We start from the raw sequence: 56,020 nt of genomic DNA on the forward strand, positions 1-56,020 counted from the left end.
AGCGCCGTGGATAGTTCGCGCTGGAAGAAGCGGGCGTGATCGGGATTGCTTTGCGAAACACGCCCGATCATGTCGGCCACGTCGGCCCGCCCGTCTTCGCCATTCGTCTCGACATGCTGCTTGAAGGTGGGAATGATGCCGCCGAAATCTTGCGTGCTGTTGATGAGGCGCGCCCAGTTTTCGTGCATGGCGCGTTTCTCGCCGTCGATGCGCGGCTTGCCCTCGTCGCCCCAATTTACCTTGGGCAGTTTTGGCAAATCGTCCTTCTGCGCGAACGGATTGGGTGGCTTGGCTTCCTGCCTGGGCGCTTCAGGCGAACTGATCAGGCCTGCGACAGAAAGAAGCTGAAATGGCGTAAGGATACGCTATCACCCAAGCAATTTCCCAATAACCGCAACCTTCATTTGATTGTTTGGTTATCCATAATTTGCTACTGTTTAATGATGAAGCCAGTTGCACGAATTTTGACACTTTTGCTCGCATCAACGCTTGCGTTTGGTGGTGCTGCTTGTTCTGATGACGCGGAGAGCGCCTCGGATAAGGATCTCCGTCTCTTGGTCGAAAAAACCAAAAATGCCTATGAGGCTAATGACAAGCAAGTAACGGCTCTTCTTGAGAAACTGTACCTCAAAGTGACCGGTCTCCCTGACACTTCAGAAAACGTGCCAGAAGGTATGAGCGTTATTGAGTTTGAAGAGCGACTTTGTAGATTCTGGAAAATCACAGCCCCCTTTTATGCCCCCGAAGAACTGGAGTATTTCCGCCATGATGAAAGGCTACTCGGCTATCTCATTGTGGATTCTGGTGATGAAAACAACACCCGAGTGCAACTCAGAATTAATTGTGGGAAAGAAGTAGGCAAACAGGCTCCGTTAAGCCGCGCTACGGAAGATGGTATCGCTTGGGCGAAGAAGCTCAGAAGCGCTTCTCCAGATGAAGCCCGCGCCATGGCCAGTGAATACGATGAGCTTATCCAAAATTACCCAGAGAAGGAACTCTACAAGAGGCTACGGTTTCTGGCGCTGAGAGAGGCAGAGAAACGAGAAAGGCACCAAGCGCGGCAAGCACAGTGAGCAGACGTAAGCTGCTTACAATCCTCAAGCGTTCAACAGACATTGCTTGATGGACACAACCGCCAAGCTGGTGCTTTTCCCGAGCGTGGTGTATGTCTATTTCTTGCTGCGCCCCCCCTTCAATTGGCGTTCGTAAGCTTCGGCAGCTTGCCTTGCAAGGTATCTTTTTTCCTCTATTTCACTGAGTTGCTTCTCCACATCCTTGATTTTCTGCTTGAGTTCATCAGCCGTTAGCCTTTGCCTAGCAAGCCCAAGATTTCCGATCATCTGTCGCTCTTCCGTACCTCTATATTGCTTGCCAATCCAATCCCATCCAAGTTTACCCGATGTGCTATCCGTGTCCGTGAACTGCCGGTAATCCTCTTTGCCTGAGTAAGCCCTTGGATCTGCAGATTGCACTTTCTCCAGTTCCTGCTGAAGCTGAGACAGTTTGCCTCTAGCGTCATTAATTTGATCAAGCATCTTGTCATGCTCTCTCCAAGCAGATCCCAGAGCTTCTTTAATTGCTTGCTCGCGCTCAACATCTGACAGTTGGGGGGAATTGGATCTGTGTCGGGCATCTCCATCGCTATTTGAGTTGGGTTCCTGAGTTTGTTGCGGGTGAAGGCTTGGTGCTTGGCTATCTCCAGTCGGTTTGTCCTGACCGTCTAGACGAGACATTTTTTCAATCCGTGTACCCAGCTGATATAGTGGCTCATCCGCCGATTTCATGGCCTCTCGCTGCCGCTTCTCAAAGTCGGCTTTGTAGGCTTCAGCGCTGTGCCAATAGCTTTTCTCGAATTCCGGATCGCTGAAGCGATTGGATTTCGCATCACCCAGCAGGCCAGCATTCTCCACCGGCTCGCCCGCCCTGCGGGCTTGAATGATCTCGCCGCCCAACGCCGTTGCAAGCTCGCGCTGGAAGAAGCGGGCATGATCGGGATTGCTTTGCGAAACACGTCCGATCATGTCGGCCACGTCGGCCCGACCGTCTTCGCCATTCGTCTCGACATGCCGCTTGAAGGTGGGAATGATGCCGCCGAAATCCTGCGTGCTGTTGATGAGGCGCGCCCAGTTGTCGTGCATGGCGCGTTTTTCGCTGTCGATGCGGCGAGCCGTCCATAACTTGCGCAGTTTTGGCAGGTCGCCCAACTCTGAGAAAGGGTCGGGCGGCTTTACGGGCCGTTGTAGTTGGCTCGGCTCGCCCAACAAGCCGCCCTGCAGACGCACAGGATTTTTGGGATGTTCCTTGGTCAGCGTCGAGACGATGGGATTGAGTTTGCGATCATCCTCGCCCATGTCGCCAAGCAAGCCGTTTCCGAGGGCTGATGTGGGTTTCTGGGCGGGAGTTTCCACTTCCTGCATCTGCTGCGTCAGGGCGTTCGAGGGCGACAAATCCTGGCCGCTCCAGTTGCCGCCTTTGCCCGTCTCGGGCAGGACGAAGCTGTCATCGTTGTTGGCCGCCTTGCCCAGCGGCACGCCGGACGCGGTTGTACGGTTCCCGGAGGGCAGCGCCTCCGTGACTGAATTGAATCCGCCCATGGCGGTCCTCCTTTGCGTTGGTGTGAGTGTGAAGCCCAAACGCGAAAAGCCGCCCGGGCTGATGCCAGGGCGGCTTTTGGTCGCAGTAAGGGCGGTAATGGGACTTAACTAGCCGATGCGACGAGGAATGTCAAGAATAGATTCATGGCGTGATGCGAAAGGACGACGCCCTGGCAGATGGGGCCATAAATATGGATTTGATCCTACGACTTCCTTTGATAATACACGTTCTGCACATGCTGGCCGCTGGCGAAGAACAGCCAGCGTTCGGCCAGCAGCCCGACATACTGGATCGGCAAGGCCACGATCAGGGCGGGCAGATAGCGGTCGGCCCAGCCAGCCAGCAGCAGGGCCGAAGGGGCCGCGAAGCCGAAGACCAGCATCAGGCCGATCAGCCAGGGTTTCACCTCGGGATGGATGCGGGTGAAGAATTCGATGGTGTTGAAGGAACGGCCGTTGAAGCCCTGGCTTAACTGGCGGATGCTGCCGTGATGCACGCCGATGGCGCTTTTCAGCGAGAAGGGCGCTGGCAGATGCTTGTTGCGCCATAAGGTGACGCCCTTGGCGGCGAAGGCCAGCAACGTGAACAGGGCGGCCCAGCCCGCCAGAAAATCGCGCAGCAACGCGTTCTCGACGGCGGCAACGATGGCGGCGGCGGCGAAGCCCGACGACAGGCCCATCAGCGTGTAGTTAACCACCGTCATGGGCGTCGCCCATTCCTTGATGAAGCGCACGCAGGCATAGATCATGCCGGTGGCGATGAACAGCATGGCGCAGCTGGCGGCCAGCAGGAAGCCGATGGCCATGGTCAGGTCCAAGCTTTTCTGATTGCCGAAGGTGATGAGCACCGGCGCGATGCCGAACCAGTGCGCGGCGCCGTACATAAAGGCCAAGCCCATGCAGGCGGGCAGCAGAAGCACTTCTCTGGACAGCCACGAGGTGCGCCAACGCACGATCGAGCGCATGCCGCGCTCGGGATGCGACAGATGGAAGAACGAGGCCACCAGCCCCAATCCCAGCAGGGCCAGACCGGCGGCGCTGCCTGTGGCGTAGAACAGGCCGCTGTCTTGCTCGTTGCCGGTGCCGATGACGAAGTAGAATTGTCCGGCCACCAGGGCGATCAACAGGCCTTGGCCCATGCCGATCAGGGTGGTGAGGAACAGAACCGAGAAGGCGGGTTTCATCTTGCGCTTTTCCCTTACCAGCTCGTGATGTCGTCGAGGAAAGGTTCGGAAAGCTGCGGACGCGGCAATTCGCCTTCCTTCAAAAGCGGGTTGTCGGCCCGCATCAATTCGTCGTCATGGATGACCATCTTGGTCTTGCGCCTGGGCAGATAGTGGTTGGCTGGACGCGTGCCCATTTCGGGCATGATCTGGAAGCCGGCATTGTCGCGGATGGCCTGCGATGCCTCGCTGGCCGGATCGGAAATGTCGCCGAACAGGCGCGCCCCCGCCGGACATGCCAGCACGCAGGCGGGTTTGCGCCGATCCTCGGGCAGGGTTTCGTCATAGACGCGATCCGCGCACAGCGTGCATTTCTTCATCACGCCTTGTTTGAAATCGAATTCGCGCACCCCGTAGGGGCAACTCCACGAGCAATATTTGCAGCCGATGCATTTGTCGTAGTCGACCAGCACGATGCCGTCTTCCTCGCGCTTGAAGCTGGCCCCGGTGGGGCAGACCGGCACGCAGGGCGGCTCTTCGCAATGCAGGCAGGACTTCGGGAAATGGATGGTTTCGGTGTGGGGGAATTCGCCCGCCTCGAAAGTTTGCACGCGATTGAAGAAAACGCCCAACGGGTCGGCGCCGTAGGGATCGGTGTCGCTCATCGGTCCGGCCCAGCCCGACGTGTTCCATTCCTTGCAACTGGTGACGCAGGCGTGGCAGCCCACGCAGATGTTGAGATCGATGACGAGGGCGAGTTGCTTGCGTGACATGGCTCAGCCCTCGCTCTTTCCGGCAAAGAAATTGCGTACCCGTTTGGTGAAGGCGATCATGCCGGGCAGCGCTTTCCTGGTTTCGAATTGGGGCCAGGTTTCTTCCGGGCCGTGCGGGTCGGCCTTGTAGACGCGCACGCGCACGTCGTACCAAGCGGCTTGGCCGGTGACGGGGTCGGAATTCGAAATCGGCGCGTCCTTGCCTTTGGCCGGACAGGGAATCTCCTCGCTGATCAGATGGTTCAGCAAGAAGCCCTTTTTCGATTCATTGGCGTCGGGCTTCAGCCCCCAATTTCCAGGCCCTTTGCCGATGGCGTTCCAAGTCCAGACGGTGCCAGGTTCCACCGATTCCGAGAAGCGGGCGCGACAGCGCACCTTGCCCCACTGGCTTTCCACCCAGATCCAATCGCCATCTTCGAAAGCGTTGGCGTGGCCCACCGACGGATGCAAGAACAGATAGTTGTCGGTGTGAATCTGGCGCAGCCAAGCGTTCTGCGAATCCCAGGAATGATACATCGCCATCGGGCGTTGGGTGATGGCGCTTAAGGGATATTGAATGGGATCGCTGTAGCGCCATTCCAGAGGCGCGTAATAGAAGGGCAGCGGGTCCATGAAGGTCTTGATGCGCTCGCGCATGGCGTCGGGCGGCTGGCGGCCCTTGGTCTTGCCCTCGGCGGCCAGACGGAACTTCTGCAGCACTTCGGAATAGACATGCAGCAAGATGGGTTCGTCGTAGCGGATCAGGCGATGGTGGCGCGCCCACTGCAGATAACCCTTGTTCCAATTGCGCATGTATTGATAGCTGCGCGGCAGTTCATAATGGAAGTGGTTGTCGTTGCGGGCGTACATGTCCCATTGCTGGGGATTGGGTTCGCCCGACATGAACCTCTCGCCGCCCTTGCCGCGCCATCCGGCTAGGAATCCGATGCCCGATCCCGGCTCGGTTTCGTAATTGACGATGAAGTCGGGATAATCGCGGAACTTGCGCTCGCCCTTGGCGTTTACGAAAGCGGGCAGCTTCAGGCGCGATCCTATTTCGATCAGCACTTCCTGGAAGGGTTTGGAATCACCCTTGGGCGGCAACACCGGGATGCGCACCGAATCGACCGGCCCGTCGAATTCCGAGATCGGACGGTCGAGCAAGCTCATCACATCGTGGCGTTCCAGATAGGTGGTGTCGGGCAGCACCAGATCGGCGAAATCCACGGTTTCGGAATGGAAGGCGTCGCACACCACCAGGAACGGAATCTTGTAGGTCCCGTCCTCGTTCTTGTCGACCAGCATCTTCCTGATCTCGACCGTGTTCATCGACGAGTTCCAGGCCATGTTGGCCATGAACAGCAAGAGGGTGTCGATGGGGTACGGATCGCCCCGCCAAGCGTTGGTGATGGCGTTGTGCATCAAGCCATGGACGGAAAGCGGATATTCCCACGAGAAGCCCTTGTCGAGCCGCACCGGGCCGCCCTTTTCATCGACGAACAAGTCGTCGGGATCGGCGGGCCAGCCCAGCAGCAGGCCAGCCAGCGGTTCATTGGGCTGCACGGCTTCGGGGCGCTTGGGCGGCTTGGCGCAGGGCGGAATCGGGCGCGGGAAGGGGGCCTTGTGGCGGAATCCGCCCGGCCTGTCGATGGTGCCCAGCACCGTCATCAGAATCGACAACGCCCGGATGGCGTGGAATCCGTTGGAATGGGCGGCCAGGCCGCGCATGGCGTGAAAGGCCACCGGATTGCCGGTGACGGTATCGTGTTCCTTGCCCCAGCAGTCGGTCCAGGCGATGGGCAGCTCGATCTTGTGGTCGCGCGCGGTGACGCCCATTTCATGGGCCAGGCGGCGGATGGTGGCGGCTGGGATGCCGGTGATGCCCTCGGCCCATTCCGGCGTGTAGGTCTTCACGCGTTCCTTCAGCAATTGGAAGGCGGGCTTGACCTTGCGCCCGTCGCCAAGCTGGTAATTGCCCATCAGACGGCCTTCGGTGCCGGGTTTGCGCGAGGCGGTCGGCTGGTCGGAATTAATGTCCCACCACAGTTTGTTCTGCGGATCGTAGCAGCCCGGATCCTCAGGCTCGCCGGTGCGCACGAACAGGCCGAACTCGTCGCTTTCTTCCTCCATGTTCACCAATTCGGCCGAGTTGGTGTACTGGATCAGGAAGTCGCGGTCGAACAGGCCCAGTTCGATGATTTCATGAATCAGCGCCAGGAACAAAGCGCCGTCGGTGCCGGGGCGGATGGGCACCCATTCATCGGCGATGGCGGCATAGCCGGTGCGCACCGGATTGACCGCGATGACGCGCCCGCCCTGCTTCTTGAACTTGCCCAGCGCGATCTTCATCGGGTTCGAATGATGATCCTCGGCGGTGCCGATCATGATGAACAGCTTGGCGCGGTCAAGATCGGGTCCGCCGAATTCCCAGAATGAACCGCCGATTGTGTAGATCATGCCCGCGGCCATATTGACCGAACAGAAGCCGCCATGGGCGGCGTAATTGGGCGTGCCGAACTGTTTGGCGAACAGGCCGGTCAGGGCCTGCATCTGGTCGCGCCCGGTATAAAGGGCGAATTTCTTGGGATCGGTGGCGCGGATATGGCCCAGGCGGTCTTCCAGCATCTGGAAGGCCTCGCCCCACTCGATGGGTTCGAACTGTCCAGCGCCGCGCTCCGTGCCTTCCTTGCGCTTTAAGGGCTTTCGCAGGCGTGCGGGCGAGTACTGCTTCATGATGCCCGAAGCGCCCTTGGCGCAAATCACGCCCTGGTTCAGGGGATGGTTCGGGTTGCCCTCGATATAGCGGACCTCGCCGTCGCGCAAATGAACGCGGATGCCGCAGCGGCAGGCGCACATGTAGCAGGTCGTCGTCTTGACTTCCGTGCGGCCCAATGACTGGTCGCAGGCGTCGCGAGGGTCTTTCATGTCGTCTCCAACCAATCGGGCTTCGCCGTTCTTGATCCGGCTGTTTAGTCCTTTTTTGAGCCGAGGCCAACTCGGTTGACCAAAATTAAATAAGATATTTCTAATAAAGGCAATACGGATATTAGGCTCATTCAAGGAGCTACTCAGCTTATTAGAAAGTAATTTTCGTTAGATCAATTCATATTATTGATACAAATCAATGCATAAGAGTCTATATTCATATTGATATAAATACTGTTCGAGAGACGAATTTTGATATGAAGCAGGGGAGGAAAACGCCCGGCAGTTTCAAAAATCTGCGGCTCGATCAACGAATGCCGGTTCCAATCCAGGTCGCTTCGCAACATCGCCCGCACCGCCCCTTACTTCCATACCGGCAAGGTGTGGGACCTGAAGCAGGCGGTGGCGATCATGGGCGACTCGCAGTTGGGCATCAAGTTGTCGAATACCGAGGTCGATCAGATCACAGCCTTCTTGCAGACTCTGACCGGCGATCAGCCCAAGGTGACCTATCCGGTCCTGCCCGCCAGCACGGCGGCCACGCCCAAGCCGATGGACATGGTCAAGAAGTAAGTCTGTTTCACAAGAAGCATCAACTTGCGGGAGGCCGAAAGGCCTCCCCACTTTTTTTGTTTTCAAGAGGAGGGCTTGACGAAGTGCAAGCCCCCCATCAACTCTGCATGGTAGAAATCACACAAGATGAATCATTGACCGAAGGAACGATGACGGCACTTTGGCAGATGGGCTTTCGCCCCTTTTTCGCTCTGGCCATGCTGTCGGGCATGGGCATGCCGGTTCTGTGGGCGCTGATCTATTCCGGCGTTCTTGCTTCGCCGCCGACATCTTTTACGCCCGCGCAATGGCACGCCCATGAAATGTTCTTCGGCTTCGGCATGGCGCTGCTGGCGGGATTTCTGCTGACCGCTACCAAGAACTGGGTTGGCGTGCGCGGCTATCATGGCCGCTGGCTGCAATTTCTGGCCGCCGCTTGGTTGATCGAGCGCCTCGGCATGTGGTTCCAGGCAAGTTTGCCGCCCTTCCTGTTCCTGCTTTCAAACAATCTGTTCTTGCTGGCCGCGGTGGGCATGCTGGGCTGGACCTTGATCCGCAATCGCAAGACCGATTCCTACAGCGACAATGGCTTCTTCCTGGCTCTGTTGCCCATGCTTTTGCTTGCCAAGCACCTGTTGCTGAGCGCCGACTGGGCGCTGATGGGGCAAAGCATGGCCATCGGCCTGTTTCGTCTGGCCTTCCTGATCATGCTGGAACGCACGCTTAGCCAGTTCATGAAAGGCCTGTTCGGCGTTTCGATCCTAAGAAAGCCTTGGCTGGACATGAGCATCAAGGTTCTGGCGCTGATCGCCGTTTTCGAGAGCTTGTTGCCGCCTGCCCTGGCGGCGGGACTGGCTTTGCTGCTGGCCCTTCTGCTGGCTGGCCGCTTCGCCTTCTGGAAGCCGCAACTGGCCTTCACGCGCCTGGATATCGGCATCATGCATCTGGGCTATCTGGGCATCGTCTTGCATCTGCTGGTGACCTTCGCAATCTACGCGGTTCCGTTCGAACCGGTGGGAAGTCTGGCCGTTCACGTCTTCACCTTCGGGGTGATCGGTTTGGTGACGCCCGCCATGATGATTCGCATCTCCAAGGGCCATACCGGGCGGCGGGTGGTTTTCGAAAGACCCGACAAGATCGTGCTGTGGATCATGATGGCGGCTTTCGTCTTCAGGGTGGTTGCGCCGCAAATCGTTCCCTCGGCCTTCGCGCTGTTTGTCAATCTTTCTGCGGTTTGCTGGTTTGCCGCCTTCGGAACGTTGGTTTGGCGCTATCTGCCCTTTTTGTGCCAGCCCAGGGTGGATGGGAATCCTGGTTAACCCTGAATTTGCGCCAGATCGGCCCTGGCGATTGAAATCGCCTTGATCAGGGCATAGACCCTCGATCCCGGCCTAAGGCCAAGCTGCGACACCGAGTAACGCGTCACCTGCGACCAAAGCGGCGTGCCGTGGTTGGCGGCGTCGGGTTCGGTGCCGCCGACATGAAGCAAGACATCGGCCAGATGGCCGTCGCTTTCCTGCACATCCACCACCACGCCGGGCAGGATATTCTGGATGCTGATGTCCCAGGGCGGCGTCAGGGCTAGGCCGACGTCGCGGGCATGAATGCGCAAGCGCACCTCGGCGCCGACGGGGGCCTGGGCCTGTCCCACCTTCAGGCGCGCCCCGCCCTTCAAGCGCAGGATGGTCAGCTTGAATTTGTCGTCATGCCCGTCGATGGCGGCGTGCATGACCGCGCCAGCATCGTAGCGTCCGGTCAGCGGCTTTAAACGAATGTCGGACAGAATCTCTTCCAAGGGGCCTTGGGCGGCGACGCGCCCCTTATCGAGCAGGGCGATGTCGTCGGCCAGTTGCAGCACTTCGTCCATGGCGTGGCTGACGAAGATCACCGGTATCGCGGCATCGTGGGCCAAGCGCGAGACGAAGGGCAGCAGTTCCTTCTTCAGAAGCGTATCCAAAGCCGAAAAGGGTTCGTCCAGCAGCAGGACTTCTGGTTCGCGGGCCAGCGCCCTTGCAATTGCCACGCGCTGCTGCTGGCCGCCCGACAGTTGGGCCGGTTTGCGAGCATGCAGGCTTTCGTCAAGACCCGCGCGCATCAGCAATCGTTGTGCGGCGCTTAGCTGGCCGTTCTTAGGAAGATGCCCCATGGCGATCATCACATTGCCCAGCGCCGTCATGTGAGGAAAAAGGGCGTAGTTCTGAAAGACGAAACCAACCCTTCTGGCTTGCGGCGGCAGGCAGATGCCCTTCTTCGTATCCAGCCAAGACTTGTCGTTGCAGGAAATCGTCCCTTCTTCAGGGCGGAACAGTCCGGCGACGGCGCGCAGCAGGGTTGTTTTGCCGCCGCCAGAGGGGCCAAAGAGCGCCAGTACTTTGCCGGGATGGCAAGTCAGGCTGGCTTCGAGCAAAATGGGCGCTTTCTGTCGAAGGTGGATGTGCAGCGGCATCCGTCTCTACCCTTGACGCTTGCGGTTGCTGAGCGCGTAACTGGTGCCGATGGTGACGAAGGAAAGGGCCAGCAGCAGAGCTGCCATCATGCCCGCCGACTCGGTGTCAAAGGCTTGGACACGATCATAGATGGCGATGGCGATGGTTTTCGTCTCGCCGGGAATGCTGCCGCCCACCATCAGCACGACGCCGAACTCGCCCAGCGTATGGGTAAAGCTGAGAACGATGGCGGTCAGAATGCCAGACCAGGCCAGCGGCAGCTCTATTCTGATCAGCATGCGCCAGGATGACAGGCCCGAGCAGGCTCCTGCCTCGCGCACCTCAACCGGAATGGCTTCGAAAGCGCGCTGCATCGGTTGGATGGCGAAGGGCAGATTGACGAGGATGGAGGCAAGCACCAGTCCCTCGAACGTAAAGACCAAGCCATGACCGAAGGCTGCCTCGAAGGCTTGGCCGAATGGGGAACGCGTCCCCATCGAGACCAGCAGATAATAGCCGAGAACAGTGGGCGGCAGAACCAGAGGCAAGGCCAGCAGCGCTTCGACAAGCCCCTTGCCCCTGAAATGCGACCAAGCCAGCCAGCGACCGACGAAAATGCCAATAGGCATTAAGATGCCGACCGTCCAGGCGCCCAGGGCAAGGGAAAGTCGAAGCGCTTCCCAGTCCATCGCCTACTTCTCGCCCGGCAGGACGAAACCGTATTTCTTGAAAACGGCCCTGGCGGCCGGTGACTGGACATAGGCGTAGAACATTTTGGCGGTTTCCCCTGCCTTCTTCGTCAGCGCCATGCGTTGGCGCAGAGGATCGTGCCATTCGGCGGGGATCAAATCAAACTTTCCCAGCGCCAACAGTTTGGGCGACAGGGCCAGGGAGTAGGCGATGATGCCGCCCTGGGTCGATCCCGAGGTGGCGAACTGCGCTGCCTGCGAGACATTTTCACCCAGCACGAGTTTGTCTTCCAGCATATCCCACAAGCCTGCGGTTTTCAGGGCGGCGCGGGCGGCGCGGCCATAAGGGGCGTGCTCTGGGTTGGCAATGGCGAATTTCTTGATGGTCCCCGCCTTTAGGGCGGATGCAAGATCCTTGAGCGACCCGTCGGCTTTCAGCGTCGAGCCAGGAGGAACGATCAGCACGATGCGGCCTACGGCATAAAGGGCGCCCTCGCCTTGCGTCAATCCTTCCTTCGTCAGATCGAAAACATAGGATTCGTCCGCCGACAAATACATTTCGAAAGGCGCCCCCTCCTTGATTTGATTGAAGAAATTTCCAGACGAGCCAAAGGACAGCTTGACCGTCTTGCCGGTTTCTTTGGTAAACTGTTCCGCCAGTTCCGACAGTGCGAATTGCAAATCCGAAGCTGCAGCGATGACCGGCGCGTTTTCCTGGGCGCGGGCCAGACCGGGCAAGGCCAGGACAAGAAAGAGGGCTGCAAGCGAAGAAAGAAAGCGCTTCATGGAAAACCCCATATTTTCACTGATGCACATCCAGATATAGCGACTTATATCCGATCGGATATTGCGCGGGCAAGACGATAATAACTCCCCGCATCTCGGTCTGTCTGGAGGGTGGGAAGACAGAATCTTGCCTTGCCAATCGTGCCCCCCGGCTGGTCAAGCCCGGAAAAGTATGGTAGGAAGCCCCGAATTCCGCCGGTCTGTTGGCGCGCAAGCGACTCTATGGCTGGATGGTTCACAAGGGAAATCAACAAACTAACTGAGGTTGAAGTCATGAGCGATATCGCCGAGCGCGTCAAAAAGATCGTTGTCGAACACCTGGGCGTCGAAGAAGCCAAGGTTACCGAGAGCGCCAGCTTCATCGACGATCTGGGCGCCGACAGCCTGGACACGGTTGAGTTGGTCATGGCTTTCGAAGAGGAATTCGGCTGTGAAATCCCCGATGACGCCGCCGAGAAGATCCTGACCGTCAAGGACGCCATCGACTTCATCCAGAAGAACGCCAAGTAAGGCGTTCTTCGGTCAAGTTCAGTTCGTGCAGGAACGGATCGCCATGCGACGTGTTGTCGTTACGGGAATGGGAATGGTGTCGCCGCTGGGTTGCAGCGTCGATGCCACTTGGGCCAATCTGATCGAAGGCCGGTCGGGAATAAAATATATCGACCGGTTTGACGTCTCTGACCTGGCGGCCAAGGTCGCCGGGCTCATTCCCATGGGCAAGGACGATCCCAAGCTGTTCGACGCCGACCGTTACGTGCCGCCCAAAGACCAGCGCAAGATGGATGACTTCATCCTTTACGCCATGGCCGCGGGTCTGCAGGCGGTCGAGGATGCGGGCATTGCCGACATTCCGGAAGAGGACAAGCTGCGCACCGGCGTCATGGTCGGTTCGGGCATCGGTGGCCTTGGCACGATTCAAGATGCCGCCGTCGTTCTGAAGGAGCAGGGACCCCGGCGCATCTCCCCCTTCTTCATTCCGTCCAGTCTGGTCAATTTGGCGACGGGTCACCTGTCGATCAAATACGGCTTCAAGGGTCCCAACCATTCGGCGGTCACGGCCTGCGCCACCGGCGCCCACGCCATTGGCGACGCGGCCCGGCTGATCCAGTTCGAGGACGCCGACATCATGGTGGCGGGCGGCACCGAGGCGGCGGTCTGCCGTCTGGGCATCGCCGGTTTCGCGGCGGCCCGGGCGCTGTGCACCAGCTTCAATGATCGTCCCACCGAGGCGTCGCGCCCCTGGAGCAAGGATCGCGACGGCTTCGTCATGGGCGAAGGGGCGGGCGTGGTCGTGCTGGAAGAGCTTGAGCACGCCAAGAAGCGCGGCGCCAAGATCTATGCCGAACTGGTGGGCTATGGCCTGTCGGGCGACGCCTATCACATTACCGCCCCGTCCGAGGACGGGGATGGCGCCTATCGCTGCATGAAGGCGGCGATGAAGCGGGCGGGCGTCAATCCCGAAGACGTTGACTATGTGAACGCCCACGGCACTTCGACCATGGCCGATACGATCGAATTGGGTGCCGTGAAGCGGGCTTTCGGCGACGCCGCCTACAAGATTTCCATGTCCTCCACCAAATCGGCGATTGGCCATTTGCTGGGGGCGGCGGGTGCCGTCGAGGCCATCTTCTCGATCCTGTCGATTCGCGACCAAGTCGTGCCGCCCACGCTTAACCTGCGCGAACCCGACGAAGGCTGCGATCTCGATCTGGTTCCCCTGGAGGCCAAGAAGCGCAAGGTGCGCGCCGCCCTTAGCAATTCCTTCGGCTTTGGCGGCACCAACGCCGCACTGATCTTCAAAGCCGCTCCCTGACCTTCAAGATGAAACCGCTTTTGCGCATCGCCGCCAGCCTGTTCGGGCTGGCGGCGTTGTCGCTTCTGGGCGGTTGGCTGTGGCTTTCCCACTTTATCGACGCTCCCGGCAAACTGGCGGCTCCGACCCGGCTTGTCATCGCCAAGGGGGCCGGTTTGCAGTCTATTTCCAGGCAGTTGGCCGATGCCCAGGTGGTGGAAGGCCCCACGGCCTTCCGGCTGGCCGCCAGTTGGCTGGGCAAGGCCAAGGCGCTGCAGGCCGGTGAATATGACTTTCAGCCTGGCGCCACGCCCAGGGCGGTCATGGACAAGTTGGCTTCAGGCGACGTGGTGATCCACCAAGTGACGCTGGCCCCCGGACGCACCGTGCGCCAGATGTTGGATGAGCTGAAGGCGGAACCGGCGCTGGAGGGCGAGGTCTCCCCTTTGCCCGCCGAGGGCAGCCTGTTGCCGGAAACCTATCATTTCATCTTGGGCGAATCGCGCAACCAACTGATCGGGCGTATGAAAAAGGCGATGGATGACGCCCTGGCCCAGGCCTGGGCGGCGCGCATCGACGGTTTGCCGCTGAACAGTCCGCAAGAAATGCTGATTCTGGCCAGCATCGTCGAGCGCGAGACCGGTTTGGCCGAGGAACGTCCGCATGTCGCCGCCGTTTTCGTCAACCGTCTGAAGAAGGGCATGCGTCTGCAATCCGACCCCACGGCGATTTACGATCTATCGGGCGGGCTGGGCGTGATGGAGCGTCCGCTGACCAAGGCCGATCTGGAACGCGCGACGGCGCACAACACCTATGTCATCGACCGCCTGCCGCCCGGCCCCATCGCCAATCCCGGCCGGGCCAGCTTGATGGCGGTGGCGCGTCCGCTGGACTCGGATGATCTCTATTTCGTGGCCGACGGCACCGGCGGCCATGCTTTTTCGCCGACCCTGGAAGGCCACAACAGGAACGTCGCCAACTGGCGGCGGGTCGAGAAGGAGCGGGGGAAGTAACCCCCAAGTTTCCCCACAAGAAAATATTTTTCATTATACTTGCGCCTGACCGCCGCCTGCGCTAGGGTCGATTCCAGTTTGGAAACTGGCTGGATCAGCGTGCAACTTGTGCGGCATTGCAGGAATTCTTTATAAAAATCAGTCTGGTGGTCCCTTGGGGCGCGATCTGATCGCCATGCTCGACGGTTGCCAGCATCGTGGCCCGGACTCGACCGGCTTTGCGCTCTATGCCGATGGAGCCGACGATCTATACCGCCTGCGTTTCTATGTGGGAGAGGGGGCCGAGGCCGCCGTCTCGATTGCGCGCATCAAGGAGATTCTGGCCGACAAGGGGGCAGACCTGTTGGCGGGCGAGCAGGTGGGCGGCAGTTTCGCCGCCAGCGTGCGCCATGCGGGCGATGTCCGCTCGTTCGCCTATGCGATGGAACATGCAGCCAAACTTTTCTCGCTGGGGCATCGCCTGGAAATCGTCAAGGACGAGGGCACGGCCCACGAGGTCGATGCGCGCTATCATCTGTCAGCGATTCAGGGCACGCACGGGCTTGGCCATGTGCGCTTGGCCACCGAATCGGCGGTTCGGCCCGAGGCCGCCCATCCCTTCTGGGCCACGGGATTCTCGGACATCGCCATCGTCCACAACGGCCAGATCACCAATTACTGGAAATGGCGGCGTCGTCTGGAAAAACTGGGCTTCGAATTTCGCACCGACAATGACAGCGAATTGATCGCCGTCTATCTGGCCAAGAAACTGTCGGATGGGGCCAGCCTGCAGCAGGCCCTGACCGACAGCATCGAGGACATGGATGGCACCTTCTCGTTCCTGGTTTCGACCGCCAGCGAAATCGGCTACGCCAAGGACCGTCTGGCCGCCAAGCCGATGGTGATGGTGGAGACCGATCATCTGGTCGCCATCGCTTCCGAGGAAGTGTCGCTGAATCGCCTGTTTCCAGGCCAAGCGCTGTCCACCCGCGAACCCCTGCCAGGAACCATCGGCACATGGTCACGCTAGATCTTGCAAGCATGAGCGTGCGCGACGCCAATCGGCGTCTGCGCGAATTGGGCGAGGCGGGCGAGGATGCCGAGATTCTCAATCCCGACGCGCGCCACCATATCGGCGTCGGTCTGGTGCATCCGATCACCGTGCGCGTGCGCGGCTCGGCCGGGTATTTCTGCGCGGGCCTGACCGATGGGGCGCGTTTTGAAATCGACAGCAATGTCGGCTGGGGGGTGGGGGACAACATCTACAGCGGCACCGTGGTGGTGGGCGGCAATGCAGGCGCGGTGGCGGGGGTCGCCATCCGCGGCGCCGAGATCGTCATCAAGGGCAATATGGGATCGCGCGCCGGGCAGGTGATGAAGGCGGGAACCTTGCTTTGCTGCGGCAACGCCAGCTTCATGGCGGGCACCATGATGTATGGCGGACGCATCGTAATTCTGGGCCGTTCCGGCGAAAAGCTGGGCGAAGACATGACCGGCGGCGAAATCTATGTCGCGGGCGGCATCGATTCCTTGGGCACCGACGCCATGGAGATCGACATTTCCAGCGACGAAGTGGCCTCGCTTCAAGACTTTCTCGATCGCCATAAAATTCCGTTCAACGGCCATTTTCGCAAGGTCGTGAATGCGGGGACGAAGCTGCGCTACACGACGCCAGAACCCACCTTGCGCAATCAATCTTGCACGCAGGCCAGCGTCAGCGGGTTCTGGAACGAAAAGACGAAAGAGGATATCGAAGTCAAGGCGGTGACCGGGCGCTATCGGGTGCGCGGTTACGGCACGGCCAGGGCGGTTCCGCATTTCAACGACATCGCCTTTCGCCAAGAGATCGTGCCCGCTGCGGATGCGCTGTCCAAGGTGAATTTGGCCATGACGCTGGGCGATCGGTCGGGCGCCAAGCCCTTGTCCCTGTCCATGCCGGTCCTGATCGCCCCCATGAGCTATGGCGCGTTGTCGCGTTCGACCAAACTGGCGCTTGGCATCGCGTCGCGTCTGTCGGGCATTGCCGAGAACACCGGCGAAGGCGGCATGATCCCCGAAGAGCGGGCCGAGGCCGGACAGTTGATCTTCCAATGCCTGTCGGGCCGGTTGGGCTGGAATATCCGCGACATGCAAAAGGCCGACGCCATCGAGATCTATATTTCGCAGGGCGCCAAGCCGGGCTTGGGCGGCCAGTTGATGGCCAGCAAGGTAACGCCCGAGCTAGCGGCGATTCGCGGCATTCCGCCCGGCATCGATCTGCGCTCGCCGTCGCGCCATCCCGATGTGCTGGGGGCCGACGATCTGGTCATCAAGATCGAGGAGTTCCGCGAAGCCACCGGTTACGCCAAGCCGATTTCGGTCAAGCTGGGAGCGGGGCGCGTGAAGGACGACATCAAGATCGCCTTCAAGGACGGTTTCGATTTCGTGGAGCTGGATGGGCTTCAAGGATCGACGGGCGCCGCTTCGGCGGAAGTGATCGAGCATGTCGGCATTCCCACGCTGGCCGCCATCGTCGAAGCCATCGAGGCGCTTGAGGAAGTGGGGGCTGCGAAAAATGAAATGCCCATCGTTCTGATGGGCGGCATCAAGGATGGCGTCGATGCCGCCAAGGCGATCGCGTTGGGGGCGGGGGCGGTGGCGGTGGGCACGGCGGCCTTGATCGCCGGCGGCTGCATTTCTTGCATGCGTTGCCAAGCGGGCTATTGCGTCACCGGCATCGCCACGCAGAACCCCCAGCACGAAAAGCGTTTCCGCACCGATGTCGAGGCGGGCAACATCCATCGTTTCTTGGAATCGATGCGCTGGCAAATGGCCGCCATCGTTCATGGGCTGGGCAAAACGGATGTGCGCCAGCTTTGCCGCGACGATCTGGTGGCCTTGACGCCCGAAGCGGCCGCCATCACCGGCTTGCCCTATGAGGACAGGTCATGAGGATGAAGACTTTCGATCCCTCGCATCCCGCTTCGCCCTGCCAGACCGCTTGCCCGGTCGGCACCGATGTGCCCGCCTATCTGGATGCCATCTGGCGCAGCGATTTCAAACGCGCCTTCGAGGTGATCACGCAATCCAATCCCTTTGCCTCGATCTGCGGTCGCGTTTGCGACGCGCCTTGCGAACCGGCGTGCCGCAGGGAGGAAAGCGACGGCGCCATCGCCATTCGCGCCCTGAAACGTTTCGTGATGGACAAGGGCGAAAGTCTGGTCCGCCCGCCCGTTCACCCAACGCGCCCGCAAACGGTGGGCATCGTGGGTGGCGGCCCGGCTGGCTTGACGGCGGCCCAGGATCTGGCCCTGGCCGGATTCAAAGTGACGGTCTACGAGGCAAGCCCGCGTTTGGGCGGCATGATGGTTTGGGGAATTCCCCGCTTTCGCTTGCCGGACGGCATTATCGAGGCGGATATCCACCGTCTGCTGAACCGCTGCCCGGGCATCGACGTGGTGACCGAGACCGCTTTGGGGCGCGACATTTCGCTGTCCGCGCTGAAGGAAAAACACGATGTCGTGCTGTTGGCCATCGGCGCCACCAAGGGCAAGCGGCTTGATCTTGCTTCTGACGGCGATAGCCGCCTGATCGACGGCGTGGCCTTCTTGAAGCGCGTCAATGCGGGCGAGCGGCCCGCCATGCCCGCCCATGTGCTGGTCGTCGGCGGCGGCGATGTGGCGATGGATGCGGCCAGGGCGGCTTGCCGCCTGCCGGGGGTCAAAAAGGTTCAAGTCGTCTATCGGCGCGGTCGCGCGGAAATGCCAGCCCGCAAGCATGAGATTGAGGGGGCCGAGGCCGAGGGCGTCGAAATTGTTTTCAACACCGTTCCCATTGCTTTGAAGGAAGATGTTCTGACTTGCCAGTTGACGCGCCTGGGAGCGGCCGGGGCGGATGGACGCCACCGCTTCGAGATCGTCAAGGACAGCGATCACGATATTCCCTGCGGGCTGGTCATCGCCGCCATCGGCCAGGAAGCGGCCTGCGATGAGTTGGCTGGATTGGGGCTGCTGAAGAACGGATGGATTGACGCCGATCCCGCCACACTCGCCACCTCTGACCCCCAGGTGTTCGCCTGCGGCGACGGCGCTTTCGGCGGGTCTTCCATCGTCAACGCCATGCGCCAAGGCCATATGGCGGCTTATTTCCTGACTGCCCATCTTGAAGGGCGGGCCAATCCGCCGCCTTTCCGCACGGCGCATCCGATGGCGCGTCCAATGCTGGCCAACGATCCGGAATGGGAACGGCTGGGCCGCGAGATGCCGCGCTTCGTGGGCTTGGCGGGCGGCATGGATGGCGAGGTGGAGGAAGGTTTTTCGGACGCGCTTGCCCGCGCCCAGGCGGCGCGCTGCCTGCGCTGCGATGCCGAAACGCCCAGCAAGACCTATGATTTTATGGCTCGCGAACATATCGCCGCTATGGGACGCATCGCCCTGGACGACGCGGCCCAGCAATCGGCCATTCTGTCGCAGCGTTTGAAGACAAGAAACAATCCCTTCCCGGCGCAAAGCGTGGCCTCGCTCGACGATTTGGTCTTTCTACCCGCCAATCTGTCGCGTCTGGTCATCGATCCCTATCGCGAAGCCTGCCGCACTCAAACGCGGATCGCCTCGCTTTGCCTGAATGCGCCCTTGATTGCCGCCGGATTCGACCATGCGCCCCAGAATGTCAGGCGCGATCTGGCCGAAGGATTGCGGGCCTCAGGCTCGGCCTATCTGGGTTTGTCGCCGCTGGGAGGGGACCTTCCCTGGCTGCAGTTGCTGCCGCCCGGCGCTCAGCCCAGTTCCGAGTCCGCCGGGGTGGTGCTGACGGCGCCGGGACCATTGCCCAAGGTTCAGGGGGTGACGGGGGTCGTTTTGACCGAATCGACGCTGGAAACGGGCCTCGTTCAGGCCTTGGAGCAGGGCTTCGATCTGGCCGTTCTGGATGGCAGCGATGGCTTGGGCGGCGATTTGGCCGAATTCGGCCAAGGTCCGCGCTTGGGGCTGCTTGGTAAGGCCATCCGCCTTCTCAGATCCCTCAACCGCGAAGAGGATATTTCTTTGATCTGGTTCGGTTACGTGCGTTCGGGCGCCGATGTGGCCAAACTTCTGGCAATGGGCGCCAATGCCGTGGCCTTGGGAACCAGCCTAGCCATCGCCTTGGGGGCGAAATGCGGCCCCGAGGGGCTGTTGGGCTTCGAGCCGCCTGCCGACGCCGCTGCCGGTCGGGCCCAGGCGGCAAGCCATTTTCTGGCTGCCCTGTCCAGCGAGGCGGCCATGATGGCCCGCTGCACGGGCAAGACCAGCGTGCATAACCTCGAGCCTGAGGATCTGCGCAGCGTGACATGCCGGACGCGTCAAGTCACCCAAGTGCCTCTGGCCGGAAGTCGGGCCGGGTTATAGGCCGTTCGTCCATTTTCATTTCTTTTCCTTGCCAACCCCCTGCGGCACCTATAATCCTCAATACGGGGAAGGCCACTTCGTTGGAATGTATTTACGTTCCGTCTGAAGTGAGAAGGGGAAGGGAATGCAGCCGGGGAAAATTGATCCCTATATGGCGACGTTGAATGGGCTGGTGGCGCAGGTGTTTGGCGATTTAACCGTTACCCAGCTTCAGGACTTGCTGTTCTTCCACCAGCATACGCCGCTGGTGGCGCGCAGGCGCGCCATGTTGATCATTTCGCGCGCGCGCATGGTGGCGGCGGTGTTCGCCCTGCTGACGCCGGTCTGGATCGCCGTCGACATGATCATCTTCAGCTGGCCCTTGTGGATTGAACTGGCTGGCTTGCGCCTGTTGGCGACGGCGGCCTTCGCGGCGTTGGCTTTCGGCTTTCGCAGTTCGGAAAGCATCGGCGCGGCGCATCGCTCCCTGACTTGGCTATTGGCCGTCCCCACGCTGTTCTTCCTGATCTCGCATCCCCTGCTCAGCCATTCGGATCTGTCTGGTCCGGCGGCGGCGGTGGCGACCGGCTACGCCTTTCTGCCCTTCGTGATGGTGGCCGGTCTGTCGGTCTTTCCGATCACGGTGATCGAGGGGGTGGTTTTCGCCGCCCCCATGATTCTGGCGCAGATCGCCGTGGCCTTTTACGGCGACATGAATCTGTTTTCCTTCAGCTCGCTTCTGGGGGCGCTGTGGCTGTTGGCCGTTCTGGCCACGGTGGCGACCTTGGCCGGGATGAGCCAGTTGCACTTCATGATGGCGCTGGTCAATCAGGCGTCGCATGACGGCTTGACCAGCGGATTCACAAGGCGCGTCGGCGAGGAACTGTTCGAACTGCAATTCGGCAACGCCATTCGCACCGATACGCCGCTGTCTTGCGTCTTCATCGATCTGGATCATTTCAAGTCCATCAACGACAAGTTCGGCCATGAGGAGGGCGACCGCAGTCTGCGCAAGGCTTCCGAGGGCATTCGCAAATGTCTGCGCCGGGGCGACGTGATGGTGCGCTGGGGCGGCGAGGAATTCGTCATCATCATGCCGCATACCGATTGCGCCGGGGCGTTGATCGCCGTTCAGCGCATGCGCGCCGTCGGGATTGGAGAGCGCCCCGATGGACAGGCGCAAACGGCCAGCATCGGCATCGCCGAACGCAATGCCGACGGCTGCGCGGATTGGCAGGGGCTGGTCGAAAAGGCCGATCAGCGCATGTATTCGGCCAAGCAGGCGGGGCGCAACCGGATTTGCCTTTGCGGCGGCGAGATGGTGAGCGGGGAAACCCCCGTCTCAGACCTTCCTAACTAGAATATTCACCCGCGTCGGCTGCTGAAATTCCCAGCCGCGTTCGGTTTTCTTGCCCAGGCGTTCGAATTCGGCCTGCAACTGGGCCGCCATCGCATCGACGACGGCGGCGCGCTCGTGGTTGGCGCTGACGATGCGGTCGCGGAATGTTTTATAATCCGCCATCGTCATCGGATGCAAAAAGACGTGCTCGCTTTCCAAGCGCAGGCCGTGCTGGCCTGCCGCCATCAGGGTTTCGTAAGCCCGCCTGCGCACCTCGGTTTCGTCATCGACCGGTTTGGCCAGTTCGAAAAAAGCGCCGGCGGCGACGGGTTCCGAAATATAGACCAAAGCGCCCGGCTTCAACACGCGGGCCGTTTCGGCCATCGCGCGTTCCATCATATCGGGCGGCACATGATGCAGGCTGTTGAAAAAAACGACCAGATCCACCGATGCGTCGGGAAAGGGCATGTTCTCGGCCTTGGCGTCGACGTAATCCTCGCTCCCCGCCCTGTCGCTTGCCAGGGCCTTCGCCAATTGCTGGGGCTGGCATTCAAGCCCGGTCACGAAAGCGCCCTTGGCCGTCATCAGGCGGGTCAGGTTGCCGTCGCCGCAACCGACGTCGAGCACGCGCTTGCCGGACAGATCGACCAAATCCTCCAGAACGTCGCTGGCTCGTTTGACGATCATGGCGCAGCCTCGATCGGCAGGTTGCCCAGCCCCAGAAAGGCGGGCAGGGGGTGAACGACCAGCATGACCGGAATGGATGCCAGATAGTCGCGATAGCGGCCCTTGTCGGCAAAGCGCGCCATCAAGGGCGAGGCTTTCAGCCGGTCGGCGCCCAGACGCGGCAGAATGCCGCCCGCCAGATAAAGGCCGCCGAACGAGCCAAGAGTCAGCGCCAGATTGGAAGCTGTCGTGCCCAGGAAGGCCAGCAGCAAATCCATGGCCTCGGCACAGACGGGACAACTGCCATTCTGGGCCATCGTCGCAACGTCGGCGGGCGTTCTTTGAACGAACGGTCTTCCGTCCAGGTAGTCGATGATTTCCGCAAGCGTGACCAGTCCGGGGCCGGAAACCAGCCGTTCCGCCGAACAATGGCCAAACTGCTTTTGCGCTTGATTGACGACGGCGAATTCGCGCTCGGTGCGTGCCGACAAAGTCGCGTGGCCGCCTTCGCCCGCAATGGGCGCCCATCGCCCCTTGCCATCAGGCAACAGGCCCGACACGCCAAGTCCGGTACCGGGACCAATGACGGCGATGGGGGCGTTCTTGACGGCTTGGGCCTCGTTGAGCGGCAAAGCGCTTTCCGCCGGCAAATGCGGCAAGCCCAGGGCCAGGGCGGTAAAGTCGTTCAAGAACTTGATGCGCTTGACGTTCAGGCGGCGCGCCACGTCGGCCTGGCTGAACGCCCAGTGACTATTGGTGATGTCGATCCAGTCGCCGGTGACGGCGGCAGCGACGGCAAAGGCCGCCTCGTCGAAGCTGGCGTCCTGACCGCTCTTGGACAGGTAATCCTGGGCAGCTTCGACGATGCTGGGATAATCGGCGCAATGAAAACTCTCTGGCTCGGTCAGCAGCTTCGATCCCGCAACCACGGCGAAACGCACATTGGTGCCGCCCACATCGGCGATCAGACGGCTCATGCGCCCCCCCGTTCCCGCAGCAGGCTGGAATATAGGTCGATATAGTGGCTGGCCGATTGCTTCCAACTGAAGTCGATGGCGGCGTTGCCAGCCGCGATGCGGTTCCATTCCACCTTGTCCTTGAACAAGGCAAGGGCGCGCAGAACGGCGCGCCTCAATTCCTGCGGGCTTGTTTCTTCCAGCACGAAGCCACGTCCGACGTTTGGGGGACCTTCCTGCTCGACATCGACCACCGTGTCGGCCAGGCCGCCCGTGGCGTTGACGATGGGAATGGCGCCGTACTTAAGCGCGTACATCTGCGTCAGTCCGCAAGGCTCCATGCGCGACGGCATCAAGAATACATCGGCGCCCGCCATGATGCGATGCGCCAGAGGTTCCGAATAGCCGAGGTGAAGCGCCATGTGATGCGAATGGCGGTCGGCCAGTTCCGTAAATCCGGTTTCGAACAGGGCGTCGCCCGAACCCAGCCCCGCGAACTGGCAGTGCTGGTTCATCAAAAGATCGGGCAGGCAATTGATGACCAAGTCCATGCCCTTGTGATCGTTCAGTCGGCTGATGACCGCCATCAACAGCCGCCCCGGCTGCATGGGCAGGCCCAGTTCGCGCTGAAGGGCCGCCTTGTTCTTGGCTTTGGCCTGCATGTCGCCCGGCAAGAAATGCTGGGTCAGGTAGGGATCGATGGCCGGATTCCAGATGGCGTCGTCGATGCCGTTCAAGATGCCGTGCAGATCTTTGGCGCGCGCCGTCAGCAATCCCTCGAAGCCGCAGCCCTGAGCAGAAGTTTGTATCTGACGCGCATAGGTGGGGCTGACCGTGGTGATCTTGTCGGAGTACCAGCAGCCCGCCTTCAGAAACGAGACATTGCCGTAATATTCCAACCCATCCGGCTGGAAGCTCTGGGCAGGCAGTTCCAGATCGGTCAGAACGCCAGGATCGAAATTGCCCTGATAGGCGATGTTGTGAATGGTGAAAATAGTGCCAGGGCGCGCTCCACCCCAGGCATCGAGATAAGCGGGCGCCAAGCCTGCCTGCCAATCATGGCCGTGCAGGATGTCGGGTTGCCAGCCGATCAAGCTTTTGTCGGTGCAAAGTCGGGCGGCGGTGTAGCCAAGAAGCCCGAAGCGTTTGGCGTTGTCGGGCCAGTCCTTGCCGTCGGGACCCAGATAGGGATTGCCCGCGCGGGCGTAAAGCTGCGGACAATCGATCAGCAAAAGGGGCAGATTGCTTCCCGCCAGCCTTCCTTCGATCAATCTTGCCGGTCCTGCCCCTAGGTGGTTTCCGAGATCGGCGACGACCTTGCGGTGCGTTGCCGCTTCCAAAGCCGCCGGATAGCCCGGCATGAGAAGGCGGATGTCGGTTTTCAGGCGGGCCAGGGCCAGGGGCAGCGCTCCGGCCACGTCGGCCAGACCGCCGGTTTTGATCAGGGGAAAGACTTCGGAGGAAACGAAAAGGACTCGCATGATTGGAAAATATCCGATTAAGCGGCTTGAACCAAGGGATTCATGAAACTTTCCTCGAGATTGACCCATCGCTGTCTTGTCGCAGGCGGCCTGACGTGGCAATCTTAAGACAATCGGGCAAAGGGGGCGCGCCCGTATATCGAAATGGGATAGGAGAAGTCAGGGTATGCCCTTTTCGTCAAGCAGCATGCATGCGTCAAATCGCGACATCACCCGCCTGGTCAACAACACGATGGCCCTGGTTCTGGCCGGGGGGCGCGGCTCGCGCCTGAAAAACCTGACAGACTGGCGCGCCAAACCGGCGGTGCCCTTCGCGGGCAAGTTTCGCATCATCGATTTCACGCTGTCCAACTGCATCAATTCCGGCATTCGCCGCGTGGCGGTCCTGACCCAATACAAAGCGCATAGCCTGATTCAGCACGTTCAGCGCGGCTGGGATTTCCTGCGCGCCGAGATCAACGAGTTCATCGAGGTGATGCCAGCGCAACAACGCATGGTCGAGGGCAACTGGTACAAGGGAACGGCGGACGCCGTTTATCAGAATCTGGACATTCTGCGCAGCTACGCGCCGGAATATCTGATCATCCTGGCTGGCGATCACGTCTACAAGATGGATTACAGCAAGATGATCCTGGAGCATGTGCTAAGGGGCGCCGATTGCACCGTGGCCTGTTTCGAGGTGCCCTTGGAAGAGGCCAGCGCCTTTGGGGTGATGGAAATTGACGAACATAAGAACGTCGTCAGCTTCAAGGAAAAGCCCAAGAACCCTGAACCAATGCCGGGCAAGTCCGACCGCTGTCTGGTCAGCATGGGCATCTATGTTTTCAACACGCGCTTTCTTCTGGACCTTCTGGAATCCGATTCCGAACTGACGGGGTCGGATCACGATTTCGGCAAGGACATCATTCCCGGCCTGATCGGAAAGTCGAAGGTGGTGGCGCACTTCTTTCGCGATTCTTGCGTCATCGACGCGGTGCGCGAACCCTATTGGCGCGATGTGGGAACCCTTGACGCCTATTGGGACGCCAATATCGACCTGACCACGGTGACGCCCGCGCTCAATCTTTACGACACAAGCTGGCCGATCTGGACCTATCAGGCCCAGTTGCCCAGCGCCAAGTTCGTTTTCGATTCGGAAGATCGGCGCGGCATGGCGGTGGATGCGCTGGTTTCCGGCGGTTGCATCATTTCGGGCGCCACCGTGCGCCGCTCGCTTTTGTTCTCGAACGTCCGGGTCAATTCCTACGCCTATATCGAGGACGCCGTCATCCTGCCCGATTGCGACATCGGCAGGAACGCCGTGCTGAAGAAGGTGATCTTGGATCGCGGCTGTCTGATTCCGCCGGGTCTGGTGGTGGGCGAGGACCCGGTGCTGGACGCCAAGCGTTTCGAACGCACCGAAAAGGGCGTGACACTGGTCACCCGCGACATGCTGAAGGAATTGGAGCTGTAGCGGACGAAGGCTTGCCTGAGCGACTGGCGATTTGAGCGACTGGCGATTGAGGCCAACACAAAGCAGGGTCTTCGATGTTGGACTTGGAATTTGTCGGACGTTTCAATCCGTCATGGCCGGGCTTGACCCGGCCATCCACGATTTAGTTGCAATAGCACCAGAAGGCAAAGCGTGGATGCCCGGCACAAGGCCGGGCATGACGATGTGTTTATTGGCCGCTGTGAGATTGGCAAATTCTGTTGGAATGTCGAGACGTTCAAAAACTACACGCACTTTCTAATATAGGGCTTGTTGGCTTCCCACAGTTCATCGAGAATTTTCACGGCGGCGTCGGTCGAGTTGATCACCGGGTCGATCAGCAAGGCTTCCAAGGCCATTTCCTTCGATGCATGCACCGCCGCTTCCACCGCCAATTGTTGCACGCTGGCCTGCATGGTCATCAGCTTGGCGATGGGGTCGGGCAGCGGCCCTAGGCTGACCGGATGCAGTCCGGCGGCGTCGGCGACGACGGGCACCTCCACCGCCAGGTCGGCGGGCAAATTCGGAATGACGCCGCGGTTATAGACGATACCCGATTCAATCATGCGCTTTTGATTGTGCATGACGCTTTCGATCACGGCGATGCCGCGTTCGCCCGACAGCGTGTTCCACTCGTCGGGCGGCGGCGTTTTGCCCGACACCACGTCGTCGATGATGCCTTGCAGCTTCACCCGCCAGTTATCCTCGCCGTCGAAATCGAAGCCCTTTTCGCCGCCTTCATAGCCATAGGGGATGTACTCGCCCATATGGTCGTCGCTGCAGGTGATCCAGTGGCCGAAGGCGCGCATCAATTTGCGGGTCAGCGGCTGCAGGCTTGGATCGAAGGTCTTGTCTTTTTCCAGCAGCAAGGGATACATGTCCTTGCCGGTTTCGCGGTCGCGGATTTGCATCACGCACTGGAAATGATTAAGGCCCGCCGCCCAAAGATCGAGCTTCTGCTCCGGCTCTTTGTCGGCCATTCCCATGATGGTGCCGATGTACCAGCGAGCCATGAAGATGCCGTGGCACAGGCCCATCGAGCGGATGGGGCTGTATTTTCCCAAGGCCAGTACGATGCGGCTTTCGGGATTCGAATAATTCAGGAAGAAGGCGTTGGGACACAATTCTTCCATGTCGCGCACGAAGTCGAAGATCAGCGGCAGGGTGCGCATGGTGAAGAACAAGCCGCCCGGCCCGCCATTTTCGCCCAAAGTGTGATGGATGCCGTACTTTTTGGGCACTTCGAAATCCATCCGCCATAGCCTGGTGCGGTCGATGGCCACCGAATTCAGCACGAAGTTGGCGCCTTTCAGGGCTTCCCTACGGTCGGTGGTGCGCTCGATGATGATGCCCGCACCCCGCTGCCTGTTCATGAACTGGGCCAGGCCATACATGCGCTCCAGCGTTTCGGAATTGGTGTCGACCAGGGTTAGCGTGCTGCCCGCCAACTGCTTGCTTTGGAACATGTCGCGGAACAGATGGACGCCGAAAGAGGCGCTGCCCGCGCCGATGAACACGATCTTACAGGTATTGGTCATGGGGGCCTCGGTGGGCGTGAGGGAGCTAACTGGGGGCATTCTAACATAAATCTGCAAGAAGAACGGAGGCCGAAAAACCCCTCTTGACAGGCCGGGTCTGACTGAATGAATATCCATTCAGTCAAGAAAGCGCCCCGACCTCCAGGAGAAAGCGGCCATGGCCGACGCCTTTCTAACCCTCCAGCAACAAGGCAAGACAGCCCTGCTGACGCTTGCTCATGCGCCGGTCAATGCGCTGGGCACCGGCATGATCGCAGCATTGCATGCGGCCATGGACAAGGTGGAGGCATCGGGCGAGATTTCCGTTCTGCACATCAAAAGCGCGCTCAAGGTGTTTTGCGCCGGGGCAGATCTGGCGGAAATGCGGGCCAATTTCTCCGATGCGTCGCGCATCGGCCAGCAGGTCGAAGACATTCGCAATATCCAGAAGGTGCTGAAGCGCATCGAAGCCCTGCCTGTCGTCACTGTGGCGGAAATTTCCGGGGCCGCCATGGGTGGCGGGCTTGAGATGGCGCTGTCTTGCGATCTGCGCGTGGCGGCCAATGAAGCCAAGCTGGCCTTGCCGGAAACCAATCTGGGCCTGATCCCTGGGGCGGGCGGCACGCAACGCCTGACCCGTTTGGTGGGTGCTTCTGTCGCCAAGCGCTTGATTCTGGGCGCCGAGATCATGGATGGCCAAACAGCCCTGGCGCTGGGTGTCGTGCAATGGGCCGTGCCCAGGGCCGAATTGGCGGGCTTTGCGGAAAGTCTGGTTGGGCGTTTGGCGGCGCTGCCCAAATCGGCACTGTCCCAAGCCAAACATTGCATTGGCGCTGCCTTTGATCCCAAGCGCGATGGCTATGAAGAAGAGCTTGAAGCCACGCGACGTCTGTTGAACGAGACCGAGACCCGCCAAAGGGTCGAGGCCTTCCTAAGCAAGGAGAAGTAAGAATGAGATTCGATGGTAAAATCGTCCTGGTCGCCGGTGGCGCCTCTGGCATCGGCTTCGCTGCGGTCGAAGGTTTCGCCGCCCTGGGGGCTGAGGTCTATCTGGGCGACCTCAATGAAGAAGCGGGCAAGAAGGCGGCGGCGTCGGTTCCCGGCGGCAAAGTGCATTTCGTCAAACTGGACGTGACCGACAAAACCTCGATCCATCAGTGCCGCGACCGCATCTTGAACGAAAAGGGCCATCTTGACGTGCTGGCCAATGTGGCGGGCTGGGGCCATATCCAGCCCTTCGTGGAAAATTCCGACGACTTCATCGAGAAGGTCGTGAAGCTGAACTTGATGGGGCCGATCGAAATGGCCCGCGCCTTCTTCCCCAGCATGATCGAGCGGAAGTCCGGAAAGATCGTCATCGTGGCGTCCGATGCCGGGCGTGTGGGTTCGCTGGGCGAAAGCGTCTATTCGGGGGCCAAGGGCGGCGCCATTTCCTTTACCAAGTCGCTGGCCCGCGAAGGGGCGCGCCACAATATCCAGGTCAATTGCGTCTGTCCGGGTCCGACCGATACGCCGCTGTTGCGCTCGGAACCCGAAAAGTTCCTGGAAGCGTTTTTGAAGGCCATTCCGATGAAGCGCTTTGGCAAGCCTTCGGAAGTGGCCGATGCCATCATTTTCATGGCAAGCCAACGCGCCGACTACATCACCGGACAGGTCCTAAGCGTCAATGGCGGTCTGGTCATTCCCGGTTGATATCCATTCTGAAAGAAGGAAACGAAACATGTCGTTAATGAAGAAACTGCCCGCCAGCCATTTCAATCCCAAGCATTTCGGCTGGTCGGTCGAAGGCAAGGTGGCCACCATCACCTTGAACCGGCCCGAGAAGAAGAACCCGCTGACCTTCGAATCCTACGGCGAATTGCGCGACACTTTGCGCGACTTGGTCTATTGCCCCGACATCAAGTCGCTGGTCATCACTGGTGCTGGCGGCAATTTCTGTTCGGGCGGCGACGTGCATGAAATCATCGGCCCGCTGGTCAAGATGGACATGCCGGAACTGCTGGACTTCACCCGCATGACCGGCGACGTCGTCAAGGCGATGAAGGCGGCGCCGCAGACCATCATCGCCGCCATCGACGGCATCTGCGCCGGTGCGGGCACCATGCTGGCCTGCGGCGCCGACATCCGCTATGGCACGGCGAAAAGCAAGGTCGCCTTCCTGTTCGTGCGCGTGGGTCTGGCTGGCGCCGACATGGGGGCTTGCACGCTTCTGCCGCGCATCGTGGGTCTTGGCCGCGCTACCGAACTTCTGATGACCGGGCGCGCCATGCCGGGCGAGGAAGCCGAGCGCATGGGCTTCTACAACGCCATTTTCAGTTCCGAAGAAGTGCTGGACAAGGCCAAGGACTTGGCCAAGTCTCTGGCTGAGGGGCCCACTTTCGGCCACGCCATGACCAAGAAGATGATCGTGCAGGAATGGAATGCGGGGCTTGACGAATGCATCGAGGCTGAGGCCCAGGCCCAGTCGATCTGCATGCAGACGAAAGACTTCGAACGCGCCTACAATGCCTTCGTGATCAAGCAAACGCCGAAATTCGAAGGTGATTGATGTCTGACAAAACGTTCCTCTCCTGGCCCTTTTTCGAAGACGGACATCGTGAGTTCGCGCAAGCCATCGACGCCTGGGCGCACGAGGAATTGGAACGGATCGCCCCGCATCACGAATGCGAAGGCGAGCGGATGGACGACATGTCCCGCCGTCTCGTCAAAGCGCTAGGCGAACAGGGGTTCTTGAAGGCTTGCATCCCGGCCGCCTATGGCGGTCGGGCGGCGAGTTTCGACGTGCGCGGCCTGTGCCTGGCCCGCGAAACCTTGGCGCGTCATGAAGGGCTGGCCGATTTTGCCTTCGCCATGCAAGGTTTGGGCAGCGCCGCCATTACTTTGTTTGGCACCGATGCGCAGAAATCGAAATATCTTCCCAAGGTGGGCAAGGGAGAACTGATCCCCGCTTTCGCCATCTCCGAGGCCGATGCCGGATCGGATGTGGGGGCCATGACCACCACGGCTGTCAAGGATGGCGATCATTACGTCATCACCGGCGACAAGACCTGGATTTCGAATGCCGGGATCGCCGATTTCTATACGGTGTTCGCAAGGCTTGGCGATGCGCCGGGAGCCAAGGGCTTGGCTGCCTTCATCGTGGAAGCCGATGCGCCGGGATTCAAGGTGGCCAGTCGTATCGATGTGATCGCTCCGCATCCTTTGGGCAAGCTGCGCTTGGAAGAATGCCGGGTGCCGTCATCGGCGCTGCTCAGCCTGCCAGGCGAAGGGTTCAAGATCGCCATGTCGGTGCTGGATGTTTTCCGCTCGACCGTGGCCGCCGCCGCCCTGGGCTTTGCCAGAAGGGCTTTGGACGAGGCCTTGAAGCGCGCCCAGTCGCGCCATGTCTTCGGCAGCGCCTTGAGCGACTATCAAATCACCCAGGCCAAACTGGCCGAGATGGCGGTTTCCATCGATGCTGCGGCGCTTCTGGTCTACCGCGCCGCTTGGACCAAGGACACCAAGGGCGGGCGCGTGACGCGCGAAGCATCTATGGCGAAATTGTTCGCCACCGAGGAAGCCCAGAAGGTGATCGATCAGGCCGTGCAGATATGGGGCGGCTTGGGCGTAGTCAGCGGCGTAGCGGTAGAGCGGCTGTATCGCGAAATCCGAGCGCTTCGCATTTATGAAGGGACGAGCGAGGTGCAAAAGCTGGTCATCGCCAACGCGCTGTTGAGCGAGGGGAAGAACTAAGTTTCTTCCGTCAGCAACGACAATCCCAGCTCGGCGCGGCGCTTGAGCCACAGCGAAGGCCGCCAACGCATGTCGCCTGATCGGGCCAGCATATTTTCCAGAATGGTCAGGATGGTGCGGCTTCCCAACTGGTCGCCCCAGGCCAGCGGCCCCATCGGATAGCCCAGGCCGAGGCGCACGGCAGTGTCGATATCGGCGGGCGAGGCGATGCCCTGACCCGCGATGTCGCAAGCGATGTTGACGATATTGGCCACCACGCGCTGCGAGACGAAGCCCAGACTGTCCTTGATGACGGACACGGGTTTGCCGTCTTGTCCAAGCAGGGCGTGCGCCTGCTGGCGAAATTCCGTCAGCGTGGCTGGGTTTGTCATCAGCACGCGCCGCTTGTCGAAACCGAACAAGGGGTCGATGGCTAGACAGCGGCTTGCATCCAAATCCAACCTTGCCGCCATGCCCGAGGCGTCTTCGCCCAGACAAGCCAGCAGGATCAAGCTGTCGGGACGTGGAGACTCCCCGCTGTCGATGTCGGCCCCCAGCGATTGAAGCAGTTGCGTCACTTGGGGATCATTCGTCCAAACGTGACAGGGCGCGGCCTTGGGTGGCGGCGGCTCGACCGGCCTTACGATCTGCCCCTTGTCGTAAGCGTAAAATCCCTGGCCTGCTTTCTTGCCCAACAAGCCCGCTTCCACGCGCGAGCGCACCAGGGGCGAGGGGCGGTAGCGCGGTTCGTGATAGAACTGCGCATACATGGTTTCCATGACGGCGGATGAAATATCCAGCCCGACCAGATCGTACAATTCCAACGGCCCCATGCGAAAGCCAGCCTGCTCGGTCAGGATGCGGTCGATGGCGGCGGCATCGGCGACACCCTCTTCCATGATGCGCAACGCTTCGGGTCCATAGCCCCGTCCGGCATGATTGACGATGAAGCCCGGCGTGTCCTTGGCCCGCACCGGCGTATGGCCAAAGCGCTTCACCAAATCCATCAGGCTGGCAATGGCGCTTTCGCAACTGTGCATCCCTGCCACCACTTCCGCCACTTTCATCAGCGGCACAGGATTGAAGAAGTGCAGTCCAGCCACCCGCGCCGGAATCTGACAGGCCGTGGCGATCGAGGTGATGGACAAGGACGACGTGTTCGAAGCCAGGATGCAGGCGGGTGTCACGATCTTTTCCAAATCGGTGAACAGGTTCCTTTTGGCATCCAATTGCTCGACGATGGCTTCGACGACCAGCGTACAGGCGCCAAGCTCGGGGCTGAGGGGAGGAACCGCCGTCAGCCTTGCGGCGGCGGCCTTGGCGTCTTCCGGACTCATCTTTCCCTTTTCCGCCAGTTTCTCGAAAGTCTGGCTGATGGCGGCGCAGGCGGCCTCGGCCGCCCCGTCCTTGGCGTCGAAGATCAGCACGTTGCATCCGGACGCAGCGGCGATCTGCGCGATGCCGCGCCCCATGGTTCCGCTGCCCGCAATGCCGATCACGCTTTGCATGTCTATTTCCCCTCGAAGGCGGGGCGGCGCTTGTCCAGAAAAGCCTTCATGCCTTCCTTCTGATCGGCGCTGGCGAACAGAAGCTGAAAAGCCTTGCGCTCGAGCGCCAGGGCACTGTCCAGCGGCGCATCCATGCCCGCCAGCACCACTTCCTTGATCTGGGTCACGGCCAGCGGCGGCAAGGCGGCAATGGTCTCGGCCAGCTTCAAGGCGGTGGGCAGCACCTGATCGTCGGCCACCACCTCGCTGACCAGCCCCATGGCGCTGGCTTCGTCCGCCGAAACCGGCTTGCCGGTCAGCAGCATCTTCATGGCCTTGAATTTGCCGACGGCGCGCAGCAGGCGCTGGGTGCCGCCCGCACCCGGCATGATGCCGACCCGAACTTCGGGCTGGCCGAACTGGGCCGAAGATCCTGCGATGATGATGTCGGCATGCATGGCCAATTCGCAGCCGCCGCCCAGGGCAAAGCCGTTCACGGCGGCGATCATGGGTTTCGGACATTGGGCGATGGCGCGCCACAACAAATGAGTTTGGCGCTGCAAGATGTCGATGGCGCCAGCCTCGGCCATCTCGGACAAATCGGCCCCGGCGGCGAACGCCTCGGCATTGCCGGTGACGACAAGGACGCGAACGAGCGGGTCGGCGGCCAGCGCCGTCACCTGTTCGGCCAACTGGCTGCGCAAAGCCATGTTCAGCGCGTTCTTGGCCTCGGGCCTGTTCAGGCGCAGCAAGACCACGCAATCGCCATGGCGTTCCACGATCAATTCGGCCATTTTCACCTCTGTCTCTTGACAGTTTGCGTCGGGTTGGCAATATTGAATGATTATTCATTCAGGAGCGGGGCGTCAAGTCTTTCCGCCGCCCAAGGAGCGAGCATGCTGGCCAAACCGGCCTTCGAGGTGCAAAGCCTGGTGACCGACGCCGATCTGGTGAAGAAGCGCCGCGCGCAGATCATTGCCGCCGCGGTCGATCTGTTCGCCCATCAGGGCTATTACAAAACCACCATTCAGGACGTGGCCAAAAAGGCCGGGGTCAGCGCAGGCTTGATCTATCAATATGTGCGCGACAAGGAAGACGTGCTGCTGTTGTCGGTGCTGGATGTGCTGGAATCCTACAAGCAGGAAATACCGGCGGCCATTGCGGGGCTGACCGATCCGCTAGAACGTTTCCGGGCGGCGATCATGGCCTATTGCCGGGTGGTCGATCAGCGGCGTGAAGCCACCGTGCTGGCCTATCGCTCGACCAAATCGCTTAGCCCCGAGCGGCGCCAACTGATCATGGATTCCGAGATCGAAACCAACGCCATGATCGCCAAATGCATTCAAGACGGCATCGATGCTGGCCTGTTTCGCGACGTGGATGCCGCCCTGGCGACCGATCATTTCGTAAGTCTTGCCCATAGTTGGGCGTTGAAACATTGGCGCATCAAGCCGGTTGCCGGTTTCGATCGCTATGTCGAGGAGGGATTCGACTTCCTCGTTCACGCCCTGCTGACCGAGAAGGGCTGGAAACATTACAGGAAATTGCAAGCGGAGAAGGACGGCAAGGAGAAGAAGAAGCCTTCGAAGGCGCGTTAAGACGCCCGGGGCAAATGCAACAGGGAGGAAAGAATGACGCGGATTCCAGGCGGTGTGCCCTCGGCGCATCTCGATACGTTTGCGCGCGACCGCTTGCCAGGGCAAGACTTGATGCCGCGCTTCGATTATTCGATGCCGCATCTTGCCGACATTCCCGACCGCTTGAATGGGGCCTCGATTCTGATCGATGGCGCGATCGGCGATGGGTTCGCCTCCAAAACCGCCTTCTTCTGCGGCGACGCCGCCTGGAGCTATGGCGAGGTGCAAGACAAGGCCGACCGCATCGCCCGCGTGCTGGTTGAGGATTTCGGCTTGGTTCCCGGCAATCGCGTGCTGGTGCGTTCGGCCAATACGCCCATGGCGGTGGCCTGCTGGCTGGCCGTGCTGAAGGCTGGCGGCGTTTGTGTGAACACCATGGCCTTGCTGCGCGCCCGCGAATTGGTGTTCATTCTCAACAAGGCGCAAATCTCGATTGCGCTGTCCGATATCGACTTGGCGGAAGAGTTGGAAACGGCCAAGGGATCGGGCGAAGCGCTTCGCCATGTCAGTTATTTCTCGTCCCTGTGCACCGGCAAGGGAGATTTGGATCGTCGGCTGGAGAAGAAGACCGGCGGCTTCAAGGCGGTCGAAACGGCGGCCGACGATGTGGCGCTGATCACCTTTACCTCGGGCACCACGGGAAATCCCAAGGGGGCCATGCATCTCCATCGCGACATACTGGCGGTGTGCCGCTGCTGGCCGCAGGTCTTCACCATCGATCAAGATGAAATCATCACCGGCTCGCCCTCGCTGGCTTTCACCTATGGCATGGCGGCTTTCCTGATGTATCCACTCTATTGGCGGGCCACGGCTGCTCTGCTGCCCAAGCCCTCCGCCGACGCCATTCTTGAAACCATCGACCGGCGTCAGGTGACCAGCCTTTATACCGTGCCCACGATGTATCACGCGCTGTTGGAGCAGGCGGGAACGCAAAGCCTTAAAAGTTTGCGCAAGGCTTCGTCGGCGGGCGAGCATTTGCGCCAGCGCCTGTGGGAAGGCTGGCTGGAGAAAACTGGCATTCGCCTGGTCAATGGATTGGGCATGACCGAATTTCTGACCCACTTCATTTCGGAATCGATGGCGGTGGAAAAGCCGGGATCGACCGGGCGCGCCGTGCCCGGCTATACGGTGGGGGTGCTGGATGACGAGGGCAATCGACTGCCGCTAGGCAGCAAGGGGCGCTTGGCCGCTTACGGCCCCACGGGCGGGCGCTATATGGACGACGGCGAACGCCAAGCCAAGTTCGTGCAGAATGGCTGGAACGTGACGGGCGACATCGCGGAACAGGATGCCGATGGGCGCTTCTGGTATACCGACCGTTCGGACGACATGATCGTCACGTCGGGCTACAACGTGTCGGCCACCGAGGTCGAGCGCGTGATCCTGGATCATCCCAAAGTATACGAATGTGCCGTGGTGGGGATCGACGACGACGCCAGGGGCAAGATCGTCAGGGCCTGCATCGTGCTGAAAGACGAGCGCGACAGGTCGGAAAGCACGGCCAAGGAAATTCAAGATTTCGTCAAGGCCACCATCGCGCCCTACAAATATCCGCGCGACATCCAGTTCCTGGAAGAACTGCCTAAGACCTTGACCGGCAAGGTGCAGCGCTACCGCCTACGAACGCTGTAACGGAGCCTCGTACCAGCCCTTGCTGGCGTTGACGATGCGCACCACGCTCAGCATGACCGGCACTTCGATCAGCACGCCGACCACGGTGGCCAGCGCGGCGCCCGACTGGAAGCCGAACAGGCTGATGGCGGCGGCGACGGCCAGTTCGAAGAAGTTGGAAGCGCCGATCAACGCCGACGGTCCTGCCACGCAATGGGCCACGCCCAATTTGCGGTTCAGCCAGTAGGAGAGGGCGGAATTGAAATAGACCTGGATGGTGATGGGCACTGCCAGCATCAGAATGATCAGCGGCTGTTTCAAGATTTCCTCGCCCTGGAAGCCGAACAGCAAGACCAGCGTGGTCAGCAGGGCGATCAGGGAAAGCGGCCCCAGCCTGTCCATGGCGCGCTGGAACGTTTCCTCGCCTTTGGCCAGCAGCAACTTGCGCAAGACCTGCGCCACGATGACCGGCACCACGATGTAAAGAACGACCGACAGGAACAAGGTTTCCCAGGGAACGGTGATCGAGGACAGTCCCAAAAGCAGTGCGACGATGGGCGCAAAGGCGAAGACCATGATCACGTCGTTGAGCGCCACTTGGCTTAGCGTGAAATGCGGCTCGCCATTCGTCAGGTTGGACCAGACGAAGACCATGGCCGTGCAGGGCGCTGCGGCCAGCAGGATCAATCCCGCGATATAGCTTTCGATCTGGTCGGCGGGCAGCAAGGGACGGAACAGGGTGCCGATGAAGATGGCGCCCAGCAGGGCCATCGAGAAAGGCTTGACCGCCCAGTTGATGAACAACGTGACGCCGATGCCCTTCCAATGTTCGCGCACCTGATGCAGGGCGGCGAAATCGATCTTCAGCAGCATGGGGATGATCATCAGCCAGATCAGCACCGCCACCGGCATATTGACCTTGTAGAGTTCCATGCCGCCGATGGCCTGGAAGGGGGCGGGGGCCAGATGGCCGAGACCCACGCCCGCCACGATGCACAATCCCACCCAGACGGTCAGATAGCGTTCGAACAGGCCCATGGGTTTATTCTGGTTCTGGGCGGATTCGCAAAGGGCGCTCATGCAATGTCTCCGGCTTTTTCGGGTCCCAGTTCGATCAGGCGTTTCATCTTCTCTTCGATCTGGGCATAGATTTTGCGGAACTCGGCCAGTCTTTCGCCATGCGTGCCGACGGCGGCGGCAGGGTCTGGAAAGCCCAGATGAATCTTTTTCGGCCCGCCCGGCCAGATCGGGCAGACTTCACCGGCGGCATTGTCGCAGACCGTGATCACCAGATCCATTTCGGGCGCGCCGTCGGCTGCGAATTCGTCCCAGGATTTGGAGCGCAGCCCATCGATACGGTGCCCCTTTTCGGCCAGCAATTCCAAGGTCAGCGGATTGACTTGGCCGGTCGGGTGGCTGCCCGCGCTGAAAGCCTTCCACCGTCCTTCGCCCAGGGCGTTGATCAGCGCCTCGCCCATCACGCTTCTAGCGCTGTTGCCGGTGCAAAGAACGAGAACGTTGATGGGATGCGGTTCGATCAATTCCGCCGCCAGTTCGCCCGCCCGCCTGGCATAGGCAAAGCAGCGCGAAACAAGGCCCTTGTCCTTGAAACTGGCGTAGCCTTGCGGCGAGCCCAAATCGCATCCCAACAATTCGGCGCAGTTGATTGAGCCGAATTCGGCGTTGAAGCGCGACAAGAAACGCTGGGTAACCAGATAAGCCTGATCCAGGGATTCGCCGCCCCGGTTGCGTCCATAGGCAAGGCCAAGTCCCATGACGGCGCCCGATACAGCGCCGCATTGGCCGCATGTGCGCGCCATGCCGCTGCAAAAGCCGGTGGCGATGGCGGGGATCAGGTCGGATGAAATGTCTTGAAATTCCGCCAGCGCCAGCAAGACGCTCTCGGCGCAATAAAGGCCGCTTTTGAAATGGGCGTCCGCCTTGTCGCCAACTTGGAGCCAGACCGCCTCGGCTTCTTTCCTGGTCATGCGTCAGCCTTTCAGCCAAGCATCGATTTTGGATGGAGCGGGCACGCTGCCCGAATGCACCACCTTGCCGTCGATCACCACGCCGGGCGTGCTCATCACGCCCAGGCCCAGAATGACAGCCATGTCGGTCACCTTCTCCAACGTGACCTCGACGCCCAGGTTTTTCGCCTGCGTCTCGATCATCTTCATGACGGTATCGCAATTGCCGCAGCAGCCGCCCAGAACCTTGATATTTTTCATAAGCGCTCCTTCGTCACGAGAAGATGAAGTTGAAGCCATAGCCGACGACGATGAAGGCCACGGCCAGAATGCCCACGAAGATGGCGATCAATTGCGGCTTGATCACCTGTTTTAGCATGATGACTTCGGGCAGCGACAAGGCGGCGATGCTCATCATCAGGGCCAGCACGGTGCCGACCGGAACGCCCTTGGCGAGCAGTGCTTCGGCCACCGGAATGACGCTGGTCGCACTTCCGTACAGGGGGATTCCCATCAGCACGGCCAGCGGCACGGCGAATGGATTGTCGGCGCTGGCATATTGGGTGAAGAATTCCTGCGGCACATAGCCGTGCAGGAAGGCGCCGATGCCGATGCCGATAAACACATACAGCCACAAGCGTTTTAGGATGCTTTTCACCTCGCCCCAGGCATAGGCCGCACGCTCGGCCCAGCTTTCCGGATGCTCAGGCAAGGCCGCCTCGCCCATATGGATTTTCCAGACATAATCCTCGACATAGCGTTCCAGCTTCATGCCGTCGATCAGCAATCCGCCGATCAGCCCCACGGTCAGGCCGGTCACGACATAAAGCACGGCGAATTCCAGGCCGATGGACGAGGCCAGGATGATGACGGCGATCTCGTTGATCATTGGAGAGGCGATCAGGAAGGACATGGTGACGCCCAAGGGGATGCCCGCCTCCAAAAAGCCGATGAACAGGGGGATGGACGAGCAGGAGCAGAAGGGCGTGACGGCGCCAAGCCCCACGGCCGCCGGATAGGCCACGATGCGCCGCTTGCCGCCAATCAGCTTGCGCACGCGTTCGGGCGACATCATCGAGCGGAACAGGCCGATGACGAAGACGATCAAGGCCAGCAGAAAGAAAATCTTGGCCGTGTCCTCGATGAAGAAGTGAAGCGCGCCGCCCAGGCTTTGCGTTGTATCCAGCCCCAAGAGGCGGATGGTCAGCAGGTCGGCCAAAAACAAGAAGGGATCGATCATCTCAGGCCGCCTTGTTGCAGGCAGGGGAAAGCCGCTTCTTCAGGCGCTTGGCGTCGTCTGCATAGGGCTGCTGCTCCTTGGCTCCCTCGAAGGCCGCATCCAGAGCCGCCCGCACCCAGGCGGGCAAGTCGGTCTTCAGGGAATAATGCACCCACTGGGCTTTGCGCTCATCGGCCACCAGCCCCATTTCGCGCAACACGCCCAGATGTTTGGACAGTTTTGGCTGCGGCTCTTGCATGGCGTCGACCAGATGGCAGACGCACAAGGAAGGCTCCTTGGCCAGCAGCGTTAGGCAGCGCAGGCGGGTGGGATCGGCCAGAACGGCGAACAGGTCGGTTGGTTCATATTCCATACAGGGTATATACTCTGTAAGGAATAAGCTGGCAAGGGGTCAATCGCCCAGGATAACCCTTGGCCCGGCGACATTGACCGGCGGGCCTTGCCACACCTTGGTCTGCACTTTGGCGGCCAGGGCCAGTCGGCGTTCCTCGTACAGGCGCATGACTTCCGGCTGGGCTTGCAACTCTCTGTCGCTCATGGCTTCCAGCCCGGCTTCCGGCGGGGCCTGGAACTTGGCGCGTTGCCGGTCGAAGGCGTTGCCGGGATAAACTAGGTGGTGAACGGTTTCCAACTCGGTTCGCGCCTGCGCGAAGAAGGCGATCAGCAGGGCCGAATAAAGCGCATCCTCGGCATGCAGGGCCTGGAAGGCCGGTTCTTCGAAGAAGCCGCCGATAAAGTCGTGAACCTCGCGGCGCACCGCGCAATTGATGACGATGCTGTTGGCGATGCCGCTTTTCCAGCCGGGATGAACATTCTCGTCCAGCCGAACGCCGGTTTTCACGAATCCGGCTTCGGCATGCTGGTCCAAAAGGTCCAGGCAAACCGCGATATGCGGGGGAAAAAACAGATCGTCGCCGTCAAGATACATGATGACGTTCGCCTCTCCCGCCGCCGCCGCCGCGTTGCGGGCCTTTCCCGGTCCCTGGTTGGCTTGGCGCAGCAGGCGGACATGGGGATGGTCTTGCGCGAACCGGGCGATCAGATCGGGCGTCGCGTCGGTCGATCCGTCATCGACCACCACCACCTCGACCAGCGAGTTGGGTCCGCGCAGCGCCTTGAGATAGGCGATCGAGTCTTCGATGCTGGCAAGGGCCGGGATGATGGTGGATGCGCAGTTGTAGGCGGGAACGGCGACGGTCGCCAAGGCAGAACCGTCGCCGCCATTTCCCACTTACTTCTCCATCAGTTCTTGGACGTAACGCGGCAGCGCGAAGCTGGCCACGTGAAGATCGGGCGTCCAATAACGCGTGGGGAAGGGATTGGCGTCATAGCGCTTCTTGATGACGTCCACGCCCTGCTTGCGATAGCTGGCGTCTTGCGTCGCCCAGCCCAGCGCCATGAATCCGCCGACATAGGTCGGCACCGCCGCCACATAGAAGGCGGCATCCTTGAAATGCGGCTTCCTGCGGCGCTGCGTGTCGGTCAGCTCGTCGCCCTGCATGAACGGCACGCCGTTCTGACAGGTGAAGATGCCGCCCGGCTTCAAGCGCTTGGCGCAATTCTTGTAGAAGGATTCGGTGAACAAGACCTCGCCGGGACCGGCGGGGTCTGTCGAATCGATGATGATGACGTCGAACTTCTGACCATCCTCGGCCATGTATTCGACGCCGTCCTGGATGACCACCTGGACGCGCGGATCTTCATAGGCTCCGGCGGAAACCGAAGGCATATGTTCGATGCTCATGTCCACGACGCCCTGGTCGATTTCGACCAGCACGGCCTTGGTCACCTGCTTGTGCTTCAGCACCTCGCGCAGGATTCCCCCATCGCCGCCGCCCACCACCAGAATTTCGACGGCATTCCCATGAGCCAACATGGGGACATGCGTCAGCATCTCGTGATAGACGAACTCGTCGCCGGTGGTGACCTGGATCACGTCGTCCAGAACCATCACGCGGCCGAATTGCGGATTTTCGAAGATGGCCAAGTGTTGGTGATCCGTCCTGGCTTCGAAGAGGGTCTTCGATGCCAGGAAGGATTGACGCCAACTCTCGTAGAGCTTCTCGACGATCCAGGCGCTCACGCCAGGATGCCCCGTTTCTGCTCGTTGACCACGACGCGTTCGGGAGAAAAGGCCCGCTTCAGGATGGGAATCGACTTGTAAGGGTCGCATTCGCCGCACATGAAGATGTCGAGCGCAGCGAAATTGCGCTCGGGCCAAGTGTGGATGCTGATATGCGATTCAGCCAGCACCAGCACGCCCGAAATTCCGCCGTTGGGCGAGAAGTGGTGCAGATGACAGTGCAGCAAAGTGGCGCCCGCCACTTCCGCCGATTCGCGTAAAGCGTTTTCCGTCAGCTCAAGCTGATCGAGATTCGACGCACCCCACAGATCGATGATCAGATGGGTGCCTGCGAACTTTACGCCGTTCTTCTCGACGTAATAATCCTTGCCATTGTCGACGACGGGCCAAAGATGACATTCCTTGGCCTGATGCGACTCGGCATAGGTCATGTGATACGCGGCGCCTTGGGTATCCCTCGGATTGGCTTCCGAGTTCATCCCCAGCCGGGCAAGGGCGACTTTCGACATCATCCCCACTCCTAACCAGTAGATGGACCAGAAGAAGAAAGGAGGGCTTATGAAGCATCCCCCGCCTTCTTACACGAATAAATTTGGCCGAGGCCAAAAAAAAACCCCGAACCCAAGCCACCAGAGGAAGCCCGCTGTTCGGAAAGCGTGGTCAGTTTATAGCACTCAATTTTTCATCACGCAAGCGGCTACGATAGCCAGACATAAATGTCTGAAAGTTTTCAACTTCCTTAATTTTTGCGGCCACCATGTCGGTGGAAATGCCCTCGGTTCCCGGCTCGTAAGTCAGCAAGGTGAAGGCGTCCTTGTACTGCGTCACTTCCATATAAGGCAGGAACTGGCGGCGAATGCGGGCCAGACCGCGCTCGTCCTTGGCCAGGATCAGGGCCACGGCCTTGTTCAAGATGAAGCGGGCCTCCTGGTCGGACAGCTTGCCGCCCTTGGCGGGCGTCGCTTCCGGCTTGGGCACCAGGGCTTCGAACGCGTTGACCACCTCCGGCCAGTTCTGCTTGTTCCAATAGATTTCCGCCTTCAGCAGCAGGGCCGCCCGGTTGGTGTCCTCGCCCAACAAAGCGATGGCGTCCGGCACCTTGTTCATTTCGGCCAGCGCCTGGGCCTTCAAATAGCGCCTGCTTTGTTCAAGCTCGGCGGAAACGCCCGGCGCCTCGCTTTCGGCCAGGGCGTCGATGGCCGCCTGCGGGTTGTGGTTCAGCATCTGAAGCAGCCCATGGCGGAAGCCGACGCGGGCCTTCTCTTCGCCTTGCAAGCGGAAGCGCACTTGTTGGCGCAGCAAATCGGCGGCGCGGTCCAACAGATCGACCGCGGCCAGACGGTCGGCCAGATTGCGGATCATTTCGTCGCCCTTGGGGCCGACCGGCGTCAGTTCCTTGAATTCCTCGAACAGGGCGATGGCGGTGTAGGGCGGCAGCTTGTCGGCTTCGCCATCCTGGAAGAGCTTGGCGAACACGTCGCTCATCTGGCCCGCGATCGGCTCGATATCCTTCACTTCGCGGAAGTTGGCGGCCAACTGCTTCAAGGTGCGCAACCCATTGCCGTAGTCGTGTTCCTGGAAATACAGCTCGGCCATGCGCTTTAATAAATTATATTCGAAGTCGTCGCCGCGCCAAGCGAAGCGCAGCCGCTCCAGTTCCTGAATGGCCTGGGCCTTGGTGATCTTGTTGGTCTTCAATTCCAATTCGACCCTGGCGATGCCCGCCCGCGAGCGCTCCCAGCGCCCGGTGCTGTTTTCAGCTTCGCGATATTTGGTCAGCGCCGTTTCGGCGGCGCCGGTCATCTCCTCGAACCGGCCTTCGATATAGGTGTAGCGGGCCTTTTCCGATTCGGTCGACAGCAGAGGCTTTACGATGTCCATCACCCGGCTGGCGGTCAGATCGTCGGCGGCATCGACGGCGGCCTGGGCCGCCAACAGCCCCAAGCGCAATTGCAGGGCAGGCGGATAAGAGGACAGGAACCCGCCGCCTTCCTTCAAGACGTCGTTGAAATGGCCGGGATTGAAGGCTTGGTCGGCATCGGCCAAACCGCGCCAGAATCTTGCCTCGGGCACGTCGATCAGGGTCGGGCTTTGCAGGTCTTCAAGCGCTTCTAGCGACCGGTGCGCCAAAACATTGGCGGCTCCTCTGGCCGCCTTGAAGGGCGCCGTCTCGGCGAAGGGGGCGTCGGTGACCGCGATGGTGCGCAGAACGCCCAAGGCCTCGGCACCCATGCCGGAAGCGATCAAGAAGCGGGCCAGGGCCAAGCGGGGCTGCGTGCGGCCTTCCGGCGGCGACTGGCTGATCACCTGCAACAGATCGCGCATGGCTTCGTCGGATTTGTTGGGATCGCCCTGAACCCATTTGGCGACGTTCATGGCGCTCATGTCGGCCTGTCCGATGGGAAGGCCGGATGCGCGGGCCAGCCGATCGGCGTCCTTGGTGAAGCGTAGGCCGCCCGGCTGACGGCTGATCTCGGCGCCGTCGCGGGTGGCTCTTACGTCAAGACCGTCCGATTTCTTGGCCGCCACGATGCCCTGAGCGGTGGCCAGCAAGGTCACGTCCGGAAGGTCGCGCTTGGGATAGACGCCGGCCCCCAACGGCATGACCGGAATCACGAACAACTGATCGCCGATTTCGGCATCGACCAGAGGGATGACCGAACCGGCCTCGTTGACCTTCATGAAAATGCGCGATCCCACCACGCTTTGCTCTTCCAAACGCAGATCAATGGGATTGGCCGGTTTCAAGGCGCGCTTCGACAGGTCGAGAATCCACAGCAGGTTCTCGCGCCGGATCGAGGGATTGTAGCCGGGCTGGGTGACGATGCGCGCGACGGTGACCGACTTGGAGGGCAATTGCTCGACCGAGGTGACGACCCCGGCCCCCAATTGGCGCAAGAGCCGCAAGTCAAGTTCCTGATGGCGGTCGAACACCACCCACAAATAGCCCGAGCGGCGGAAAACGGCGGCGGCCGTCGGCTGGTTCCAGGTGAAAGACAGACTGGCCGTGGTGCCGGGCGTCCCATCGTCGGGAACCGCGTCCTCGTCATCGTCCATGGACGGGGCGGGGAAGGGAAGGGCCGAGGGCTGCATGGGCGGCGGCTCGGCGCCGGGCGGTGGTTCTGCTGGCGCTGGCGTTGGCGGAGCCGGGCCAGAAGCAGGGGCCGGACTTGGGGCCGGTGCAGGTCCTGGAGTCGGGGCGGGAGCCGGAACAGGGGCTGGGGCAACCGGCGGCGCTGCGACAGCCGCAGGGGGTGTTTGTTGGGACAGTCCGGCCAGATCGGTCGGCAATCCCCGGTCCGAAATGGGGGCTGGGCGCGCCGCAGGCGGCGGCGTTGCAGGGCGGGCAGGGGCGGGCGCGGCGGTCGTTTTGGCCCCGCCGGGGCTTAGGATGTCCACCACCACCTTGGGGCCGCTGGTGAAGTGGCGGACCCTGGCGTCCTTGGGCGCGAACAAGGTGACCACCGATTTCCCGCCCGAGGTCTGCGTTTCGGCGCCGCTGATGAACAAGGGCAGATTGGCCCGCAATCCGGCATCGTCGAAACGGGCGGCGCGTCCGAAGGTAATGGTGACCACTTCGCCCTGCTTGACGACGTCGTAGGTCACGTTTTGCGGCCAATCGAAAACCAGTCGGCTGAAGTCGTCATGGTCGCCGACCCTGACGGCGATGGCGTCCGACCCTTTGGCGGCGGGCTGCGCCGCCTTGGCGGGCGTCGATTTGAAGGCCTCTGCGCCAGTTCCCCCTTTGGTGGGCATCAAGTCGATGACCGCCGACGTGCCGAGAGAGAAACTTTTGACTTCGAAACGGCCTGCCAGCGTCAGGGTGGCGGATTTGCCGCCGCCTTCCAGGCTGGCGGCGGTAACGATTCCGTCCAGCGCCGAAAGCAGGGCCTTGGGATCGCCCTTGAAGGGGGTGTCGAAGCGCACCACCAGCCGGGCGCCGTCTTGCGAAACGCTGAAGCCCCCCGCCTCGTCTTGATCGAAGACGATCCTGGCATAGTCGGCATGTTTGGCGCCGCGCACCTGGGCGGCCCAAGATGGCGCGGAATGGGCCAAAAGGCAGCAAAGAGCGACCCCGGCCAGAATCGGAAGCCTGAGCGAAGGGAAAGCGGGCGTTGGAAAAGCCCCGGCCATGGGGCCTCAGTCGAAGCTGGAAAACAGGGCGTCGATATCGTCTTGCTTGTTGGCCTTGCCTGCGGTCTGCGGGCCGTTCAGAAGATCCTGCTCGCCTTCGCCGCCATGGGTGAAGAAGGCTGGCGGCTGGCCATCCGCGGAAGCGGCCTCGACATGCTCGCCGCCCAGGGCCTTGACCAGCGATTCGACCTTGTCCTCGATATGTTTGAGCGCCCGGACCACCTTGGTGATGCGCTGGCCGGTAATGTCCTGGAAATTGCAGGCTTCGTAGATGCGAGTCGTCAGTTCGGACAGCTTCTGATTGATCTCTTCCGGGGCTTCCGCCGCCACGTTCTCGATGGCCTCGACGGCGTCCAGGATATCGTTGGTGGCCGTTTCCGTCGCCTCGACGATGGCGTCCAACTCGTCGGAGGCCGACGAGATGTAATGATCCTTAATTTCGTTGGGGCGCAGTTGGGCGATTTCCGCCTTGGCGGCGCGGATATAGGCCGCCAGCCCTTCCAACTCTTGATAGATGCGCAAATCAGCCGAGGTCAGATCGCCCTTCAGGCTGTCAAGCAGCGACTGGACAACTTCCCCAATCTGGTCCACGCGGACAGAACCGCCGGAAGATTCGCGAATCTCGTTCAAACGCTGCTCGAGATCGCGATCGACGGCCTTGCCCGGCATGGAATTTCCCCTGGCTACGCGATCCGCATCAGAAGTCGCCCAGCACGCTCGACATTTTGGTCTTGAGCGTCTCGGCGTTGAAGGGCTTGACGATGTAGTTCGAAACCCCGGCTTCCTTGGCGGCGATGACGTTTTCCGATTTGCTTTCGGCCGTCACCATGATGAAGGGAACGCCCTTGAGCTTGGCATCGGCGCGCACTTCCTTAAGAAGCTGCAGACCGGTCATCGGCTCCATGTTCCAGTCGGAAATGACCAAACCGTACTGGGCGTTGCGCAACAACTGCAGAGCCATCGAACCGTCGGTTGCTTCATCGACGTTCATGAACCCGAGCTGCTTGAGAAGGTTACGCACGATACGCAACATCGTCTTGTAATCGTCGACGATGAGAACCTTCATATTCTTATCGACAGCCATTCATGGCTCCTATCGGATGCTGTGAATCGGATCGTTCCATGCCCCCCAATCCCCTGGACGGGCCAAGAACGGTATTACGGTTTATTATTCAAGGGCGCAAGCCTTTTTCAAGCCATTTTCTATGGATAGGACGCTTTCTCAGCCGCCCGTGGCGATCCCGGGCTTGGGCAGTTTGCGCCTCTCGGCCAGTTCGAAGGTGATTTCCTTGGCCTTCTGGGGGCTGACATTGGACAAAACGTCGGCGGCCTTCTTCTCTTTCATGCGCTCGATGACGTCCAAAAGAATGGCCATATCCAATTCTTCGAAGATCTTGGCGGCGTCCTTGGGCTTCATCGATTCGTAAATCTTGACCAGGCTGCGCATTTTGGCGTCTTCCTGCTCGTCGTACTTGCGCAGCAAGGCCTCGATCGTTCCTTGAACCTGCTTCATTTCAGCCAGTTTCTTGGTCAGGCGCGCCTCGGCGGCCTTGGCCAAGTCCTCGCGCATCTGCATTTCCTTGGCCCTGGCTTCCAACTCGTCGCGTCTGGCCACCAGCTTTTGCAGCACTTCCAACTCGGCCGGGGTATAGCTGGCCGGATCGCCGCTGGGAATCGGCGGCGACTGCAGGGCCGTGCTGGCGGCGGGCGGCGAGGTGACTTCGGGATTGGGGGGCGGGGCAGCCTGTGGGGCGGGAGCCGCCGGGGCTTGCTTGGGTTGAACCGGACTTGGTTGCTGGGCTTCGACGCTGGCGGCCACGGTGATGCTGGGCGGCGCCTTGGACCAGCCATCGATCAGCCCGCCGACCTTGACGGTCAGGACCAAGCCTCCCAGAATGATCAGAATCGGCAACAGGCGGAATTTTTCGAATATTTTCTTCATGTTAGCGGGCCGACTGCAAGGCCCTCAACAATGCGCGTTCGGCTTCTGACCGATCGTCCATGTCGTCGGGCGGCATGCGGAAACTGTCATCCAGGCGGGGTTCCCGGCGCTGGGGCGCCGACGCCTGCGCGGGTGCTGCGGCGGGGCGGGGCGGCGGCGGGGCGGCGGGGCGCGACGCCTGGGGCGGCGGTTGTGGGGGGCTGAAGCTGGAGGCCGGTCTGGCGGCCGCCATGGTCCGGGGCGCCGAAGGCAGGCGGGGCGAGGGGGCGGGCGGGCTTGCGGCTTGTCCGCCCATGGTTTCGCCCCTGGCCATGCGAACCGAGCTTTCCAGGCGATTGGCCATGCTGTCGCTGCGGTCGATCATGAAGGCCAGATCGTCCTTCAGGCTGACCGCCTTTTCGATGCGGTCCTCAAGCTGGGTGCGGATGTCGTCGGCGGTTTTGCGCAGACGCGGAATGCTGGCCTCGGCGCGTTGGGTCGCCTCGTTGAAGGCGTTGATGACGCGGGCCAGCTCGTCCTTGTTCGAGCGCAACTGGCTAAGGCGTCGGTTCAAGATGACGGCATAGGCCAGAACGGCGCCGAGCAGCAGGACCATCAGAACGTCAAGGACAATGCCGAGCGAAGCCATGGCTTAAGCACCTCCTCCGGGTTTTTTCTTGGCCGCTTCGGCAGACGATCCCCTGCCTTCGATGCGAATGGCCATGTGATGACTTTTGCGGCCCATGCGGCCATAGAACATTTCGACGTCGCCGCAATGCAGATCGACCAGCGAATCCGGGCTGGCGTTCAGCATGATGCGGTCACCGATCTTTAAGTTCAGCACTTCGCGCAGACGCATGGTCTGCACGTCGAGTACGGCGTTCAAATCGACGTCGGTGATCCACAATTCTTCGGCCAAGTGGGTTTCCCAGATCGAATCGCGGCCGAACTTCTCGCCCATGAACATCTGAAGCAGAAGCTCGCGCACCGGTTCCAAGGTGGCGTAGGGGATCAGCAGTTCCAGGCGTCCGCCACGGTCTTCCATGTCGATGCGCAGCTTGGCTACGATGGCGGCGTTGGACGGGCGCGAAATGGTGGCGAAACGCGGGTTGGTTTCCAGCCGGTCAAAGCGGAAGGTGACGGGCGACAGCGGGTCGAACGCCGCCGAAAGATCTGAAAAGACCACATGCACCATGCGCTCGACCAGATTGCGTTCGATGGTGGTGTAGGGCCTGCCTTCGATGCGCATCGCAGCCGTGCCGCGCCTGCCGCCCAAGAGCACGTCGACGATGGAATAGATCAACGACGAATCAACGGTCAAAAGGCCGTAATTGTCCCATTCCTCGGCCTTGAAGACGGCCAGCATGGCGGGCAGGGGAATCGAATTCAGATAGTCGCCGAAGCGGATGCTGACGATGTTGTCGAGCGAGACTTCGACGTTGTCCGAGGTGAAGTTGCGCAAGCTGGTGCTCATCATGCGCACCAAGCGGTCGAACACCACCTCCAGCATGGGTAGGCGCTCGTAGGAGACGAGCGCCGAATTCAAGATGGCCTGGATGCCCGATTTCTGGTCGCTGGCTTCGTGAACGTCGTCGAAGCCCAAAAGGCTGTCGATTTCGTCCTGGTTGAGCACGCGGGTCGATTCGCGCCCGCCGCCCGCAGCCGCCATGTCGGGATTGTCCTCTTCGCCCAACATGGCTTCCCATTCGGCGGCTGCTGCGGCGTCCATGCCGCCGCCACCCTCATCGCCGCCGCCGCCGCCCGCCTCGGCCTTCTTGTCCCCGCCTTCCTCGTCGTCGCCAGCCATGGCGGCCCATTCGGCCATCAAGGCTTCTTCATCTTGGTCGGTGCGGGGCGCTTCGTCTGCCATGGGGGTTCAGGTCCAATTACTGGACCAGCATCTCCTTAAAGAGGACGTCGTTGACCTTGACCGGCTTGACGGCAGTGTTGACCCGGCTTAGCAGTTCCTCGCGCAAGCGATAGACGCCGGCGGCGCCCTGCAGGTCCTCGACCCTAAGTTCGCGCAGGTAAACCTGAAAATTATCGACGATTCTGGGCATCATCTGCTCGATGCGGGGCTGGTCCAAGGGGTTGGACAATTCCAGGCTGACCCTGATTTTCAGGTAGCTTTGGCGTCGTCCGGGCGAATTCAAGTTCACCAGCATGTCGGGCAGGTCGTAAAAGACCGACTGCGCCACCGCCTGGGGACCCCCCGGGGGCGCCCCATGCTCCGCTGCGGCAGGTTCTTCCTTGCCGCCGCCAATGCCGACCATGGCCAGGATGGGGTCGGCCAATCCGGTAAAGACGGCCCCCGCCGCCAGGCCGATGATCAGCACCAAAGGAATGGCCACCATCAAGATCAGCTTCTTCGAGCCGCCTTTTTTGGCAGCACCCCCGCCTTCCTCGCCGCCGCCTTCTTCCTGGTCTTCAAGATCCTGAACCATAACGTCTCCCACAAGGCCTTGGCCGTGGCCACACTTCAACACTCATGCTAAGGCCCAGCCGGTTAATAAGAGGTAAGTGTCTGACAAGGACATTAGCAAGCGGGCTGGCAAAGCGGCAAGAACTGCCCGGCAAGCACGGCAAGCGACCGGCAAGGGCGGCAAAGCCGGACCCTCTCCCTGGTATCGAATCGTTTAAATACAGTCTATTAGCAGTTGGCACGGGGCGTGCACAAAAGGGGCTGAACAGTCGTAACGCCCATCAAGGACGCTCCGGTCATGGAAACCACCTCCTACGTTGCCCTTTCTCGCCAGGCGGCTCTTTGGCGGCAAATGGACATGGTGGCCAACAATCTGGCCAATATGAACACCCCGGCCTTCAAGGCCGAGAACATGATGTTCCGCGACTATGTGCTGCAATCGCGCACGGCGGATCGCCCGTTCGGCGACAAGACGGCCTATGTCCAGGACGTCTCGATCTATCGCAACATGAGCGAAGGCGCCATTTCCGAGACCGGCAATCCCTTGGATGTCGCAATCAAGGGCGAGGGCTTCATGGTCGTCGATACGCCGCAGGGCCAGCGCTACAGCCGCACCGGCCATTTCCGCCTGGACGAGGCCGGTCAGTTGGTGACGGCCGACGGCCATCCGGTTCTGTCGACCACCGACCAGCCCTTCTTCTTCGCACCCAATGAGCAGTCGGTTTCGATCGCCTCCGACGGCACGGTTTCCACGGAAAACGGCCAGGTCGGCAAGTTGCGCGTCGTGAAATTCGAAAACGACCAGGAATTGCGCAAGGTCTCGGGCGGTCTTTATCAGACCGAGGCCCAGCCGCAGGATGTCGACAAGCCGCATGTCGTGCAGGGAATGATCGAGGGATCGAACGTCCTGCCCGTGGTCGAGGTCGGCAAGATGATTCAAGTTCAACGCAGCTACGAGGCCGTGCAGCGCATGATCGAAAACGAGCATGAGCGCGTGCGCAAGGCCATCGACGTGCTGGGACGCACGTCGAGATAAGGGTTTTAGAGGAAAGGAACGCGTCATGAGGTCGCTCAATATCGCCGCCACGGGAATGTTGGCCCAACAGACCAACGTCGAGGTGATCTCGAACAACATCGCCAACATGAACACCACGGCCTATTCGCGCAGAAGGCCCGAGTTCAACGACCTTCTGTACCAGAATTTGCGGCGCGTCGGCGCCAACTCGTCGGACTCGGGCACCATCGTGCCGTCGGGCGTTCAGTTGGGCCTGGGCGTGCGCACTGCCGCCGTCTACCGCATCACCGAGCAGGGCAGTCTGCTCAACACCGACAACACGCTTGACCTTGCCGTGCAGGGGAAAGGCTATTTCCGGGTGACGCTGCCCAATGGCGATACCGGATATTCGCGCGACGGCTCGTTCCAGCTTTCGGCTGACCGGGCGATCGTTACCCACAACGGCTATACCGTGCAGCCTGGCCTGACCATTCCGGCCAATGCGGTCAGCGTTTCGATCAACGCTTCGGGCCAGGTGTCGGCCAAGATCGACGGCCAGGTGGCGCCGCAGGTGATCGGCCAGTTCGATCTGGCCACCTTCGCCAACGAGGCGGGCCTGGAAGCCATCGGCGACAACATGTTCTTGGAAACCCCGGCCTCGGGCCAGGCGGCGGTCTCGACGCCGGGTCAGCTGGGATATGGAACCTTGTTGCAGGGCTTCCTTGAGACCTCGAACGTCAATGTGGTGGCCGAAGTGACCAATCTGATCAGCGCGCAGCGAGCCTATGAAATGAACTCCAAGGTCATCAAGACCTCGGATGAGATGATGGGTTCAGTGACGCAGCTGAAATAGTAGGAGACGGCCATGAACGTCTTTCGCATCGCTTTTCTGGTTCTAGCCTTTCTGACGTCGGCGGCTCCCGCCTTCGCAGACGAGCCGAAACTTGCCTTGCTTGCAGCCCCCCCGGTCCTCAAAGGCCAGGCCCTGGTGGAGGGCGATATCCTCGTGCTTGGCGATATTTTCGACAATCTGGATGCCGTCAAGGCCAAGAAACCTGTCGCCTATGCCCCCAAGCCGGGAAGCCGCACCACGCTGGAAGCCAACTGGCTCTACGCCCTGGCGCAACAGCAAGGCGTCGCTTGGCGCCCGGCAAGCCTTTACGACCGCATCGTGGTCGAGCGGGCGGGGCAGACGGTCGCTCGCGAAGCCATCGAAAATGCGCTGCTGTCGGCGCTGGCTCCTTATGGCGTTGCCTCGGATTCGGCTGTTGAACTGGCGAACCGCTCCATTTCCCTCAACATCCCGGTCGACGCCAAGCCGGTGGTGGCCGTGCGCGCCCTTACCTACGACGAACGTTCACGCCGTTTCTCGGCCACGTTGGAAGTGCCGGCCGGCACGCCGAACGCCCTGCAGGCCAAGGTCAGCGGGCGCGTCGTCAGCCAGTTGGAAATTCCCGTGCTGGCCCGCTCGATCCAGAAGAACGAGCCGATCGCCATCGACGATCTTAAGATGGTTCCGGTCAGCGCCGACATGGTGCGCGCCGACACCATCACCGACCCCGGCCAGATTGCGGGCAAGGCGCCGCGCCGCTTCATGAAGGCGGGCCAAACGGTCAGCCTGCAGGATATCCAGCGCCCTGTCATGGTGCCCAAGAACAGTACGGTGACCATGGTTCTGAGGTCGGCGGGCATGACGCTGACCGCCATGGGACAGGCCAACGAGGATGGCGGCCAAGGCGACATCATCCATGTGACCAATTCGAAGAGCCGCAGCGTTGTGGAAGCCACCGTGATCGGGCAGGGACTGGTGACCGTCCGCCCGCAATCGGCCCGCGCCATCAATTGAGAGCCAGGAGGCCATTATGAAGACCACGTTCCGTACGTCGCTTCTGCTTGCCGCGGCCAGCCTGACGCTGGCGGGTTGCAACACCATCAACCGCCTAAGCGAAGTTGGCGAAGCGCCGAAGACCTCGAAGGTTAGCGATCCGACGCAAAACCCCAGTTATCGCCCGGTCAGCATGCCGATGCCCGCCCCCAAAACGGCGGCGGCCAATCCCAACTCGCTGTGGCGTCCGGGTGCTAGGGCCTTCTTCAAGGACAACCGGGCGGGCGAGGTGGGCGACATCCTGACCATTCAGGTCAGCATCAGCGACAACAGCACGCTGAGCAACAAGACCACGGAAAGCCGCGACAACAGCGAGGGAACCGACGCCCTTTCGCTGCTGGGCTACGAAAAGCAGCTCTTCAAGCTGTTCCCCGGCGCCGACGCCTCGAGTCTGGCCAGCATGGGCAGCACGCATGACGTTACCGGCGACGGCAAGATAACCCGTTCGGAAGCCATCAACGTCACCCTGGCCGCCGTCATCATCCAGGTGCTGCCGAACGGCAATCTGGTGTTGGCGGGCAAGCAGGAGGTTCGGGTGAACAATGAACTGCGCGAACTGACGGTTTCGGGCATCGTCAGGCCATCGGACATCGATTCGACCAACACGATCAGTTCGGAGAAGATCGCCGAGGCCAGGATCACCTATGGCGGTCGAGGCACCCTGTCGGATCTGCAGCAGCCTCGTTACGGCCAGCAGCTGTTTGACATCCTGTTCCCCTTCTGATTAGAATTCTTATAAACCACTGCGGCGCCGGGCTACAGCTCTGGCGCCGCAAGCCTGGGGACAGGATTCTTTCAGAATTCACAAGCACATGGAATCTTGATAGTCTATGCTCAGTGCTTAGGGGTTACATTCGGCACAACCGCAATAATTGGGAGATCAGTGATGGCCAAGAACCAGATTGAAATGTTGACGCGCGGTGAAGAGGATGCGCTGGCTCTGGCCCGCTCTGCCGTTCAAATTGCCGAATCCCGCAAGAAGGGCGGCGCCGATCTGACCAGCGCGCTCGACAATAATTTGCAGCTTTGGGTCGCCATCCGCACGCTGATGCAGCGCCCCGAATGCCAGTTGCCCAAAACGATCCGCGACAACCTGATCCGTTTGTCGCAATTCGCCGCCCAGAAAACCTTCGAAGTGGCGAACGGCGTCACCGACGATATTCTGGACAGCCTGATCAATCTCAATCTCCAGATTTCCGAAGGCTTGCTGGAAGGCGCTACCGGAACCCGCATTCGCGAGCGGGCCTATAAATTGTGGGAAAAGGATGGCCGCAAGCCGAACCGCGATCTCGATCATTGGCTGACCGCCGAGTACGAGATCACCCAGGCCGCCGACTATGCCAAGGCGCTCAAGGAATTCGCCCGCATCATGGGATCGAAGCCGATTACCGAGCATAAGAAGGTCCAGGCCACCAAGGCTCCGGCCAAAAAGGCCGCCGCTCCGGCTAAGAAGGCCGCCGCCCCGGCCAAGAAGGCTGCTCCCGCCAAGGCTCCGGCCAAGAAAGCGGCGCCTGCCAAGAAGGCGGCACCCGCCAAGAAGGCTCCTGCGAAGAAAAAGAAGTAAGTCTGGCTTGTTGCCGACAGCGAAAGGGCCGGGTTTTACCCGGCCCTTTTTGCTGTCAAAGCGGATGGCTCAATCTTCTCGGTGGGTGCGTTCCATGCGCTCATGGCGCTCCTGGGCTTCGATCGTCAACGTGGCGATCGGGCGGGCTTCCAGGCGGCGGATGCCGATCGGCTCGCCGCTTTCCTCGCAATAGCCATAAGTGCCATCATCGATGCGCTTCATGGCGGCGTCGATCTTCGAGATTAGTTTGCGGGCGCGGTCGCGGGTGCGCAACTCCAGCGCCCGATCAGTCTCGGCCGAGGCGCGATCGGCGATGTCGGGTTCCTGCATGCCGCCTTCTTGAAGGTGCATCAGGGTTTCGTTGGATTCTTCCAACAGCTCATGGCGCCAACGCAAAAGTTTCTGGCGGAAGTATTCGCGCATCCGCTCATTCATGAACGGTTCTTTTTCTGATGGGCGATAATCGGGCGACAACGTGACGTTCATCCCTGGTCCTCGTTTCTTACAGATAGGGGACGTTTCGAGTTGCGCACTATATGAATCGATTGGCTTGGCTGCAAGTGCCAATTGCTGTGGATAACTTGTTGAAAAATAAAGGGTCCGTCAGGCGCGAAGGGACAGCTTCGCCAATTCGACCTCGGCCCTGAGTTCGATTTCGTCCAAAAGCTGGGCTAAAAGCGGGTCATCGACTTGGTCGCGCTTGCCGCGCACCAGCTGCGCCAGCTCGATCAGCCGGTCCTTGGGCAACTGCCCCGTCAACAGCCCGTGGCGAAGTTCGTCCAGGTGGTTGAGGATGCTTTCGCCGCGCTCGTACAGCCGTTTCCTGGCCTTGCGCCTTGCGTCTTCGTCGCCGGTATCCGTTGCGGCCTGAACGACCAGCAGGGCATCGACGCCGCTGACGGGAGCGGGCGACTCGAAGACTCCAGCTTCCCCAACGCCGCCAATGGCGTCGCTAAGATGCTGGGCGAATTCAGTCCCACCTTTGGCGCTAGCCTTGCTGGCTTTGCTGGTCCTGCTGGCAGGACTGGCCGCTCCGACGCCGGAAACCTTCATTCTAATAACCTTCGATCAACGAGCGGCTTGTGCCGCTCACACATATATCGACAGCGTGAACTATGCCCCCTCATCCGTTAAGGAGGCGTAAACACAGGGATTCTGCCTCTTTTTTTGATTTTGCGCACTGGGCAGTTTTTGCCCCCCAGGGGCCATTCTTGCCCTGGCAAAAGGGGTCTGACCAAGCTGGCGCGGGAAAAAGAGGTGGGAAATCAAAGGGAGGAAGTTGGCACGACCTTCGCATGAAGCTGCTTGGATTATATCGTTTTCATGCGGGACGACGCCCATGTTCGCTTTACCCAACGCGCTTCGCACCAGTCTTAGGGCTTTCCTGGTGGTTTTGGCCGTCGGCGGGACCAGCGCCCCGGTTCTGGCCGACTCGCGCATCAAGGACATTGCCGATTTCGAGGGAGTTCGCGAGAACATCCTGGTCGGCTACGGTCTGGCGGTCGGGCTGAATGGCACCGGCGATGCGTCGGACATGGCCTTCACCCAGCAAAGCATGATCGCCATGCTCGAGCGCCTGGGGGTGAATACCCGCGATTTGACCGACAAGTTGAAGGCTAAGAACGTGGCCGCCGTGATGGTGACCGCCAAATTGCCGCCTTTCGCCCGCCAGGGCTCGCGCATCGACGTGCAGGTCAGCGCCATGGGCGATTCGAAAAGCCTGTCGGGCGGAACGCTTCTGGTTACGCCGCTTTTGGGCGCCGATGGCGAGATCTACGCCGTAGCGCAGGGATCGATCGCCAGCGGCTACACTGCTTCCGGCAATGCTGCCAGCGTGACCAAAAACATCCCGACCTCTGGCCGGGTGTCGAACGGCGGCATCGTCGAGCGCGAAATCAATTTCGACATGACGAAAATGGAG

The 56,020-nt window shown here is 60.7% G+C and carries 54 protein-coding genes and 1 pseudogene (1 of these 55 cut by a window edge); 24 read left to right on the top strand and 31 right to left on the bottom strand.

What is annotated here, in order from left to right; genetic code table 11:
- Positions 1-257, bottom strand: a 257-nt coding sequence (locus HQL44_07630; protein ID MBF0268447.1) for a hypothetical protein, incomplete at its 3' end; no start/stop codon positions are given.
- A 183-nt stretch (positions 258-440) separates the two neighbouring features.
- Here HQL44_07630 and HQL44_07635 point away from each other — a divergent pair.
- Positions 441-1,073: a hypothetical protein gene (locus HQL44_07635; protein MBF0268448.1), complete on the top strand. Its 633-nt coding sequence runs from the start codon at positions 441-443 to the stop codon at positions 1,071-1,073.
- 96 nt (positions 1,074-1,169) lie between these two features.
- Here the strand turns inward: HQL44_07635 and HQL44_07640 are convergent, their stop codons facing one another.
- From HQL44_07640 to HQL44_07655, 4 genes are all read right to left on the bottom strand, one after another.
- Positions 1,170-2,594, bottom strand: coding sequence for a hypothetical protein (locus HQL44_07640; GenBank protein ID MBF0268449.1), 1,425 nt, complete (start codon positions 2,592-2,594; stop codon positions 1,170-1,172).
- Positions 2,595-2,797: 203 nt separating this feature from the next.
- On the bottom strand, positions 2,798-3,778 hold the full coding sequence (locus HQL44_07645; protein ID MBF0268450.1) for a dimethyl sulfoxide reductase anchor subunit: 981 nt from the start codon (positions 3,776-3,778) through the stop codon (positions 2,798-2,800).
- A 14-nt stretch (positions 3,779-3,792) separates the two neighbouring features.
- The gene (locus tag HQL44_07650) at positions 3,793-4,530 is read right to left on the bottom strand and encodes a 4Fe-4S dicluster domain-containing protein (GenBank protein ID MBF0268451.1); all 738 of its coding nucleotides are present in this window, start codon (positions 4,528-4,530) and stop codon (positions 3,793-3,795) included.
- Between the two features lie 3 nt (positions 4,531-4,533).
- A complete protein-coding gene (locus HQL44_07655; GenBank protein MBF0268452.1) occupies positions 4,534-7,434 on the bottom strand; it encodes a molybdopterin oxidoreductase family protein in 2,901 nt (966 codons plus the stop codon).
- Between the two features lie 381 nt (positions 7,435-7,815).
- On the opposite strand from HQL44_07655, the gene HQL44_07660 reads away from it, so the two are divergent.
- Together HQL44_07660 and HQL44_07665 are read left to right on the top strand one after the other, a co-directional pair.
- Positions 7,816-8,007: a hypothetical protein gene (locus HQL44_07660; GenBank protein MBF0268453.1), complete on the top strand. Its 192-nt coding sequence runs from the start codon at positions 7,816-7,818 to the stop codon at positions 8,005-8,007.
- Between the two features lie 149 nt (positions 8,008-8,156).
- A complete protein-coding gene (locus tag HQL44_07665) occupies positions 8,157-9,305 on the top strand; it encodes an NnrS family protein (GenBank protein MBF0268454.1) in 1,149 nt (382 codons plus the stop codon).
- On the opposite strand, the gene modC is transcribed toward HQL44_07665, so the two are convergent.
- The 3 genes from modC to modA are packed head-to-tail and all read right to left on the bottom strand — an operon-like array spanning position 9,302 to position 11,887.
- Complete coding sequence (gene modC, locus HQL44_07670) at positions 9,302-10,432, bottom strand: molybdenum ABC transporter ATP-binding protein (GenBank protein MBF0268455.1); 1,131 nt, start codon at positions 10,430-10,432, stop codon at positions 9,302-9,304. The genes HQL44_07665 and modC overlap by 4 nt on opposite strands.
- A 6-nt stretch (positions 10,433-10,438) precedes the next feature.
- Positions 10,439-11,101, bottom strand: a complete 663-nt coding sequence (modB, locus tag HQL44_07675) for a molybdate ABC transporter permease subunit (protein MBF0268456.1) — start codon at positions 11,099-11,101, stop codon at positions 10,439-10,441.
- Positions 11,102-11,104: 3 nt separating this feature from the next.
- Positions 11,105-11,887 carry a molybdate ABC transporter substrate-binding protein gene (gene modA / locus HQL44_07680; protein ID MBF0268457.1) on the bottom strand — a complete coding sequence of 261 codons (783 nt, stop codon included), beginning with the start codon at positions 11,885-11,887 and terminating at the stop codon, positions 11,105-11,107.
- A 273-nt stretch (positions 11,888-12,160) separates the two neighbouring features.
- Here modA and HQL44_07685 point away from each other — a divergent pair, with 273 nt between their 5' ends.
- The 7 genes from HQL44_07685 (at position 12,161) to HQL44_07715 (ending at position 21,373) form a co-directional block, all read left to right on the top strand.
- On the top strand, positions 12,161-12,397 hold the full coding sequence (locus HQL44_07685; protein ID MBF0268458.1) for an acyl carrier protein: 237 nt from the start codon (positions 12,161-12,163) through the stop codon (positions 12,395-12,397).
- A gap of 43 nt (positions 12,398-12,440) precedes the next feature.
- Positions 12,441-13,700, top strand: coding sequence for a beta-ketoacyl-ACP synthase II (gene fabF / locus HQL44_07690; protein ID MBF0268459.1), 1,260 nt, complete (start codon positions 12,441-12,443; stop codon positions 13,698-13,700).
- An 8-nt stretch (positions 13,701-13,708) separates the two neighbouring features.
- Positions 13,709-14,692: an endolytic transglycosylase MltG gene (gene mltG / locus HQL44_07695; GenBank protein MBF0268460.1), complete on the top strand. Its 984-nt coding sequence runs from the start codon at positions 13,709-13,711 to the stop codon at positions 14,690-14,692.
- A gap of 106 nt (positions 14,693-14,798) precedes the next feature.
- On the top strand, positions 14,799-15,701 hold the full coding sequence (locus HQL44_07700; GenBank protein MBF0268461.1) for a class II glutamine amidotransferase: 903 nt from the start codon (positions 14,799-14,801) through the stop codon (positions 15,699-15,701).
- Positions 15,689-17,602 carry an alpha-hydroxy-acid oxidizing protein gene (locus tag HQL44_07705; protein MBF0268462.1) on the top strand — a complete coding sequence of 638 codons (1,914 nt, stop codon included), beginning with the start codon at positions 15,689-15,691 and terminating at the stop codon, positions 17,600-17,602. Before HQL44_07700 ends, HQL44_07705 begins: the two co-directional genes overlap by 13 nt.
- Complete coding sequence (locus tag HQL44_07710) at positions 17,599-20,034, top strand: FAD-dependent oxidoreductase (protein MBF0268463.1); 2,436 nt, start codon at positions 17,599-17,601, stop codon at positions 20,032-20,034. The genes HQL44_07705 and HQL44_07710 overlap by 4 nt, the downstream gene beginning before the upstream one ends.
- A gap of 151 nt (positions 20,035-20,185) precedes the next feature.
- A complete protein-coding gene (locus HQL44_07715; GenBank protein ID MBF0268464.1) occupies positions 20,186-21,373 on the top strand; it encodes a GGDEF domain-containing protein in 1,188 nt (395 codons plus the stop codon).
- Here HQL44_07715 and HQL44_07720 read toward each other — a convergent pair.
- Genes HQL44_07720 through glgA form a run of 3 tightly spaced genes read right to left on the bottom strand, consistent with a single transcriptional unit; the run spans position 21,356 to position 24,455 of the window.
- Positions 21,356-22,039, bottom strand: coding sequence for a methyltransferase domain-containing protein (locus HQL44_07720; protein ID MBF0268465.1), 684 nt, complete (start codon positions 22,037-22,039; stop codon positions 21,356-21,358). The two genes, HQL44_07715 and HQL44_07720, sit on opposite strands and share 18 nt — an antisense overlap.
- Positions 22,036-22,995 carry a glucokinase gene (gene glk, locus HQL44_07725; protein ID MBF0268466.1) on the bottom strand — a complete coding sequence of 320 codons (960 nt, stop codon included), beginning with the start codon at positions 22,993-22,995 and terminating at the stop codon, positions 22,036-22,038. The genes HQL44_07720 and glk overlap by 4 nt, the downstream gene beginning before the upstream one ends.
- Positions 22,992-24,455, bottom strand: a complete 1,464-nt coding sequence (gene glgA / locus HQL44_07730) for a glycogen synthase GlgA (GenBank protein ID MBF0268467.1) — start codon at positions 24,453-24,455, stop codon at positions 22,992-22,994. The genes glk and glgA overlap by 4 nt, the downstream gene beginning before the upstream one ends.
- Positions 24,456-24,642: 187 nt before the next feature.
- On the opposite strand from glgA, the gene glgC reads away from it, so the two are divergent.
- The gene (glgC, locus tag HQL44_07735; protein MBF0268468.1) at positions 24,643-25,908 is read left to right on the top strand and encodes a glucose-1-phosphate adenylyltransferase; all 1,266 of its coding nucleotides are present in this window, start codon (positions 24,643-24,645) and stop codon (positions 25,906-25,908) included.
- 263 nt (positions 25,909-26,171) lie between these two features.
- Here the strand turns inward: glgC and HQL44_07740 are convergent, their stop codons facing one another.
- The gene (locus tag HQL44_07740; protein ID MBF0268469.1) at positions 26,172-27,464 is read right to left on the bottom strand and encodes an alpha-glucosidase/alpha-galactosidase; all 1,293 of its coding nucleotides are present in this window, start codon (positions 27,462-27,464) and stop codon (positions 26,172-26,174) included.
- A gap of 157 nt (positions 27,465-27,621) precedes the next feature.
- Between HQL44_07740 and HQL44_07745 the strand changes: the two genes are divergently transcribed.
- Genes HQL44_07745 through HQL44_07760 form a run of 4 tightly spaced genes read left to right on the top strand, consistent with a single transcriptional unit; the run spans position 27,622 to position 31,175 of the window.
- Positions 27,622-28,392 carry an enoyl-CoA hydratase/isomerase family protein gene (locus tag HQL44_07745; protein MBF0268470.1) on the top strand — a complete coding sequence of 257 codons (771 nt, stop codon included), beginning with the start codon at positions 27,622-27,624 and terminating at the stop codon, positions 28,390-28,392.
- A 2-nt stretch (positions 28,393-28,394) separates the two neighbouring features.
- On the top strand, positions 28,395-29,135 hold the full coding sequence (locus HQL44_07750) for an SDR family oxidoreductase (protein MBF0268471.1): 741 nt from the start codon (positions 28,395-28,397) through the stop codon (positions 29,133-29,135).
- A gap of 37 nt (positions 29,136-29,172) precedes the next feature.
- Positions 29,173-29,991: an enoyl-CoA hydratase family protein gene (locus HQL44_07755; GenBank protein ID MBF0268472.1), complete on the top strand. Its 819-nt coding sequence runs from the start codon at positions 29,173-29,175 to the stop codon at positions 29,989-29,991.
- Complete coding sequence (locus HQL44_07760) at positions 29,991-31,175, top strand: acyl-CoA dehydrogenase family protein (GenBank protein MBF0268473.1); 1,185 nt, start codon at positions 29,991-29,993, stop codon at positions 31,173-31,175. Before HQL44_07755 ends, HQL44_07760 begins: the two co-directional genes overlap by 1 nt.
- Here the strand turns inward: HQL44_07760 and HQL44_07765 are convergent.
- Both HQL44_07765 and HQL44_07770 read right to left on the bottom strand, forming a co-directional pair.
- Positions 31,172-32,662 carry a 3-hydroxyacyl-CoA dehydrogenase gene (locus HQL44_07765; protein ID MBF0268474.1) on the bottom strand — a complete coding sequence of 497 codons (1,491 nt, stop codon included), beginning with the start codon at positions 32,660-32,662 and terminating at the stop codon, positions 31,172-31,174. The genes HQL44_07760 and HQL44_07765 overlap by 4 nt on opposite strands.
- 2 nt (positions 32,663-32,664) lie before the next feature.
- Complete coding sequence (locus HQL44_07770; GenBank protein MBF0268475.1) at positions 32,665-33,435, bottom strand: enoyl-CoA hydratase/isomerase family protein; 771 nt, start codon at positions 33,433-33,435, stop codon at positions 32,665-32,667.
- Positions 33,436-33,537: 102 nt separating this feature from the next.
- Between HQL44_07770 and HQL44_07775 the strand changes: the two genes are divergently transcribed.
- Both HQL44_07775 and HQL44_07780 read left to right on the top strand, forming a co-directional pair.
- On the top strand, positions 33,538-34,239 hold the full coding sequence (locus tag HQL44_07775) for a TetR/AcrR family transcriptional regulator (protein ID MBF0268476.1): 702 nt from the start codon (positions 33,538-33,540) through the stop codon (positions 34,237-34,239).
- Between the two features lie 33 nt (positions 34,240-34,272).
- On the top strand, positions 34,273-35,910 hold the full coding sequence (locus HQL44_07780) for an AMP-binding protein (GenBank protein MBF0268477.1): 1,638 nt from the start codon (positions 34,273-34,275) through the stop codon (positions 35,908-35,910).
- On the opposite strand, the gene arsB is transcribed toward HQL44_07780, so the two are convergent.
- The 15 genes from arsB to HQL44_07855 form a co-directional block, all read right to left on the bottom strand.
- A complete protein-coding gene (arsB, locus tag HQL44_07785) occupies positions 35,896-36,927 on the bottom strand; it encodes an ACR3 family arsenite efflux transporter (protein MBF0268478.1) in 1,032 nt (343 codons plus the stop codon). The two genes, HQL44_07780 and arsB, sit on opposite strands and share 15 nt — an antisense overlap.
- A gap of 38 nt (positions 36,928-36,965) precedes the next feature.
- Complete coding sequence (locus HQL44_07790; protein ID MBF0268479.1) at positions 36,966-37,877, bottom strand: C-GCAxxG-C-C family protein; 912 nt, start codon at positions 37,875-37,877, stop codon at positions 36,966-36,968.
- 3 nt (positions 37,878-37,880) lie between these two features.
- The gene (locus HQL44_07795) at positions 37,881-38,117 is read right to left on the bottom strand and encodes a thioredoxin family protein (GenBank protein MBF0268480.1); all 237 of its coding nucleotides are present in this window, start codon (positions 38,115-38,117) and stop codon (positions 37,881-37,883) included.
- 13 nt (positions 38,118-38,130) lie between these two features.
- A complete protein-coding gene (locus tag HQL44_07800; GenBank protein MBF0268481.1) occupies positions 38,131-39,096 on the bottom strand; it encodes a permease in 966 nt (321 codons plus the stop codon).
- Position 39,097: 1 nt separating this feature from the next.
- Positions 39,098-39,448, bottom strand: a complete 351-nt coding sequence (locus tag HQL44_07805; GenBank protein ID MBF0268482.1) for a metalloregulator ArsR/SmtB family transcription factor — start codon at positions 39,446-39,448, stop codon at positions 39,098-39,100.
- Positions 39,449-39,487: 39 nt separating this feature from the next.
- The gene (locus HQL44_07810) at positions 39,488-40,327 is read right to left on the bottom strand and encodes a glycosyltransferase family 2 protein (protein ID MBF0268483.1); all 840 of its coding nucleotides are present in this window, start codon (positions 40,325-40,327) and stop codon (positions 39,488-39,490) included.
- A complete protein-coding gene (speE, locus tag HQL44_07815) occupies positions 40,328-41,269 on the bottom strand; it encodes a polyamine aminopropyltransferase (protein MBF0268484.1) in 942 nt (313 codons plus the stop codon).
- Complete coding sequence (speD, locus tag HQL44_07820) at positions 41,176-41,610, bottom strand: adenosylmethionine decarboxylase (protein ID MBF0268485.1); 435 nt, start codon at positions 41,608-41,610, stop codon at positions 41,176-41,178. Before speD ends, speE begins: the two co-directional genes overlap by 94 nt.
- A 229-nt stretch (positions 41,611-41,839) precedes the next feature.
- Positions 41,840-45,313, bottom strand: coding sequence for a tetratricopeptide repeat protein (locus HQL44_07825; protein MBF0268486.1), 3,474 nt, complete (start codon positions 45,311-45,313; stop codon positions 41,840-41,842).
- Positions 45,314-45,319: 6 nt separating this feature from the next.
- The gene (locus HQL44_07830; GenBank protein ID MBF0268487.1) at positions 45,320-45,982 is read right to left on the bottom strand and encodes a protein phosphatase CheZ; all 663 of its coding nucleotides are present in this window, start codon (positions 45,980-45,982) and stop codon (positions 45,320-45,322) included.
- A 28-nt stretch (positions 45,983-46,010) separates the two neighbouring features.
- Complete coding sequence (locus tag HQL44_07835) at positions 46,011-46,397, bottom strand: response regulator (GenBank protein ID MBF0268488.1); 387 nt, start codon at positions 46,395-46,397, stop codon at positions 46,011-46,013.
- 138 nt (positions 46,398-46,535) lie between these two features.
- A complete protein-coding gene (locus HQL44_07840; protein MBF0268489.1) occupies positions 46,536-47,255 on the bottom strand; it encodes a hypothetical protein in 720 nt (239 codons plus the stop codon).
- Position 47,256: 1 nt separating this feature from the next.
- Positions 47,257-47,883 (bottom strand): hypothetical protein, encoded by a 627-nt coding sequence (locus HQL44_07845; protein MBF0268490.1) that lies wholly within the window; start codon positions 47,881-47,883, stop codon positions 47,257-47,259.
- A 3-nt stretch (positions 47,884-47,886) separates the two neighbouring features.
- Positions 47,887-49,104 carry a flagellar motor switch protein FliM gene (gene fliM / locus HQL44_07850; GenBank protein ID MBF0268491.1) on the bottom strand — a complete coding sequence of 406 codons (1,218 nt, stop codon included), beginning with the start codon at positions 49,102-49,104 and terminating at the stop codon, positions 47,887-47,889.
- 16 nt (positions 49,105-49,120) lie between these two features.
- The gene (locus tag HQL44_07855) at positions 49,121-49,678 is read right to left on the bottom strand and encodes a flagellar basal body-associated FliL family protein (protein ID MBF0268492.1); all 558 of its coding nucleotides are present in this window, start codon (positions 49,676-49,678) and stop codon (positions 49,121-49,123) included.
- Positions 49,679-49,954: 276 nt separating this feature from the next.
- Between HQL44_07855 and flgF the strand changes: the two genes are divergently transcribed.
- The 6 genes and pseudogenes from flgF (at position 49,955) to HQL44_07885 (ending at position 54,099) form a co-directional block, all read left to right on the top strand.
- Positions 49,955-50,692: a flagellar basal-body rod protein FlgF gene (gene flgF, locus HQL44_07860; GenBank protein MBF0268493.1), complete on the top strand. Its 738-nt coding sequence runs from the start codon at positions 49,955-49,957 to the stop codon at positions 50,690-50,692.
- Positions 50,693-50,717: 25 nt separating this feature from the next.
- Positions 50,718-51,503 carry a flagellar basal-body rod protein FlgG gene (gene flgG, locus HQL44_07865; protein MBF0268494.1) on the top strand — a complete coding sequence of 262 codons (786 nt, stop codon included), beginning with the start codon at positions 50,718-50,720 and terminating at the stop codon, positions 51,501-51,503.
- 12 nt (positions 51,504-51,515) lie between these two features.
- Positions 51,516-52,496 carry a flagellar basal body P-ring formation protein FlgA gene (gene flgA / locus HQL44_07870; protein ID MBF0268495.1) on the top strand — a complete coding sequence of 327 codons (981 nt, stop codon included), beginning with the start codon at positions 51,516-51,518 and terminating at the stop codon, positions 52,494-52,496.
- Positions 52,497-52,512: 16 nt separating this feature from the next.
- Positions 52,513-53,259: a flagellar basal body L-ring protein FlgH gene (locus HQL44_07875; protein ID MBF0268496.1), complete on the top strand. Its 747-nt coding sequence runs from the start codon at positions 52,513-52,515 to the stop codon at positions 53,257-53,259.
- Between the two features lie 159 nt (positions 53,260-53,418).
- Positions 53,419-53,751 (top strand): annotated as a pseudogene (locus HQL44_07880) (hypothetical protein).
- Positions 53,743-54,099, top strand: coding sequence for a DUF2934 domain-containing protein (locus tag HQL44_07885; protein MBF0268497.1), 357 nt, complete (start codon positions 53,743-53,745; stop codon positions 54,097-54,099). The pseudogene HQL44_07880 and the gene HQL44_07885 overlap by 9 nt, the downstream one beginning before the upstream one ends.
- 69 nt (positions 54,100-54,168) lie before the next feature.
- Here HQL44_07885 and dksA read toward each other — a convergent pair whose 3' ends face one another.
- Together dksA and HQL44_07895 are read right to left on the bottom strand one after the other, a co-directional pair.
- Entirely contained in the window at positions 54,169-54,585 is a 417-nt protein-coding gene (dksA, locus tag HQL44_07890) for an RNA polymerase-binding protein DksA (protein ID MBF0268498.1), read from the bottom strand.
- A 117-nt stretch (positions 54,586-54,702) separates the two neighbouring features.
- Positions 54,703-55,152, bottom strand: coding sequence for a flagellar assembly protein FliX (locus HQL44_07895; GenBank protein MBF0268499.1), 450 nt, complete (start codon positions 55,150-55,152; stop codon positions 54,703-54,705).
- A 286-nt stretch (positions 55,153-55,438) separates the two neighbouring features.
- Between HQL44_07895 and HQL44_07900 the strand changes: the two genes are divergently transcribed.
- Positions 55,439-56,020, top strand: the 5' portion of a protein-coding gene (locus HQL44_07900; protein ID MBF0268500.1) for a flagellar basal body P-ring protein FlgI. Its footprint extends 552 nt past the window's final position; 582 of the gene's 1,134 nt are visible here — the first part of the coding sequence; the start codon lies at positions 55,439-55,441; its stop codon lies beyond the right edge, outside the window.

The organism is Alphaproteobacteria bacterium, assembly GCA_015231795.1.
Lineage (GTDB): Bacteria > Pseudomonadota > Alphaproteobacteria > Rhodospirillales > WMHbin7 > WMHbin7.

Excerpts from the sequence above, each read along its gene's own strand:
- HQL44_07775 (MBF0268476.1), top strand. The coding sequence starts at position 33,538 with ATGCTGGCCAAACCGGCCTTCGAGGTGCAAAGCCTGGTGACCGACGCC.
- HQL44_07760 (MBF0268473.1), top strand. The coding sequence starts at position 29,991 with ATGTCTGACAAAACGTTCCTCTCCTGGCCCTTTTTCGAAGACGGACAT.
- HQL44_07800 (MBF0268481.1), bottom strand. The coding sequence starts at position 39,096 with ATGATCGATCCCTTCTTGTTTTTGGCCGACCTGCTGACCATCCGCCTC.
- glk (MBF0268466.1), bottom strand. The coding sequence starts at position 22,995 with ATGAGCCGTCTGATCGCCGATGTGGGCGGCACCAATGTGCGTTTCGCC.
- glgA (MBF0268467.1), bottom strand. The coding sequence starts at position 24,455 with ATGCGAGTCCTTTTCGTTTCCTCCGAAGTCTTTCCCCTGATCAAAACC.
- HQL44_07750 (MBF0268471.1), top strand. The coding sequence starts at position 28,395 with ATGAGATTCGATGGTAAAATCGTCCTGGTCGCCGGTGGCGCCTCTGGC.
- HQL44_07780 (MBF0268477.1), top strand. The coding sequence starts at position 34,273 with ATGACGCGGATTCCAGGCGGTGTGCCCTCGGCGCATCTCGATACGTTT.
- HQL44_07825 (MBF0268486.1), bottom strand. The coding sequence starts at position 45,313 with ATGGCCGGGGCTTTTCCAACGCCCGCTTTCCCTTCGCTCAGGCTTCCG.
- HQL44_07685 (MBF0268458.1), top strand. The coding sequence starts at position 12,161 with ATGAGCGATATCGCCGAGCGCGTCAAAAAGATCGTTGTCGAACACCTG.
- HQL44_07895 (MBF0268499.1), bottom strand. The coding sequence starts at position 55,152 with ATGAAGGTTTCCGGCGTCGGAGCGGCCAGTCCTGCCAGCAGGACCAGC.
- HQL44_07805 (MBF0268482.1), bottom strand. The coding sequence starts at position 39,448 with ATGGAATATGAACCAACCGACCTGTTCGCCGTTCTGGCCGATCCCACC.
- flgA (MBF0268495.1), top strand. The coding sequence starts at position 51,516 with ATGAACGTCTTTCGCATCGCTTTTCTGGTTCTAGCCTTTCTGACGTCG.
- HQL44_07795 (MBF0268480.1), bottom strand. The coding sequence starts at position 38,117 with ATGAAAAATATCAAGGTTCTGGGCGGCTGCTGCGGCAATTGCGATACC.
- HQL44_07655 (MBF0268452.1), bottom strand. The coding sequence starts at position 7,434 with ATGAAAGACCCTCGCGACGCCTGCGACCAGTCATTGGGCCGCACGGAA.
- mltG (MBF0268460.1), top strand. The coding sequence starts at position 13,709 with ATGAAACCGCTTTTGCGCATCGCCGCCAGCCTGTTCGGGCTGGCGGCG.
- modC (MBF0268455.1), bottom strand. The coding sequence starts at position 10,432 with ATGCCGCTGCACATCCACCTTCGACAGAAAGCGCCCATTTTGCTCGAA.
- speE (MBF0268484.1), bottom strand. The coding sequence starts at position 41,269 with ATGCGACCCTTACAAGTCGATTCCCATCCTGAAGCGGGCCTTTTCTCC.
- HQL44_07845 (MBF0268490.1), bottom strand. The coding sequence starts at position 47,883 with ATGGCTTCGCTCGGCATTGTCCTTGACGTTCTGATGGTCCTGCTGCTC.
- HQL44_07720 (MBF0268465.1), bottom strand. The coding sequence starts at position 22,039 with ATGATCGTCAAACGAGCCAGCGACGTTCTGGAGGATTTGGTCGATCTG.
- flgG (MBF0268494.1), top strand. The coding sequence starts at position 50,718 with ATGAGGTCGCTCAATATCGCCGCCACGGGAATGTTGGCCCAACAGACC.
- fliM (MBF0268491.1), bottom strand. The coding sequence starts at position 49,104 with ATGGCAGACGAAGCGCCCCGCACCGACCAAGATGAAGAAGCCTTGATG.
- modA (MBF0268457.1), bottom strand. The coding sequence starts at position 11,887 with ATGAAGCGCTTTCTTTCTTCGCTTGCAGCCCTCTTTCTTGTCCTGGCC.
- HQL44_07790 (MBF0268479.1), bottom strand. The coding sequence starts at position 37,877 with ATGACCAGGAAAGAAGCCGAGGCGGTCTGGCTCCAAGTTGGCGACAAG.
- flgF (MBF0268493.1), top strand. The coding sequence starts at position 49,955 with ATGGAAACCACCTCCTACGTTGCCCTTTCTCGCCAGGCGGCTCTTTGG.
- HQL44_07745 (MBF0268470.1), top strand. The coding sequence starts at position 27,622 with ATGGCCGACGCCTTTCTAACCCTCCAGCAACAAGGCAAGACAGCCCTG.
- modB (MBF0268456.1), bottom strand. The coding sequence starts at position 11,101 with ATGGACTGGGAAGCGCTTCGACTTTCCCTTGCCCTGGGCGCCTGGACG.
- HQL44_07770 (MBF0268475.1), bottom strand. The coding sequence starts at position 33,435 with ATGGCCGAATTGATCGTGGAACGCCATGGCGATTGCGTGGTCTTGCTG.
- HQL44_07740 (MBF0268469.1), bottom strand. The coding sequence starts at position 27,464 with ATGACCAATACCTGTAAGATCGTGTTCATCGGCGCGGGCAGCGCCTCT.
- HQL44_07640 (MBF0268449.1), bottom strand. The coding sequence starts at position 2,594 with ATGGGCGGATTCAATTCAGTCACGGAGGCGCTGCCCTCCGGGAACCGT.
- HQL44_07710 (MBF0268463.1), top strand. The coding sequence starts at position 17,599 with ATGAGGATGAAGACTTTCGATCCCTCGCATCCCGCTTCGCCCTGCCAG.
- HQL44_07755 (MBF0268472.1), top strand. The coding sequence starts at position 29,173 with ATGAAGAAACTGCCCGCCAGCCATTTCAATCCCAAGCATTTCGGCTGG.
- HQL44_07765 (MBF0268474.1), bottom strand. The coding sequence starts at position 32,662 with ATGCAAAGCGTGATCGGCATTGCGGGCAGCGGAACCATGGGGCGCGGC.
- fabF (MBF0268459.1), top strand. The coding sequence starts at position 12,441 with ATGCGACGTGTTGTCGTTACGGGAATGGGAATGGTGTCGCCGCTGGGT.
- HQL44_07635 (MBF0268448.1), top strand. The coding sequence starts at position 441 with ATGATGAAGCCAGTTGCACGAATTTTGACACTTTTGCTCGCATCAACG.
- HQL44_07665 (MBF0268454.1), top strand. The coding sequence starts at position 8,157 with ATGACGGCACTTTGGCAGATGGGCTTTCGCCCCTTTTTCGCTCTGGCC.
- HQL44_07855 (MBF0268492.1), bottom strand. The coding sequence starts at position 49,678 with ATGGTTCAGGATCTTGAAGACCAGGAAGAAGGCGGCGGCGAGGAAGGC.
- HQL44_07705 (MBF0268462.1), top strand. The coding sequence starts at position 15,689 with ATGGTCACGCTAGATCTTGCAAGCATGAGCGTGCGCGACGCCAATCGG.
- HQL44_07830 (MBF0268487.1), bottom strand. The coding sequence starts at position 45,982 with ATGCCGGGCAAGGCCGTCGATCGCGATCTCGAGCAGCGTTTGAACGAG.
- HQL44_07840 (MBF0268489.1), bottom strand. The coding sequence starts at position 47,255 with ATGAAGAAAATATTCGAAAAATTCCGCCTGTTGCCGATTCTGATCATT.
- dksA (MBF0268498.1), bottom strand. The coding sequence starts at position 54,585 with ATGAACGTCACGTTGTCGCCCGATTATCGCCCATCAGAAAAAGAACCG.
- HQL44_07875 (MBF0268496.1), top strand. The coding sequence starts at position 52,513 with ATGAAGACCACGTTCCGTACGTCGCTTCTGCTTGCCGCGGCCAGCCTG.
- HQL44_07645 (MBF0268450.1), bottom strand. The coding sequence starts at position 3,778 with ATGAAACCCGCCTTCTCGGTTCTGTTCCTCACCACCCTGATCGGCATG.
- HQL44_07715 (MBF0268464.1), top strand. The coding sequence starts at position 20,186 with ATGGCGACGTTGAATGGGCTGGTGGCGCAGGTGTTTGGCGATTTAACC.
- speD (MBF0268485.1), bottom strand. The coding sequence starts at position 41,610 with ATGACCTATGCCGAGTCGCATCAGGCCAAGGAATGTCATCTTTGGCCC.
- arsB (MBF0268478.1), bottom strand. The coding sequence starts at position 36,927 with ATGGGCCTGTTCGAACGCTATCTGACCGTCTGGGTGGGATTGTGCATC.
- glgC (MBF0268468.1), top strand. The coding sequence starts at position 24,643 with ATGCATGCGTCAAATCGCGACATCACCCGCCTGGTCAACAACACGATG.
- HQL44_07650 (MBF0268451.1), bottom strand. The coding sequence starts at position 4,530 with ATGTCACGCAAGCAACTCGCCCTCGTCATCGATCTCAACATCTGCGTG.
- HQL44_07835 (MBF0268488.1), bottom strand. The coding sequence starts at position 46,397 with ATGGCTGTCGATAAGAATATGAAGGTTCTCATCGTCGACGATTACAAG.